The organism is Acinetobacter sp. Ag2, from assembly GCF_001005515.1.
GTDB classification, from domain to species: Bacteria; Pseudomonadota; Gammaproteobacteria; order Pseudomonadales; family Moraxellaceae; genus Acinetobacter; species Acinetobacter bereziniae.
In genome coordinates this window covers 230,685-288,355 of the sequence record NZ_LBNA01000059.1, presented here as the reverse complement: position 1 = coordinate 288,355, position 57,671 = coordinate 230,685, and the positions used below count along the sequence as shown (strand labels likewise).

General features: G+C 37.6%; 63 protein-coding genes (2 of these 63 cut by a window edge). 39 read left to right on the top strand and 24 right to left on the bottom strand.

Annotated features, from left to right (window positions below; genetic code table 11):
* From AAV97_RS20575 to AAV97_RS20565, 3 genes are all read left to right on the top strand, one after another.
* On the top strand, window positions 1-32 hold the end of the coding sequence (locus AAV97_RS20575) for a M28 family peptidase (protein WP_416202238.1). Its footprint begins 883 nt before the window's first position; only the last 32 of its 915 coding nucleotides appear in the window; its start codon lies beyond the left edge, outside the window; the stop codon is at window positions 30-32.
* 80 nt (window positions 33-112) lie between these two features.
* Window positions 113-1,009 carry a tyrosine recombinase XerC gene (locus AAV97_RS20570; protein WP_171249405.1) on the top strand — a complete coding sequence of 299 codons (897 nt, stop codon included), beginning with the start codon at window positions 113-115 and terminating at the stop codon, window positions 1,007-1,009.
* Between the two features lie 736 nt (window positions 1,010-1,745).
* Window positions 1,746-2,117 carry a hypothetical protein gene (locus AAV97_RS20565; protein WP_004829387.1) on the top strand — a complete coding sequence of 124 codons (372 nt, stop codon included), beginning with the start codon at window positions 1,746-1,748 and terminating at the stop codon, window positions 2,115-2,117.
* A 6-nt stretch (window positions 2,118-2,123) separates the two neighbouring features.
* On the opposite strand, the gene AAV97_RS20560 is transcribed toward AAV97_RS20565, so the two are convergent.
* The 3 genes from AAV97_RS20560 to AAV97_RS20550 form a co-directional block, all read right to left on the bottom strand.
* Complete coding sequence (locus tag AAV97_RS20560; RefSeq protein WP_004829386.1) at window positions 2,124-2,669, bottom strand: GNAT family N-acetyltransferase; 546 nt, start codon at window positions 2,667-2,669, stop codon at window positions 2,124-2,126.
* A gap of 63 nt (window positions 2,670-2,732) precedes the next feature.
* Window positions 2,733-3,287: a GNAT family N-acetyltransferase gene (locus AAV97_RS20555; protein WP_046761585.1), complete on the bottom strand. Its 555-nt coding sequence runs from the start codon at window positions 3,285-3,287 to the stop codon at window positions 2,733-2,735.
* Window positions 3,288-3,352: 65 nt separating this feature from the next.
* Window positions 3,353-3,847, bottom strand: coding sequence for an Lrp/AsnC family transcriptional regulator (locus tag AAV97_RS20550; protein ID WP_004829384.1), 495 nt, complete (start codon window positions 3,845-3,847; stop codon window positions 3,353-3,355).
* A gap of 114 nt (window positions 3,848-3,961) precedes the next feature.
* On the opposite strand from AAV97_RS20550, the gene AAV97_RS20545 reads away from it, so the two are divergent.
* From AAV97_RS20545 to AAV97_RS20500, 10 genes are all read left to right on the top strand, one after another.
* Window positions 3,962-4,570: a LysE family translocator gene (locus AAV97_RS20545; protein ID WP_009584221.1), complete on the top strand. Its 609-nt coding sequence runs from the start codon at window positions 3,962-3,964 to the stop codon at window positions 4,568-4,570.
* 480 nt (window positions 4,571-5,050) lie between these two features.
* Window positions 5,051-5,800: an electron transfer flavoprotein subunit beta/FixA family protein gene (locus AAV97_RS20540; RefSeq protein ID WP_004829381.1), complete on the top strand. Its 750-nt coding sequence runs from the start codon at window positions 5,051-5,053 to the stop codon at window positions 5,798-5,800.
* Between the two features lie 17 nt (window positions 5,801-5,817).
* Window positions 5,818-6,750, top strand: coding sequence for an FAD-binding protein (locus tag AAV97_RS20535; RefSeq protein WP_004829379.1), 933 nt, complete (start codon window positions 5,818-5,820; stop codon window positions 6,748-6,750).
* An 818-nt stretch (window positions 6,751-7,568) separates the two neighbouring features.
* Window positions 7,569-8,237 carry a hypothetical protein gene (locus tag AAV97_RS20530; protein WP_227543995.1) on the top strand — a complete coding sequence of 223 codons (669 nt, stop codon included), beginning with the start codon at window positions 7,569-7,571 and terminating at the stop codon, window positions 8,235-8,237.
* Between the two features lie 23 nt (window positions 8,238-8,260).
* Window positions 8,261-9,115, top strand: a complete 855-nt coding sequence (locus tag AAV97_RS20525; RefSeq protein ID WP_046761584.1) for a zinc ribbon domain-containing protein — start codon at window positions 8,261-8,263, stop codon at window positions 9,113-9,115.
* Window positions 9,116-9,124: 9 nt separating this feature from the next.
* On the top strand, window positions 9,125-9,481 hold the full coding sequence (locus AAV97_RS20520) for a hypothetical protein (protein ID WP_004829372.1): 357 nt from the start codon (window positions 9,125-9,127) through the stop codon (window positions 9,479-9,481).
* Between the two features lie 409 nt (window positions 9,482-9,890).
* Window positions 9,891-12,893, top strand: a complete 3,003-nt coding sequence (gene gyrA, locus AAV97_RS20515) for a DNA gyrase subunit A (RefSeq protein ID WP_046761583.1) — start codon at window positions 9,891-9,893, stop codon at window positions 12,891-12,893.
* Window positions 12,894-12,975: 82 nt separating this feature from the next.
* Complete coding sequence (locus tag AAV97_RS20510; RefSeq protein WP_046761582.1) at window positions 12,976-13,482, top strand: hypothetical protein; 507 nt, start codon at window positions 12,976-12,978, stop codon at window positions 13,480-13,482.
* 60 nt (window positions 13,483-13,542) lie between these two features.
* A complete protein-coding gene (locus AAV97_RS20505) occupies window positions 13,543-14,847 on the top strand; it encodes a hypothetical protein (protein ID WP_228136577.1) in 1,305 nt (434 codons plus the stop codon).
* Between the two features lie 51 nt (window positions 14,848-14,898).
* On the top strand, window positions 14,899-15,216 hold the full coding sequence (locus AAV97_RS20500; RefSeq protein ID WP_046761580.1) for an NGG1p interacting factor 3 protein, NIF3: 318 nt from the start codon (window positions 14,899-14,901) through the stop codon (window positions 15,214-15,216).
* Window positions 15,217-15,264: 48 nt separating this feature from the next.
* Here AAV97_RS20500 and AAV97_RS20495 read toward each other — a convergent pair whose 3' ends face one another.
* Window positions 15,265-16,026, bottom strand: a complete 762-nt coding sequence (locus AAV97_RS20495; protein ID WP_046761579.1) for a nitroreductase family protein — start codon at window positions 16,024-16,026, stop codon at window positions 15,265-15,267.
* A 99-nt stretch (window positions 16,027-16,125) separates the two neighbouring features.
* A complete protein-coding gene (locus AAV97_RS20490; protein WP_004829355.1) occupies window positions 16,126-16,926 on the bottom strand; it encodes an enoyl-CoA hydratase in 801 nt (266 codons plus the stop codon).
* A 101-nt stretch (window positions 16,927-17,027) separates the two neighbouring features.
* Between AAV97_RS20490 and AAV97_RS20485 the strand changes: the two genes are divergently transcribed.
* Window positions 17,028-17,594, top strand: a complete 567-nt coding sequence (locus AAV97_RS20485) for a nicotinate-nicotinamide nucleotide adenylyltransferase (protein WP_009584124.1) — start codon at window positions 17,028-17,030, stop codon at window positions 17,592-17,594.
* A gap of 71 nt (window positions 17,595-17,665) precedes the next feature.
* The gene (locus AAV97_RS20480) at window positions 17,666-18,232 is read left to right on the top strand and encodes a YceI family protein (RefSeq protein WP_046761578.1); all 567 of its coding nucleotides are present in this window, start codon (window positions 17,666-17,668) and stop codon (window positions 18,230-18,232) included.
* 50 nt (window positions 18,233-18,282) lie between these two features.
* On the opposite strand, the gene AAV97_RS20475 is transcribed toward AAV97_RS20480, so the two are convergent.
* Window positions 18,283-19,200, bottom strand: coding sequence for a LysR family transcriptional regulator (locus tag AAV97_RS20475; protein ID WP_046761577.1), 918 nt, complete (start codon window positions 19,198-19,200; stop codon window positions 18,283-18,285).
* 97 nt (window positions 19,201-19,297) lie between these two features.
* On the opposite strand from AAV97_RS20475, the gene gstA reads away from it, so the two are divergent.
* Both gstA and AAV97_RS20465 read left to right on the top strand, forming a co-directional pair.
* On the top strand, window positions 19,298-19,903 hold the full coding sequence (gstA, locus tag AAV97_RS20470; protein WP_046761576.1) for a glutathione transferase GstA: 606 nt from the start codon (window positions 19,298-19,300) through the stop codon (window positions 19,901-19,903).
* 387 nt (window positions 19,904-20,290) lie between these two features.
* Window positions 20,291-20,878, top strand: a complete 588-nt coding sequence (locus AAV97_RS20465) for a hypothetical protein (RefSeq protein ID WP_005032830.1) — start codon at window positions 20,291-20,293, stop codon at window positions 20,876-20,878.
* A 303-nt stretch (window positions 20,879-21,181) separates the two neighbouring features.
* On the opposite strand, the gene AAV97_RS20460 is transcribed toward AAV97_RS20465, so the two are convergent.
* Window positions 21,182-22,072 (bottom strand): LysR family transcriptional regulator ArgP, encoded by an 891-nt coding sequence (locus AAV97_RS20460; protein WP_046761575.1) that lies wholly within the window; start codon window positions 22,070-22,072, stop codon window positions 21,182-21,184.
* A 177-nt stretch (window positions 22,073-22,249) separates the two neighbouring features.
* Between AAV97_RS20460 and AAV97_RS20455 the strand changes: the two genes are divergently transcribed.
* Window positions 22,250-22,849: a LysE/ArgO family amino acid transporter gene (locus AAV97_RS20455; RefSeq protein WP_042087705.1), complete on the top strand. Its 600-nt coding sequence runs from the start codon at window positions 22,250-22,252 to the stop codon at window positions 22,847-22,849.
* Between the two features lie 149 nt (window positions 22,850-22,998).
* Here the strand turns inward: AAV97_RS20455 and AAV97_RS20450 are convergent, their stop codons facing one another.
* The 6 genes from AAV97_RS20450 to dapD all read right to left on the bottom strand — a co-directional run bounded on the left by AAV97_RS20450 (window position 22,999) and on the right by dapD (window position 27,024).
* Window positions 22,999-23,460, bottom strand: coding sequence for a peroxiredoxin (locus AAV97_RS20450; RefSeq protein WP_046761574.1), 462 nt, complete (start codon window positions 23,458-23,460; stop codon window positions 22,999-23,001).
* 3 nt (window positions 23,461-23,463) lie between these two features.
* Entirely contained in the window at window positions 23,464-24,165 is a 702-nt protein-coding gene (locus AAV97_RS20445) for a diphthine--ammonia ligase (RefSeq protein ID WP_046761573.1), read from the bottom strand.
* A 63-nt stretch (window positions 24,166-24,228) separates the two neighbouring features.
* On the bottom strand, window positions 24,229-24,639 hold the full coding sequence (locus tag AAV97_RS20440) for a hypothetical protein (RefSeq protein WP_004829333.1): 411 nt from the start codon (window positions 24,637-24,639) through the stop codon (window positions 24,229-24,231).
* A 13-nt stretch (window positions 24,640-24,652) separates the two neighbouring features.
* Window positions 24,653-25,324 carry a 7-cyano-7-deazaguanine synthase QueC gene (queC, locus tag AAV97_RS20435; RefSeq protein WP_005032820.1) on the bottom strand — a complete coding sequence of 224 codons (672 nt, stop codon included), beginning with the start codon at window positions 25,322-25,324 and terminating at the stop codon, window positions 24,653-24,655.
* Between the two features lie 35 nt (window positions 25,325-25,359).
* Window positions 25,360-26,070: a 7-carboxy-7-deazaguanine synthase QueE gene (gene queE / locus AAV97_RS20430; protein WP_009584223.1), complete on the bottom strand. Its 711-nt coding sequence runs from the start codon at window positions 26,068-26,070 to the stop codon at window positions 25,360-25,362.
* Between the two features lie 132 nt (window positions 26,071-26,202).
* On the bottom strand, window positions 26,203-27,024 hold the full coding sequence (gene dapD / locus AAV97_RS20425) for a 2,3,4,5-tetrahydropyridine-2,6-dicarboxylate N-succinyltransferase (protein ID WP_004829328.1): 822 nt from the start codon (window positions 27,022-27,024) through the stop codon (window positions 26,203-26,205).
* A 304-nt stretch (window positions 27,025-27,328) separates the two neighbouring features.
* On the opposite strand from dapD, the gene carO reads away from it, so the two are divergent.
* Entirely contained in the window at window positions 27,329-28,072 is a 744-nt protein-coding gene (gene carO, locus AAV97_RS20420) for an ornithine uptake porin CarO (RefSeq protein ID WP_046761572.1), read from the top strand.
* Window positions 28,073-28,146: 74 nt separating this feature from the next.
* Here the strand turns inward: carO and AAV97_RS20415 are convergent, their stop codons facing one another.
* The 7 genes from AAV97_RS20415 to AAV97_RS20385 form a co-directional block, all read right to left on the bottom strand.
* On the bottom strand, window positions 28,147-29,364 hold the full coding sequence (locus tag AAV97_RS20415; RefSeq protein ID WP_046761571.1) for an outer membrane protein transport protein: 1,218 nt from the start codon (window positions 29,362-29,364) through the stop codon (window positions 28,147-28,149).
* A 210-nt stretch (window positions 29,365-29,574) separates the two neighbouring features.
* Window positions 29,575-30,504 carry a CysB family HTH-type transcriptional regulator gene (locus tag AAV97_RS20410; protein ID WP_004829323.1) on the bottom strand — a complete coding sequence of 310 codons (930 nt, stop codon included), beginning with the start codon at window positions 30,502-30,504 and terminating at the stop codon, window positions 29,575-29,577.
* Window positions 30,505-30,561: 57 nt separating this feature from the next.
* A complete protein-coding gene (locus tag AAV97_RS20405; protein ID WP_004829320.1) occupies window positions 30,562-31,623 on the bottom strand; it encodes a sulfate/molybdate ABC transporter ATP-binding protein in 1,062 nt (353 codons plus the stop codon).
* A gap of 10 nt (window positions 31,624-31,633) precedes the next feature.
* Complete coding sequence (gene cysW / locus AAV97_RS20400) at window positions 31,634-32,530, bottom strand: sulfate ABC transporter permease subunit CysW (RefSeq protein WP_009584164.1); 897 nt, start codon at window positions 32,528-32,530, stop codon at window positions 31,634-31,636.
* Complete coding sequence (gene cysT, locus AAV97_RS20395) at window positions 32,527-33,360, bottom strand: sulfate ABC transporter permease subunit CysT (RefSeq protein WP_035300041.1); 834 nt, start codon at window positions 33,358-33,360, stop codon at window positions 32,527-32,529. Before cysT ends, cysW begins: the two co-directional genes overlap by 4 nt.
* Before the next feature lie 81 nt (window positions 33,361-33,441).
* Window positions 33,442-34,047 (bottom strand): RBBP9/YdeN family alpha/beta hydrolase, encoded by a 606-nt coding sequence (locus AAV97_RS20390; protein WP_005032813.1) that lies wholly within the window; start codon window positions 34,045-34,047, stop codon window positions 33,442-33,444.
* 41 nt (window positions 34,048-34,088) lie between these two features.
* Window positions 34,089-35,099, bottom strand: a complete 1,011-nt coding sequence (locus AAV97_RS20385; protein WP_034708264.1) for a sulfate ABC transporter substrate-binding protein — start codon at window positions 35,097-35,099, stop codon at window positions 34,089-34,091.
* A 162-nt stretch (window positions 35,100-35,261) separates the two neighbouring features.
* On the opposite strand from AAV97_RS20385, the gene pabC reads away from it, so the two are divergent.
* The 8 genes from pabC (at window position 35,262) to AAV97_RS20345 (ending at window position 41,576) form a co-directional block, all read left to right on the top strand.
* On the top strand, window positions 35,262-36,083 hold the full coding sequence (gene pabC, locus AAV97_RS20380) for an aminodeoxychorismate lyase (protein WP_046761570.1): 822 nt from the start codon (window positions 35,262-35,264) through the stop codon (window positions 36,081-36,083).
* Window positions 36,076-37,143 carry an endolytic transglycosylase MltG gene (gene mltG / locus AAV97_RS20375; RefSeq protein WP_046761569.1) on the top strand — a complete coding sequence of 356 codons (1,068 nt, stop codon included), beginning with the start codon at window positions 36,076-36,078 and terminating at the stop codon, window positions 37,141-37,143. The genes pabC and mltG overlap by 8 nt, the downstream gene beginning before the upstream one ends.
* A 2-nt stretch (window positions 37,144-37,145) precedes the next feature.
* The gene (tmk, locus tag AAV97_RS20370; RefSeq protein ID WP_004829305.1) at window positions 37,146-37,745 is read left to right on the top strand and encodes a dTMP kinase; all 600 of its coding nucleotides are present in this window, start codon (window positions 37,146-37,148) and stop codon (window positions 37,743-37,745) included.
* Window positions 37,746-37,828: 83 nt separating this feature from the next.
* Window positions 37,829-38,245, top strand: coding sequence for a PaaI family thioesterase (locus tag AAV97_RS20365; RefSeq protein ID WP_010591279.1), 417 nt, complete (start codon window positions 37,829-37,831; stop codon window positions 38,243-38,245).
* Window positions 38,246-38,420: 175 nt separating this feature from the next.
* Complete coding sequence (locus AAV97_RS20360) at window positions 38,421-39,410, top strand: hypothetical protein (protein WP_042087690.1); 990 nt, start codon at window positions 38,421-38,423, stop codon at window positions 39,408-39,410.
* 4 nt (window positions 39,411-39,414) lie between these two features.
* Window positions 39,415-40,290 (top strand): histone deacetylase, encoded by an 876-nt coding sequence (locus AAV97_RS20355; RefSeq protein WP_046761568.1) that lies wholly within the window; start codon window positions 39,415-39,417, stop codon window positions 40,288-40,290.
* Window positions 40,291-40,404: 114 nt separating this feature from the next.
* Window positions 40,405-40,800 carry a hypothetical protein gene (locus AAV97_RS20350; protein ID WP_009584173.1) on the top strand — a complete coding sequence of 132 codons (396 nt, stop codon included), beginning with the start codon at window positions 40,405-40,407 and terminating at the stop codon, window positions 40,798-40,800.
* A complete protein-coding gene (locus AAV97_RS20345; RefSeq protein WP_046761567.1) occupies window positions 40,800-41,576 on the top strand; it encodes a helix-turn-helix domain-containing protein in 777 nt (258 codons plus the stop codon). Before AAV97_RS20350 ends, AAV97_RS20345 begins: the two co-directional genes overlap by 1 nt.
* Before the next feature lie 82 nt (window positions 41,577-41,658).
* Here the strand turns inward: AAV97_RS20345 and nadB are convergent, their stop codons facing one another.
* Window positions 41,659-43,302: an L-aspartate oxidase gene (nadB, locus tag AAV97_RS20340; protein WP_046761566.1), complete on the bottom strand. Its 1,644-nt coding sequence runs from the start codon at window positions 43,300-43,302 to the stop codon at window positions 41,659-41,661.
* A gap of 225 nt (window positions 43,303-43,527) precedes the next feature.
* Here nadB and AAV97_RS20335 point away from each other — a divergent pair, with 225 nt between their 5' ends.
* Together AAV97_RS20335 and AAV97_RS20330 are read left to right on the top strand one after the other, a co-directional pair.
* Window positions 43,528-44,928 (top strand): Do family serine endopeptidase, encoded by a 1,401-nt coding sequence (locus AAV97_RS20335; protein ID WP_004829291.1) that lies wholly within the window; start codon window positions 43,528-43,530, stop codon window positions 44,926-44,928.
* 97 nt (window positions 44,929-45,025) lie between these two features.
* Window positions 45,026-45,478 carry an acyl-CoA thioesterase gene (locus tag AAV97_RS20330; protein WP_004829286.1) on the top strand — a complete coding sequence of 151 codons (453 nt, stop codon included), beginning with the start codon at window positions 45,026-45,028 and terminating at the stop codon, window positions 45,476-45,478.
* A 138-nt stretch (window positions 45,479-45,616) separates the two neighbouring features.
* On the opposite strand, the gene AAV97_RS20325 is transcribed toward AAV97_RS20330, so the two are convergent.
* The 3 genes from AAV97_RS20325 to AAV97_RS20315 are packed head-to-tail and all read right to left on the bottom strand — an operon-like array spanning window position 45,617 to window position 49,118.
* Window positions 45,617-46,471, bottom strand: a complete 855-nt coding sequence (locus AAV97_RS20325) for a phosphatase PAP2 family protein (protein WP_046761565.1) — start codon at window positions 46,469-46,471, stop codon at window positions 45,617-45,619.
* Window positions 46,468-48,090: an ArnT family glycosyltransferase gene (locus tag AAV97_RS20320; RefSeq protein WP_046761564.1), complete on the bottom strand. Its 1,623-nt coding sequence runs from the start codon at window positions 48,088-48,090 to the stop codon at window positions 46,468-46,470. Before AAV97_RS20320 ends, AAV97_RS20325 begins: the two co-directional genes overlap by 4 nt.
* The gene (locus AAV97_RS20315) at window positions 48,087-49,118 is read right to left on the bottom strand and encodes a glycosyltransferase family 2 protein (protein ID WP_046761563.1); all 1,032 of its coding nucleotides are present in this window, start codon (window positions 49,116-49,118) and stop codon (window positions 48,087-48,089) included. The genes AAV97_RS20320 and AAV97_RS20315 overlap by 4 nt, the downstream gene beginning before the upstream one ends.
* A gap of 107 nt (window positions 49,119-49,225) precedes the next feature.
* Here AAV97_RS20315 and AAV97_RS20310 point away from each other — a divergent pair, with 107 nt between their 5' ends.
* From AAV97_RS20310 to AAV97_RS20265, 10 genes are all read left to right on the top strand, one after another.
* Entirely contained in the window at window positions 49,226-50,239 is a 1,014-nt protein-coding gene (locus AAV97_RS20310) for a lysylphosphatidylglycerol synthase domain-containing protein (RefSeq protein ID WP_228136576.1), read from the top strand.
* Between the two features lie 171 nt (window positions 50,240-50,410).
* Window positions 50,411-52,228: a translation elongation factor 4 gene (gene lepA / locus AAV97_RS20305; RefSeq protein ID WP_004829275.1), complete on the top strand. Its 1,818-nt coding sequence runs from the start codon at window positions 50,411-50,413 to the stop codon at window positions 52,226-52,228.
* Window positions 52,229-52,249: 21 nt separating this feature from the next.
* Entirely contained in the window at window positions 52,250-53,104 is an 855-nt protein-coding gene (lepB, locus tag AAV97_RS20300) for a signal peptidase I (protein WP_009584153.1), read from the top strand.
* A 319-nt stretch (window positions 53,105-53,423) separates the two neighbouring features.
* A complete protein-coding gene (locus AAV97_RS20295) occupies window positions 53,424-53,798 on the top strand; it encodes a DUF4845 domain-containing protein (protein ID WP_004829270.1) in 375 nt (124 codons plus the stop codon).
* Window positions 53,770-54,462 (top strand): ribonuclease III, encoded by a 693-nt coding sequence (gene rnc, locus AAV97_RS20290; protein ID WP_004829269.1) that lies wholly within the window; start codon window positions 53,770-53,772, stop codon window positions 54,460-54,462. Before AAV97_RS20295 ends, rnc begins: the two co-directional genes overlap by 29 nt.
* 5 nt (window positions 54,463-54,467) lie before the next feature.
* A complete protein-coding gene (era, locus tag AAV97_RS20285) occupies window positions 54,468-55,496 on the top strand; it encodes a GTPase Era (protein ID WP_004829267.1) in 1,029 nt (342 codons plus the stop codon).
* Window positions 55,497-55,517: 21 nt separating this feature from the next.
* Window positions 55,518-55,709, top strand: coding sequence for an NF038104 family lipoprotein (locus AAV97_RS20280; protein ID WP_004829266.1), 192 nt, complete (start codon window positions 55,518-55,520; stop codon window positions 55,707-55,709).
* Between the two features lie 11 nt (window positions 55,710-55,720).
* Window positions 55,721-56,440, top strand: a complete 720-nt coding sequence (recO, locus tag AAV97_RS20275) for a DNA repair protein RecO (RefSeq protein WP_004829264.1) — start codon at window positions 55,721-55,723, stop codon at window positions 56,438-56,440.
* Window positions 56,441-56,471: 31 nt separating this feature from the next.
* Window positions 56,472-57,197 (top strand): pyridoxine 5'-phosphate synthase, encoded by a 726-nt coding sequence (pdxJ, locus tag AAV97_RS20270; protein WP_042087669.1) that lies wholly within the window; start codon window positions 56,472-56,474, stop codon window positions 57,195-57,197.
* 34 nt (window positions 57,198-57,231) lie between these two features.
* Window positions 57,232-57,671, top strand: partial view of a tRNA-(ms[2]io[6]A)-hydroxylase gene (locus AAV97_RS20265; protein ID WP_009584207.1) — the 5' portion only. Its footprint extends 217 nt past the window's final position; only the first 440 of its 657 coding nucleotides appear in the window; it begins with the start codon at window positions 57,232-57,234; its stop codon lies beyond the right edge, outside the window.

The window sequence follows — 57,671 nt, the reverse complement described above, 5'->3', positions numbered from 1 at the left end:
ATGGTCTAGTCAATACTTTGTTAAAAGACTAATTCTAGGTATGTTTTTCATCAGTCAAAATTACTTTAAATAAGGAGAGCTTATGCAATACGGTGCAATGCAATTGCTCTCAATGTGGATGAAAGATCGCAAAATTCAAAATCAGTCTGAGCATACATTGGATGCTTACTTTCGAGATGTATCGAATTTTATTGATTTCTGCTATGACAAACAGCTTGAATTAAAACAAGTAGAAGCATCAGACTTACGTGAATATGTGGCTTATCGTGTTGAAAATGATCAGCTTTCCACCAGTAGTCTACAGCGCCATTTGACTTCGATTCGTCAATTCATGAAATGGGCAAAACAAGGCGGTTACTTGGAAATCAATGCTGCTGATGATTTTCAATTGAAACGTCAACCTCGACCATTACCTGGGATGATTGATATAGAAACGATCAATCAAATCATGGAGCAAGCAGAACCCGAAAAACCAGTAGAAAAGCAACTTTGGATGAGAGATAAAGCGATACTTGAGTTGCTCTATTCCAGTGGTTTACGGCTTGCAGAAATTCAGCGTTTAACGATTCGTGATATTGATTTCACTCGACATTTATTACGAATTACAGGGAAAGGCAATAAAACTCGAATTGTTCCTTTTGGCTCTAAGGCGCGTGAGAGTCTAGTCGAATGGTTGAAAGTTTATCGAATTTGGCAAGGCGAATTTAGTCCAGATGCTTTTGTTTTTATTACGCAACGTGGCAATAGTATTACACCTCGACAAATTGAAAATCGTGTGAAGTATCAAGCCTTACGAGCAGGAGTAAATGTTGATTTACACCCTCACTTACTTAGACATTGTTTTGCCAGTCATATGTTGTCTAATAGTGGTGATTTAAGAGCGGTTCAAGAAATGTTAGGGCATAGTAATTTAACCACGACTCAAATTTATACGCATATCGATTTCGATCGTTTGGCACAAGTCTATGATCAAGCACACCCAAGAGCATCAGCTGCAAAAATAAAATAAAAATGAGTAAAATAACGTTGAATAGTTTTTAATTTATGTGAAAGTTGGTTTATTGGTAAGAATAACTAAACATTTTGTAAATATTTAGCTTGATAGAAAATAAGAATGCTGAGTATTTAAGTATATCATTGATGTAAATAATACTCAGAAATTGATTTATAAATAAACCATTTATCAAAAAGGCATTAGGTGGTTAAATGGATGAATATAACTATTGGGTCACCCTTTATTCGATAATTTTTAGTGTACTGATTGCATCCTTAAGCCTTAATTCTATTACTTGGATTAAAGATAAATTCAATAAAATCTTAGCATTTTTTGTTTTTACGGGGCTATATTCTTTAATTTTAAGTTATTTTTTCGAAAGATCATCCATAGGGTATACACAGCAAGAATTTTTACCTACATTTATTTATAAAGGGTATAACTCTCATATTTTTCAAGGGAATATATATCTAATCCTAACTTGTGTATTATTCTTTATTCTAATAAATAGATTGTTGAGGAAAAGAAGAGTAGCTGCATGTTCGTGAGTACATTTGATTGATGACGGAAGTCCATCTAAGTTGTTAAAAACTTCTCATCTTTGAGAACATGCACACAGATTAGACACATTTAGCACAGAAAAAAGTCGAATAGATAATTGTTTTTAAAAATGCTCTCATGTATATCTAAGTTTCGTATTTATCAAATACATTTTTATTGATTCAATTTTGCAAAAAATTTAGGTCTTTCAATGATCCCCGAACTTGAACAAAAATATAAGCAACTGACTGAAGCTCAAAAAGAGATTTTTAAGGGCTATGGCTTACGTCAAATTAAGCATTTTGTAGAATTTAGCTTACCCAAAATTGAGGCGACATTGCCTGAAGCGGGGAAGGTCTTGGGAATTAATGCTGAAGGAAAAGTCCAAGCAATCAATACCCAAACCAATCAAACTTATCTATGGATATCAGATCAGCAATGGCAAGCGGCTCATACTGTTTCAAGCCATATTGATTTAAAAGAAGATTTTATTGAAATTTGGCAGGTGTTGGAGCTTGAAAAGCAAGATTTGATTGATTTAAGTCATATCCATCGTGATTTTTTAGAGAGCATTGCCAAGTAAGATCTCTTAGTCTTGAAAATCCTGTTTTTTAATTCGATATAACTTTTCCTCTCGTAGTGGATGATGATCATCAAAATCAGGATGCAAGAAGTCATGTGAAAAACGCATTCCGATTTTTTCCATGACTTTTTGTGAAGAAAAATTATGTTTTGCAGTAAAAGCAACAATTTCTTCAAAACCCAATTCTTCAAAAGCAAATCGTAAACAGGCATGAGCACCTTCAGTTGCATAACCTTGATTCCAAAATTTAGGATCAAGTCGCCATCCAATTTCGATACACGGTGAAAAATCAAACTTTGAAGGTTGTGGATGTAGCCCGATGCAGCCGATGAATTCTTGAGTTTCTAATAGTTCAACAGCCCAAAGCCCCCAACCTTTGATTTCAATAAGGTATTTGATTTGATTGGCTAATTCATCACTTTGCTGGCGATTTAATATTTTGGGGAAAAACTGCATCACTTCAGGATTGGAGGTTATTTTTGCAAAAGCTTCTAAATCAGAAGGTTGCCATTGTCGAAGCAAGAGTCGATCCGTACATAATTCATAAATCATCGTTGATGGGCATCCTTACTTGTTTATTATTAGCTGATGCTTGAATCTTAGCATGTTTACTTTTTAAAGGTTTGGGGTGGCTATACGATAAAGTACATGTTCTGCTAGCGCATGTTGCGCATCTAAAGCTGGATGTTGAAAAGAGCAAACATACTGCATTCCCAATCGCTGCATCACTTTTTCAGAAGGTCGATTGGATACAGCTGTAAATGCGACGATCTGTTTTAAAGCCAATCGCTCAAATGCAAATGTTAAGCAAGCTTTAGCAGCTTCTGTTGCATAACCTTTATTCCAATAAGGTCGATCAAGACGCCAGCCAATTTCAACACAGGGTGAAAAACTGAACTTTTCTGGTTGGTCAGCTAATCCAACAAAACCAATAAATTGTTGATTTTCTTTTAACTCGACAGCCCACATACCCCAGCCATAACTTGCGATAAGATGTTGAAATCTTTCTGCTAAAAGATCGCTTTGTTGTTTACTCAGTGTAGATGGAAAATACAACATCACTTCTGGATCTGCATTTAAATGTGCAAAAGCATCTAAATCGCTCGCTTGCCATTGTCTTAAAATTAATCTCGGTGTTTCTAACTGTATCGGAGAACTAAATTTTTTCATTGTGTTGCCTTCAATGATTATAATTGCCTAATCGGTGCTTAGATCATTCATACCAACTTTAATGATTACAGGTCTTCTAAGGGAAGCTGAAAACTTTGTTTGATGATCTGACTGGGTACATCCGTTTTGACACTGGTGATACCATTTTTCTTGGTCAAATGGGTCGATTGAAATTTACGGTAACTTTCCAGATCGGGAACGACTACTTTTAACATCGCATCACACTCTCCCAAAATGATATAGCACTCCATGACTTGAGGAAGCTCTTTCATGGCTTCAATGAATGTATCAATGGTTTCAGCATCTTGTCCCAACAGCCAAATTCGTGAAAATAAAATCAATTGAAACCCAATTTTTTGTGGATCTACCACAGTAGTGTAATTCTGAATGACTTTAGCATCTTCCAAGAGACGAACGCGTCTAAGACAAGAGGAAGGTGATAAGCCAATTTCACGGGCTAAATCGTTATTCTGGATTCGACCATTGGCTTGTAAGGTTCGAATGATATTTTTATCAATACGATCTAACTTTATTAGAATAGTCTTAGATGAAATTTTCATAAAATAGAATTTAATTCGAAAAATAATTAGAATTATAGAATATTTGAAATCCTATTTTAAGCGTTTTCAAAGATACTATTTTCTTCTCTCATTCAGACAGAAAGGAAAATTGAGATGTCTGTATTTGTACTTTTTGCCTTAACGGTGCTGCCGTTAATTTTCACACCAGGACCTGATATGTTATTTATCCTGTCACAAGTGATAGGTAAAGATGCGAAATCAGGCATGATGGCGACGCTTGGGGTTTGTTCGGGATACTTGGTTCACTCGATATTGGTTGCACTCGGAATTGCGGCAATCATTGTGTCATTTCCAGTTTTGTTCGAAACCATTCGCTATTTGGGAATTGCTTACTTGTTATATCTAGCTTTTCATCTAATTAAGTCTGTATTTAATACTAAACAAATACAGATTGAGCAAAAAGCGGTATCGAATCCTATTCATAAAGGTTTTTTTACAGCGTTATTGAACCCTAAAGGAATGCTGATATATTTTGCAATTTTACCGCAGTTTATTGATAAGTCAGGAAATACGGTTACTCAAGGTTTTGCATTGTCCTTTATTTTTATTGCTTTGATCTTTGTGGTGTATTGCAGTTTGAGTTTGGTTGTTGCCAAAGTGACGCAAAAACAACAGATCAATGAACGTAATCAAAAATGGATTGATGGCGGTTCTGGAACTTTATTGACCCTTGCGGCAGCTTGGCTAATCGTAAATTCATAAAACCATAAAGATAAGACGGGATTCAAAATCATGCCCGTTTTATCTTTTTTTGTATTTTGTTACAAGTTTAATGCCTAAATAATCACAAATTTAATGAATAAACATAGTGAGAAAAATTGCTGAATCTGTCTGAAATGACAAAGCCTACATTTGTAAATTTTTTTATGTTGGCATCCCGTTGATTGATTGATAATTTATCTTAATCATTTTGATTATTTATACAGAATTTATACAAATAATGTTATTTATCAATATATAAATATTGTCGAAATAGTATTCTTGTACGTCTTAGTTAAACCTTTTAGAAAAAATGTGAACTGTACGTTCAGGCTTTTTTAAGACTTTTTAGCGCTGTTTTGTGAATTGTGACTTGACCGAAATGCCAATCACATTGCAAGATAGGACACCTAAATAATTTTAAATGAAGCGTTATTATAACTCTTCTTAACATTTACTTTTGCTAAAACAGCCGAGGATTACATGAAGGCTCTTGTTGCTGTAAAACGTGTGGTTGATGCCAACGTTAAAGTTCGCGTTAAACCGGACAATAGTGGGGTAGACCTTACTAACGTTAAAATGTCAATTAACCCATTTTGTGAAATCGCAGTGGAAGAAGCGGTTCGCTTAAAAGAAAAAGGAACAGTTTCAGAAATCGTTGTTGTTTCTGTTGGTCCTAAAGAAGCGCAAGAACAAATTCGTTCTGCAATGGCTTTGGGTGCAGACCGCGGTATCTTGGTTGAAACTACAGATGAAATTGGTGCTTTAGAAGTTGCTAAAATTCTTAAAGGTGTAGTTGAACAAGAACAACCACAACTGATCCTTTTAGGTAAACAAGCGATTGATGATGACTCGAATCAAGTAGGTCAAATGCTTGGTGCATTATTAAATGCAGGTCAAGGTACATTTGCTTCTGTTGTAACTGTAAATGGCGACAAAGTTCAAGTTACTCGTGAAGTAGACGGTGGTTTACAAACTGTAGAGCTTAACACGCCTGCGATCATTACTACTGACTTACGTTTGAACGAGCCACGTTATGCGGCACTTCCAAACATCATGAAAGCACGTAAAAAACCGCTTGATACGAAATCTCCTGCAGATTATGGCGTTACGGCAGCTTCTAAACTTAAAACAGTTAAAGTTGAACCGCCTGCAGAGCGTAAAGCTGGTGTGCAAGTGAAGTCTGTAGACGAGCTTGTTGAAAAACTTAAAAATGAAGCGAAAGTGATCTAATACAGAAGGATAAAATCATGAGTATTTTAGTTATCGCTGAGCACGACAATAAGACACTTAACGGTGCAACTTTAAACGTTGTTGCTGCAGCTCAAAAAATCGGTGGTGATGTCACTGTATTGGTTGCAGGTTCTGGTGCTCAAGCAGTTGCAGATGCTGCTGCAAAAGTTGCTGGCGTAAGCAAAGTTTTACTTGCTGATGATGCTGCTTATGCAAATCAGTTGGCTGAGAATGTTGCGAAACTTGTTGCTGAATTAGGTAAAGGCTATACCCATATCCTTGCTGCTTCTACAACGACTGGTAAAAACATTCTTCCACGTGCTGCTGCACTTTTAGACGTAAGCATGATTACTGATATCATTGCTGTTGAAGGTCCAAAAACTTTCAAACGTCCAATCTATGCAGGTAACGCGATTGCAACAGTTCAATCTGATGAAGCAATTGTTGTTGCAACTGTACGTGGTACTGCATTTGACCCAGTTGCTGCTGAAGGCGGTTCTGCTGCGGTTGAATCAGTTGCTTCTACAGGTGATGCTGGTATTTCTAAGTTTATTTCTGAAGAAATCGTGAAATCAGAACGCCCAGAATTAACAGCAGCTCGCATTGTTGTTTCTGGTGGTCGTGGTGTTGGTTCTGGTGAGAACTACCATAAAGTACTTGATCCACTTGCTGACAAGCTTGGTGCTGCTCAAGGTGCTTCACGTGCTGCCGTTGATGCTGGTTTCGTTCCAAACGACATGCAAGTTGGTCAAACAGGTAAGATTGTTGCACCAGACCTTTATGTTGCTGTTGGTATTTCAGGTGCGATTCAGCACTTGGCAGGTATGAAAGATTCTAAAGTGATCGTAGCGATCAACAAAGATGAAGAAGCACCAATCAATGCAGTAGCTGATTACTGGTTAGTGGGTGATTTGAATACTGTCGTTCCAGAGTTAGTTTCTAAACTTTAATTCTAGAATTCAGTGTCAAAAAAGCGCTTAGGATTACCTGAGCGCTTTTTTAGTTTTTGAATGATTGAAGTTAACACAATATAAATCAGATCATTAACATGGGTATTTTAAGCGTTTGTATTGAACGTTTATTTTGAATTTTAGGCTTCAATAGCCTTTTTTATACATATCTTAAAGAACTATAATTTAAGATCAATAGATCATTGCCTTAGTGATCTGTCCACAAAAGGCATTCTCAATTGCTATGCTTAAACCGTCTTATTATTCATATAAGTGATTTAATATTAATTATTTACTTCAAATGAACTGTAGATCTTTTATACGAATTTTTAGAAGCTTTGGATGATTTAATTTGCTTTGCATTTTTGAATTATAAATTGTCTATGAATCGTGATGCGACATAGAAGTTGCCATAGAGAGTGGGCTGATACGATAAAAAAACCAGGCACTGCTTTGTTTGCAGCGCAAAAATACGTTTAAACAAGTAAACTCAAACCTTAACTGGTTTATTGTTTTTTTAATTTAAAACAAGTACGTCATTTGTTTAGTTTTGCTTTATAACTTGATAAAATTAAATAAAATATTGTGATATTATTAGATTTAGTGTTCACTTTTGTGATTTTGTTAACATTTAAAATTAATTAAACTTAATTTTAAAAATAAAACTCTAAAGGTGGAGTCAACATATTATAAATTGAATAGGAAATACTTTGAAAATCTCTAATCAAAAAAACATTACACAAAAAATCACGGCACAAAAAGTCATAGTATTGATCTTGCCTATGATGCTCACAGGTTGCTTTTCAATCACACACCAAATGTTAAAAAAATCTGCTGTAAATACTGAGAATATTGTTGTTTCTCAGTCGGATGATGTATTGGTTGGTTTGGCACAGCGACAACAGCAATACTATTTTATTGGACAGCACTATATTCTTGAAATACCGAAGAAACAATTGAATCTTGAGAGCTTACAATCTGGTTTAAACATACAAAAAATAATCATTAATGAAAATCAGCCTTTGCAAGTGAACGTGAATATTGCAACTCAACAACAGCAAGGGTTAAATATTATATTACGTTATGAAAAAGCTGATCAGACGTTATCTGAAAAAGAACGCCAAACACTACAGCAGAACGGTTTTAGCAAAACTACAATACAGCCTAATTGGAGTAAAACTTTCAAATCTGATTTTAAATTTTATAAAATTGGAGCGCAAACACAGTTAAATTTTCAGCCTTATACTGGGACATTACAGAAAATTCCTGTACAAATTAGCTTCTTTAAGCAAAAGAAATCATTTGATGCTGTACAAGCGCTAGACAATACTTTTAATATGGTATTGGCAGGCGCGTTGGATGTAGTGACTTTACCTTTTCAAATTTTAACAGTATCTGTGATCCGTGAAGGTATTCATCAGACCGCGGAACAACGAAAAAAATCTGAATCTCAACCTGCACAGAAAACTTTACCGCAGACTCAATAATTTAACTTTAAAATAGAAAAAATATGAAGTGTCCTAAATGTAATGCTGAAAATATTAATGAAGCTGTCAAATGCGGCATTTGTGGTGCTCGCCTAAAACATATTAAACAGAATAATATATTTACAGGGAGCAGCAATGTTGAATCGTCCGTACGCCGAGAAAATAAAAAAGCACCAACACCACCAAAACAGGGCACTCCACCTGAGTCAAAATCATTAACAGAAAGCTTAATGGATAAAAATGTTTCAATTGAGGATAAAGCACGGATTTTTTTAGATTCTTGGCAGGATAAAGCCAAAGACACTTGGGGAGATACACAAAATCCGAAGAAAAAGAAAAATTTAAAAATTGTATGGATACTTTTAGCGGTTTTTATGTTTGGTCCAGCCGTGTTGGGCATCGTTGCGAGTGTCGTTATTCCAGCTGTAATGTCAGTGATTGGTATTACAAATGTCGATCATTCTGCTACAGATGAAGATGCTGAGGCGACAGATGTTGCAACAGCCGCCGCTGAAGATATAAATGCGGATGATGAAATAGATAGTATTAAAAATCAGTTATTTTCTCGCTATAGCGCAGTAGAAGAATTTCAGAAAGATATCGAAAAGTATTATCAGAAAACAGGGAAACTACCTACGCAGTTGAAGCAATTAGAACCCTATACTGAAACTGGTTTTAGTGATTATACTTATCAATATTTTGCGGTGGGTCAAAATGGCTCAATCGTTGGGTTATTTCGACTGGAACCAGAAAAAAAGATCTATGCTGTACCTGAAATTCGACATAAAAAAATTGTAGGGTGGATGTGTTATAGTATTGGTATAGAAGATGATTTGCTCAAAGACTGCCAATACTTAGACCATGATCCTTTTAAGTAATCGTTTAATATGAGTTCAATCAAAAATACTGAACATCCAATGTTTGGTAGAATTTACATTTTCATCGTCTGCCTTTTTGCTTTAGTAATCGGTCTGCCGCTATTTTTTAAGATGCAACATTCGATGTGGATGCAAGGTTTACTGGCATATGGGTTTCTGTTGATCTTAATTGGATTTGTTCTCTATCATTTAGCATTTATTTATCGTGCCGATGATGCTGATGTGCAAATGTGGATGGATCAATATGTTTTAAATGAGCCGACTTATTTACATCATGTGATTTTTCATTTTGTATTTTTTATGAGTTTATTGGTCATTACACATTTTGTTTTTGTATTTTATAAATTATTTAGAACTACAGATTAACAAAAAAATGTTATAAATCAGGTCAAATTTTACCTCAATTTATTTGAAAATGCTTTGAAATAGACATGCATACTCGATGATTTTCGCTGTTATTGATTTGATCTTAATACAGCAAATCTAAGTTGGATAAGTGATTTAAATATCGACGTGTTGATCAGTTTGAGTTTTGTTGTTCTACTGCTAATTTTACAGGCATTTTTAATCTCAAAAAAATCTTAAATTTGCTTAAAAATACTACAAAAAATCATGATTATAGTGGGGATGGATTGGCACAAAAGCAATAGAATTTATGCTATACTGTATGACTGAATTTTACATTTTGGCTCAACTTTTTTTGAGCTAAATTTTGACTAGCTAGATGATATAAATGAACAGCCGCAACGAGTGCTGTTTGTAATAAGGAGTATGCATGAGCGTATCGGAAACTAGACCGATTGCCATTGAGGATGAACTAAAAAGCTCATATCTCGATTATGCCATGAGTGTTATTGTATCTCGTGCATTACCAGACGTGAGAGATGGCTTAAAGCCCGTTCATCGTCGTGTGCTATTCGCTATGCACGAGTTAGGCAATGATTATAACAAAGCTTATAAAAAATCGGCACGTGTTGTTGGTGACGTAATCGGTAAATATCACCCACATGGTGACTCAGCTGTTTATGAAACCATTGTTCGTATGGCGCAAGACTTTAGCTTACGTTATCAATTGGTTGATGGTCAGGGAAACTTTGGTTCTGTCGATGGTGACAGTGCCGCAGCGATGCGTTATACCGAAGTTCGTATGCGCAAATTGACCCACGAAATACTGGCTGACCTAGAGAAAGATACAGTCGAATGGGAAGATAACTATGATGGATCTGAGCGTATCCCTCAAGTTATGCCAACACGTATTCCCAACTTATTGATCAATGGTGTAACGGGTATTGCTGTGGGTATGGCGACCAATATGGCGCCGCATAACCTGACAGAAGTGATCAATGCTTGTTTAGCGTATGCAAATAATCCGAATATCTCTGTTGAAGGATTGATGGAACATGTGACTGGTCCAGACTTCCCTACAGGTGGTATTATTTATGGTAAATCAGGAATTGTAGATGCTTACCGTACAGGTAAAGGTCGTTTGCACATTCGTGGTAAATATCATTTTGAAGAAGACCAGAAAACAGGTCGCACGACAATCGTATTTACAGAAATTCCATATCAAGTCAATAAAGCAAAAACCATTGAGCGAATTGCTGAATTGGTTAAAGAAAAGAAACTTGAAGGTATTTCAGAGCTACGTGATGAATCTGATAAAGATGGGATGCGCATTGCGATTGACTTAAAGCGTGGAGAAAATGCTGAAGTTATCGTCAATAATTTATTCCTCAATACCCAATTAGAAAACTCTTTCAGCATTAATATGGTCTGTCTTGATAATGGTCAGCCTAAATTAATGAATTTAAAAGATATTGTTGCGGCATTTATTCGTCATCGTCAAGAAGTTGTGACTCGCCGCACCATGTTCGAATTACGTAAAGCGCGTGAACGTGGACATATCTTGGAAGGTTTGACTGTTGCTTTAGCCAATATTGATGAAATTATTGAGACCATCAAAACCTCAGCAAATCCAACAGAAGCGCGTGAACGTCTACTTGCGGGTGAATGGGCAGGTGGCAATGTTGTTGCATTGCTCGAAAAAGCAGGTGCAATTTCAGTTCGCCCAGATGAGATCGAAGGTGAAGATCCAAATCGTCCATTTGGTTTAGATGGTTTGGTTTACCGTTTGTCTCCAGCGCAAGTCGGCGCAATTTTAGAATTACGTTTGCATCGTTTAACAGGTCTTGAACAAGACAAGTTACAAGCAGAATATTCTGAAATTTTGGCTCAAATTGCTGAACTCACTGCAATTTTAAATGACTTTAATTTGTTGATGGGCGTGATCAAAGAAGAGTTAGCGTTGATTCTTCAGCAATATGGTGATGGTCGTCGTACCGAGATTGTTGAATCTCGTATTGACTTCTCACGTGAAGATTTAATCCCTGAAGAGCAAGTGGTATTGACCGTTTCTAAGTCAGGTTATGCCAAAACTCAGCCATTGTCAGACTACGCTGCTCAACGCCGTGGTGGACGTGGTAAGTCGGCTACGACGATGAAAGAAGACGATTATATTCAGCACTTAATTGTGACTTCAAACCATGCAACAGTGTTGTGCTTTACCAATGTGGGTAAAGTATATCGCTTAAAAGTATTTGAAGTACCACAAGCATCTCGTGGTGCAAAAGGACGCCCAATGGTGAACTTGTTGCCATTAGATGCGGATGAAACAATTACAGCGATTCTTCCTGTGATTGATGCACCGAAGAAATTCACAGAACGTTTAACTGAGTTTAGAAGTTTTGTGCGTACAAATGTCGCAAAACTTCGTGAAAATGCCATTATCGATTCGCACTATGAAGCATTAAAAGCTGCATTTGCTGAATTAGGCGAAAACCCAGATGATTTATCAGATGCTTTACGTAAGCAGTTGAAAGAAATTGGATTGGAATTATCTGCTTCAGATCTTGATGATGAATTGATTGCAGAATTTGCAGAACGTGTAGAAAGTGTTCGCAAAAACTTCTATGTATTTATGGCAACAGCATCAGGTACTGTTAAACGTGTTGAATTAGAACAATTCAGTAATGTACGTTCAAATGGTTTACGTGCGATTGAGCTAAAAGAAGAAGATACGCTGATTGGTGTGGCAATTACCGATGGTGAACAGCAAATCATGTTGTTCTCAAATGAAGGTAAGGCAATTCGCTTCTCTGAAACAGATGCACGTGTGATGGGGCGTACTGCGAAAGGTGTTCGTGGTATGCGTGTTAGCTTGGCTGCTGCTCAAGCTGAAGAAGACTCAGAAACCGATGTAGATTCAGATGATGAAGATTCTTCAGATTTGAATATCGTGAGTCGTATTGTCTCATTGGTTGTTGTGCCTGAAACTGGAGAGGTGCTTTGTGCATCTGCAAATGGTTATGGTAAACGTACACCTGTAGATGATTTCCCAACCAAGAAACGTGGCGGTAAGGGTGTGATTGCAATCAAAACATCTGAACGTAATGGTGAATTGGTCGGCGCGGTTGCAATTGATGCGTCCAAAGAGTTAATGCTGATTTCTGACGGTGGTACTTTAGTTCGTACCCGAGCTTCGGAAGTTGCAAGAACGGGTCGTAATGCTCAAGGTGTTCGTTTGATTCGCTTAGGTAATGAAGAAGTCTTGGTCGGTGTGGTTGCGGTTGAAGCAGTTGAAGAAGAATTAGCTGCACTTGTTGATGAAGATCATGCTGATAGTTCAGAGCAGTTGATTGATGCTGAAAAATTAGTAGATGAGGAAACTACCATGGACGAGGGTGAAACTGAGTCTGATGAAGGTGCCTCAGAAGAATAATTCTATTCGGCATAGAAGGACGCTTAGGCGTCCTTTTTATCATTTAAAAATCAATAAAAAAGATCGTTGAGTCAATTAAACAATGAAAAAATTATATAAACTTTCTTTGATAAGTAGTGCTTTTATATTGGGTGCTTGTGATCAGGTGAAAAATTTTAGTGATCAAAAAAAGCAAGAACTCGTCGCAAAGCTTGAGCAGAAAATGAATGAAAAAATGCGAGAATTGACTGAGCAAGAGGAGCAAAATGCAGAGGCACTCTATATTGCGATTCGAGACAAAGATGTGGCAACCATAGAAAAATTACTCGAACCTAAAGCTTATCAAGAGATGCAGGATGATGAAACAGCGCTTTTAGAGTTATCCAGTTATATTCCTTACTATGATCCTTTATTGAAAAAAGAGAGAATTTCATTTGGCAATCAGTATTATGTCGGAGAAGGGCATTTTGTTATAGCCACTTATCTTTATGATTATGGTAAATCACAAAATCGCTATACGGTTACATTTCGAGCAGATCAGACTCAAAAAAATATTGCAGGTATCAATATACATAGGACTTTTTACTCATCGCAAATGAAATTCAACTGACTATTTTGAATTATATTTTTTTATCAAACTTCTAGAAATTTAACAATAAAGGTAACACGTTTGGAAAACTTAACGATGCGATGTGTCGAAGGTACGATAGCATCAACGTCATATGATAAAAATACTGAACAATTTCGCTTAGTGATTGATCAAATTAATTATACATTCCCATTAAAAAGTGATTTCTATTTTAAGGTGGGTGATCGCGTCAAAATTATTTTCCATGGAAAACATGATGAAATAGACGCGGTGTTTAAACTAGATGATGGATTGCTATATTTGAATGATGCAATCTATCAGGTGAACGCTAAAAAACTATCTAATCAATTATATAAAACATGGTTTTCTACATTTTGGATCATTTTAATTTTAGTTTTAGAATTGGTGATTTATCAATTGGTCATGGACAGCACGGTTTATTATTTTGATATTGTCCAATACGTTTTCGGTATTTTATGTTTATCTGTACTATTGACTTGCTTTTTTTTAGTTCATCGTCTGATCAACCCTCAATATCAATATGCAGATCAAGTATTTAAATTACTGCAACTACCTAATTTAGAACAACAGCAACTCCAATATTTCAGGATGACAAACTCGTATTTTGAAGTCATTCCAGATCTTTATTTTATGGAGCATGTACTGAATATTTCTAAAAAGCATAATTTGATTCAATCTCAAGCATTGGTTGAAAGAATGTGCAATCAGCGGAATAGAGAAAATTTAACTGAGTTTCAAGAGCTTAAATTTAAGCTGCAAGCACAAAAAGGCGAAATTAACAATATTCGATCGCAAAAGATTCCCTTGTCAGCAAAAGACACAGACCCATTTTTTGAGGTTACAGCAACATTAAATGGCTTACCGATTTATGGTTATTTTGATGAGTTTTATGTCAAGAATGGACGAAATGTTGATGTTGTTTTAACAGAATTTCCAGATGAGAAGGGCTACTATATTTGGTATTTATACGACCGAGAGCGGTATTTATACTTAGATGAAGATCAACCCACCACCCTGAGTCAACATCATGGATGGGCTGAATGTGTAATCATGATCATTGTGATGGCTGCAATCTTATTTTTTATTTGGTTGTTTTTTGCTTTGGTTGCTGACTTTGTATTTTTCACCTATCTATATTTTGCAATCATGTTATTGGTCATCTTGTATCAAGTGGCTTTAGTTTTTTATAAACGCAAATTTGATACTGAAGCTAAAATGGGGTTTTATATTTATAATCAGATCACAGCACTGATCAAACTTCCAAGAAGTATTTATTTATCAGACTTACTTTTATATAAGATCGATCGAGATGAGGCATTTGAAACCAAGAGTAGAACTGGATATGACCTTAAACTTAAACCGTAGTCTCATGGTCGTTTAAAGATAAGCGAATTGGTTTTGATCTGGAGTGTGTCTATGCTTAAACTTATTTATTATGTTCCTGAATCCCATTTGGAAATCACCAAGCAAGCCATTTTTGATGCGGGTGCAGGAGGAATTGGGGACTACGAGCATTGTGCATGGCAAGTATTAGGTATGGGACAATTTAAACCAATAAAGGGAGCGAAGCCTTTTATTGGGGAGTTAGGTCATTTAGAACAACTGCCTGAATGGCGTGTAGAAACCATTGTTCCAGAGCATACAGCTAAAGCTGTTGCAATAGCTTTAAAAGCAAGTCATCCCTATGAGGAACCTGCTTTTGAATTTATTCAAATGATTGATATCAATATATAGCTGAAATATACCCGCTCTTTAGAGAGCGGGTTAGTTTGTGCTTTAAAATTAAACTTTTTGAATGAATAATTTACGATCAAAGCGATATTGTGGGAAAAACACACCGTCCTCAGCACGCTCACCAGCACTGATGACCATGATTGGAAATTCTTTATGACCTAAGTTGAGAATTTTACGGACTAAAGGCTCATCAAAACCTTCCATCATGCAGCTATCAAAACCATAAGCACGTAAAGCAAGGACCAGATTTTCACAAGCCAAAGCTGTGGTTTTACTTGCCCAAAGTTGAGCATCCGCAGGATTAAATGCAGTAACAGGAAGCTGTTTATCTAAAGTTCGCGCAACTTTAAAAGCCACTTTTTTAAAGTTACCGAGAGCATTGAGATAACCTGTTTTATAGTTATAGGCGATAAACTTATAATATTGCTTGACCGCTCTTGGTGCTTCTGGAAATGGAAAATCGCTTAAGTTCATTTTTGCCATTTCATCAATACGGTCAATTCGAGCCACACAGACGATTAATTCTGCCGCAGTTTTGGCTGATAATTGACTGAGACACGCTTTAATCAATTGTTTCTTTTTTGATTCTGATTGAACCACATAAAAAGTCCATGGTTGTAGATTAGACGAGTTAGGCGCAAGCAATGCCAAGTCTAAACATGCATCTAATACTTCCGCAGGAATTTGTTTCTCAGTGAATTTACGAACCGAACGACGGCTTTCGATGACTTTTCGAAAATTTTCAATATCGATATCTTGCGGAGCAGGTTCGTAATAACGTTTTTTGGTGGTCGATGAATCTTGAGACATAATATTTTTACTTGATGTTGACTTGTTCAATTTTAGAGAATCAGAAATAAAAAAAACCACTGAATATTTGTAATACAGTGGTTTTTGGGATGTAATGAATTAATTAAACTGTGAAAAGTTTGGCTTGCGCTTTTGCATAAATGCAGCAACGGCTTCAGCCATTTCTGGTGATTTTACCCGTTGCATAAAGATGACTGCTTCATCGTCTACACATTGAATAATTTCTTCAAGATTGTGCTTCATTAATGCTTTGGTTTGTTTGATTGATGCCAATGGAAGTGCGGCAAGTGTTTGAGCTTGATGAAGTGCATGACCATAAACGTCGTCTTCAATACTATTGATCAACCCAGCATTTAACGCTTTTTCACTATTAAATTTTTGTGCTGTTAACAACAGTTCAGCTGCTTTGTGATAGCCTGCCTGTTGAATTAGAAGTTTGCTTGAAGCGCCTTCAGGTGATAATCCTAAGCTTACAAATGGAATTTGGAATAGCGCAGTATTGTCTGCGTAAACCAAATCCGCATGTAAAAGAATCGTTACACCGATCCCGATTGCAACACCACGTACTGCACAAATTAAAGGTTTAGATAAACGTGCAGCTGCTTTAAGTAAGACAAAAGGAGGGCCGTCTCCTTCCTTGCCTTCAAGTGGTTGCTGAATGAAAGCCATAAAGTCTTTCATATCGTTACCTGCGCTAAAATCTGCTTCTGCACCACGTAAAATGACCACACGTACATCATTGTCTTGATCCGCTTCGTCTAACGCTTTTGCAATCCAAAGATAGAGTTCTCCGTACAGTGCATTTTTAGCTTCTGGTCGATTAATTGCTAAAGTCAGTACACCATTTTCTAAATTTGCGTTTAAATGTTGATGAGGTTGTTGAATACAACTGAGTGTCATCGTACTATCCTTGCTTTAAAATTTAATTGGATTTTATGCCCTCATTATGTCGCATATTTGAATTTATGTTGCAACTGATGAGTTCATAAAAAATTTGCTTTATGACTTATAAATTTGACTATCTGGTTTATATTGGACGTTTCCAGCCTTTTCATTTAGCGCACATGCAAACCATCAAAATTGCATTACAACAGAGTCACTTCGTGATTTTGGCGTTAGGGTCGGCACAGAATGAGCGGAATACCAAAAATCCTTTTCTGGCTTCAGAAAGGGAACAGATGATTTTATCAAATTTCTCAGCAGCAGATCAAAAGCGAATTAAATTTGTTCATGTGATTGATGTTTATAATGATGCCAAATGGGTTGAATTGGTTAAATCATTGGTCAATGGAGTTGTATTAGACCATGATAAAATTGGTTTAATTGGACATTTTAAAGATGATTCTTCTTATTATTTAAAGCTTTTTCCAGAATGGGAAATGGTTGAGCTGGACAGCTTGGTAGGTTCTATTTCTGCTACGCCGTTACGTGAGGCGTATTATCGTGGTGAAATTTATCAAGCTGAATTTCCACTAGGCACAGCAGAGTTTTTAGCGAAATTTCAAAAAACTGAAATTTACCAACAATTAAAATACAAATACCAAACTGAAGACAAATCAAATCTTTAATCTATTTTGATGCTGATGCAATACACTGTAGAGCAGGACAAAAAATAGCAAAACAAGATTTGGAGCGGTCTATGAATTTTAAATCAGTTGCAACAAAGAGTATTGCTCTATGTAGTTGTTCGATTTTCGCACTTTCCACTTATGCAGCAACTTGGTCTTTGACAGCAAATAGTCAGGTAGGTTTTCACATTGACTCATTGGGAGTCAATATTGCTAAAGGGCAGTTTCAAAAGGTTCAGTCGCAACTAGATTTTGATATAAACACTCCTCAATCTGCATCGACTCAATTTGTGATGGATGTAAATAGCCTAAGTATCAGTAAATCATCATTAAAAAATATGATTATGGGGCAAGATTTGTTCTATGCAGAAAAATATCCAACTGCAAGTTTTAAAAGCACTTCTTTTAAACCATTAGCCAATCATCAATATTTAATTTTAGGTCAGTTAACGTTACGAAATGTAACTAAACCGGTAACATTTAAGGCGACGATTAAACCTCATTCCAATGATCCAAAATTATTGGATTTTACCTCGTCAACAACCATTAAACGTAGTGATTTTGGCATGAAAAAGGCAATAGGTGGCGTCGGGGAGAAAGTCAATATTCAGGTTTCTGGGCAATGGAAAGCAAAATAAAAATGCCAAGTTGGGCACTAATGTAATTGAGTATCCGTATTCGATTTAATCTAGACTGAAGTGCTTAAATGTTCGATCAGAAAATCAATAAACAAACGGATATGTCGTTGTTCATATTTAATTTTAGGATATAACAGCGAAAAAGGTCGTTGCGCCCCAGCATATTGTTGTAATACTTCAATCAGCCGTCCCTGCTTTAAATCATCTTCAATCGCAAATCGGCATGTTTGCAATAGACCAGCCCCATAGCGAGCAAGCGTAATGGTCGCTAAAATATCCTCATTACAACTTAAATACCCTTGTGTTTGAATATCCATGATTTCTTGATTGAGTAAAATAGACCAAGGCAGTGCTTTTCCCGTACTCGGTAATAAGTATTGAATACATTGATGATGCTGTAAGTCAGTAATATTCGAGGGAATGCCATTTTTCTTTAAGTATTCTGGTGATGCGACTATAAGTAGATCAGCATTTTCTAAACGACGGGCAATGAGATTTGAGTCAGGAATATTTCGACCGCGAATGGCAAGATCAAATCCTTCTGTAATAAAGTCAACATTTTTATTGGTGAGTTGTATTTCAAATTTAATTTCAGGATAAAGCCTTTGGAATTTAGGTAAAAGTGGAAGTACTCTAAAATGCCCAAACGGTGTAGGTAAACTTATCCGAATAATTCCTGATAGTTGTGCTGAATCATTCTTTAATCGCTGTTCGACTGCAATAATCTGTTTCAGTACCTGTTTACATTCAAAAAAATATTCTTCACCTGCTTGAGTTAAGCGCACTTTACGAGTGGTTCTGCTAAATAGTTGCAGACCTAGCCGTTGTTCAAGCCGAGCAATGGATCTACTTACGGCTGCTGGTGTCAAACCTGCTTGATGAGCAGCATTGGAAAAACTTTGTTTTTCAGCAACTAAACAGAATATCTCAATATTGCTGAACATAGTTCGATTTAATGCTATATCCATTATATACACCATGTAATAAGTGAATTGATATTATGCGTATTTATTGTTCATGATGTTAAGGATAGCATGAGCTTAAATCAATTCAGGGAATTAATCGATGAGACTTTTTTATACCGCAGGTGCATGTTCACTGGCTCCGCATATTGTGCTACAAGAAATTGGACATGATTTTAAGTTAGTCAATGTTTCATTTAAAAACCATCAAACGGAAGATGGACAAGATTTTTTGAAAATCAATCCGAAAGGACAGGTCCCATTTCTGATCACAGATGAGGGATTGCATCTCAGTGAGGGGACAATTATCAGTCAGTATTTGGCTGAAATAATGCAAAATACTGATTTATTACCAGCATTTGGCGATTTAAAGCGCTACAAGGTATTAGAATGGATGAATTATATAAGTTCAGAATTGCATAAATCCTATGCACCTTTTTTCCAAAAAGGTTTTGATGAGGCGAGTAAAGATATTTTCAGAGAAAAATTATTAAAGCAATATGCATGGGTAGATCAGCAATTTGCTGATTCAGAAAATGTATTGGGGCAGGGTTTTACAATTGCAGATATTTATCTATTTGTGGTCACTCGTTGGGCATCGTTTATTAATTTGGATCTGAGTCATCTCAAGGCATTACAAAGATTTATGCATCGTATGGAACAACATCCCTCGGTACAAAAAGCAATGAAGAACGAAGGAATTATTTAACTCAAATAATCTTCAAAAGCTATACTTTTAATGATTTGTACAGCTTTATAAATTGTGTAAATCTTAAAGCTCTCAATGTCATGCTTTAATTCTAAAGTTGCCATAGATTTGCTTAGGCGATGCTTTACTTAGCAAGAATTATCATATCTGCTCATAAAAAAAGCCGACTTGTTTCTAAATCGGCTTTTGAGGGTTTTAGGGTGGTGATGAGATATTAAGATATTGATTTAAAATGTTTTCTAAAATATTATTTTGGGTAACAGTGATTATGTTAAATAGGGAAATCTATGTAATCAAAAATTAATTTATTTTTAGTTATAAATATCAATTTTCCAAATAGAGTTTTAATCATATAATTTAAAAAAATTAGTATCTTAGGGGGAGAATATGTCAAAGGCAATGGAATGGATTGGAAAAAATCTAAGCCTCGGTGGTCTTGTACGTCATGCTGGTAATGGACTTGGTACTGTGACGAATATTACTGCACAAAGTGTAGGAGTGGTGGCTAGTTTATGTACAGATGACCCGAAAACTAAAAAGAATATAAAAGATACTTGCTCAAATATAGGAAAAACACTTGATTCTGGTATTACAAAAGGTACTGCTGTAGCTGGTCAAGGGATCGATTATGGAGTCCAGAAGGTTAGTGTTGGAATAGGCTATGCAAGTGGTAGTGCTGCAAAGTTAATGGGAGCATCTGAAGAAAATGTAATACTGGCAAAAAAAGTAGGAACAGTCGTAGGAGCTGTTGGTATCGGTGTTGTAGCTGGTGGCGGAGTAGCCGATGCGGCAATTGCTATTGGCGCTGCTTCAGGTACTGCTGGAGCAGCAGCAACAACTAGTGGATTAGCCACGCTTGGTGGCGGGTCAATAGCTGCTGGTGGTGGTGGAATGGCTGCAGGACAGGCAGTAGTAAATGCCATTGTTGCCACAGGTGGTGTATCTGGTGCAGCAACAATAAAAGAAAATAGCTGATTTTAGAAATAGATATAGCCTGATGTTATGTAAGTTTTTCCTAAAATTAACATAATACACCTTATTTGAAATAATTTTCTATCTGATATAAATCATAGCCTTATTGTTCTATGAAAAGCCCAATACATAGTATCTGGGCTTTTTTAATGAGTTGTCACTTTTAATCTCTGAAAAGTAAGGCATCGCTAAAGCAAATTATTCAAAACTTTTCTCAAAATATGAGGTTGTGAAAATGCCTTATCTATACGATATAAGTTCGCAATAATGATATTGATTAGTTTAACTGATTTGTGGCTTTTGATATTAGATTAAAATCGCTTGCGTATGTGAAATCAAAGTGGAAGTTAATTGATCCAATTGCTTAGACTGCTGTTTCCAATGATGCCAATAAAGATGCAAATCCGTTCTGGCTTTAGGTAAAATTTCTACCAATTGTCCTGTAGATAATTCTTTTTTAATTTGCATTTCAGGCACCATGCCATAGCCGAGATCAAGCAAAATAGCATCGACAAATGAATTGGTGGAGGGAATAAAGTGGCAAGGATAGCTGTTTGGCATTAAGCCAAAAAGCTGTTGTAAAACCTCGCCATGAACATGATCTTTGTCATTAAAAATCACAGCTGGCGTATGTCTAAGCACTTCCCGATGTAGACCTTGAGCTAAATACTTTTGCACAAATGATGGGGTTGCCACCATTTGATAATTCATTTTGCCTAAATGAATGGCTTCACAACCTTTCATCGCTTGCGCCTCGGTAGATATACAGGCATTTACCAGTCCCGCCTCAAGCAAATGATGGGTTTGGGTTTGATCATCAATCTTAAAATCAATCACAATTTTTTCTTTGATTAAGGTTTGTTGAAAAAGGGGAAGCAGCCAAGTGGTAAGTGAGTCGGCATTTGAGGCAATATTTAATTTAAAAAATTGGGATTGTGCAGATTGTCCTTGTAGACTCTGAATTAAATTTTGCTCCATTAAGCGATGATGCTGTAGAAAAAGTAAAACGTCTTGTCCTGCTTGTGTAACTTTGCAAGGTCTTTCTCGAATAATCAGCACTTGTCCAAGTTGCTTCTCTAAAGTTTGTACTCGAAGTGTGACAGCTGAAGCAGTGATATTTAGTCGTATTGCAGCTTGTTCAAAACTTCCAGTCTCCGCAACAGCCAGAAAAGCTTCACTGTGTTTGCTTTGTAGCATGATTATCCTATTAATTCGTAGCTGTTATTTTGCAGTGTTATATCGTCGTTCAATTATAACGATAAACATAAAATAAGAAAAATTTAGTTAAGTTGAAATTTATTTAGAAATACTCATTTTATCAACTAAATTTGGATAATAGCACCATTTATTAATATGTTAAAAGTGTAGTTTGAGATGTTGCAAAGCTATATGCAGGGTTTGGCAGTTGGATTTAGTTTGATTATTGCAATTGGCGCACAAAATGCATTTGTACTTAAACAAGGTTTAAAAAAACAAAATGTATTTTGGATTTGCGTGGTTTGCGCTGCATCAGATTCGATTTTGATTTTATTGGGCGTGTTAGGCTTTGCAAAAATTATCCAAACTCATCCTGAATTTGTCGATTGGGCAAAATATTTTGGTGCGATTTTTTTATTGGTCTATGGGGCACAACATTTTATTCAAGCTTTTAGAGCGTCCAGCGGTCTTACTCCAAGTGAAAACAATGAGTCTCAGCTGTTTAAAATGATCATGATTTGTCTTGCTTTAACTTGGCTAAATCCACATGTATATCTGGATACTGTGGTATTGATTGGCTCTATATCGACCAAGTTTGAATCTACTGCTGTGTATTTTGCAATGGGTGCGGTGACTGCATCGTGGTTATTCTTTTTTAGCTTGGGTTTTGGCGCACGTTTTTTATTGCCAATTTTTCAAAATCAACGATCATGGCAAATTTTAGATTTCATTATTGGGTTAGTGATGTGGGCAATTGCTTTATCTTTGGTACTTTGATCCATATGTGCTAACAGATTAAGAATGAATTTGGATTGAAAATCGTTATGATTCTAGGGATTTTAAATATCCATGTTTGAGAATATTTTAAATCCCCCTGCAAGCCTAAAAATATTTCAACTTTAGCGCGAGTAGGGGGATAACCATCATTAAGCTTTTTGCAAGGTTTTTAAATCTTCTAAAACTTGTTCAGCGTGTCCCGCAGCTTTTACTTTGCGATATTCTTTGACCAACTTGCCTTGATGATAAATAAATGTTGAGCGTTCTATTCCCATCACTATTTTACCATACATATTTTTTTCTTTGATCACGTCAAAGTGTTTGCATAACGTTTCATCTTTGTCGCTGATGAGATTAATGGTCAATGATTGCTTCTCAGTGAAGTTCTGATGTACTTTGACTGAATCACGAGAAACACCAATAATCGTTGTGTTCAATGCGTCAAATTGATCTTTGATGCATGAAAAACCTACCGCTTGAGTTGTACAACCCGGTGTGGAGTCCTTCGGATAAAAATATAGAACCAACCAATCTGTACTGAGTTCAGAAAGGTTAATTTCATCAGTTGTTGTTGGAAACTTTTGATTTGGAAGTTGGATTTGTTCAGTCATAGGTTATCCTTCAAGATGATTTTGTTTAAGTTGTAGTGTTAAAAAGGCATAATTTTCATGATAGAGAATATCACCTTTATCAAGCAAAAGTGGTGCTTTAAAAATAGGACCATCAATAAGGGTCGTATGAAATTCACCCGCCTCACCACAAGGATCAATTCCACGCTCAATCAATTCTTTTACAAACTCAACGGTTAGTGTTTGACCAAGATCTTCAACTCGCATACCTAGATTTAAGTTGATCGTGACAATTATGCTGACAAAACCTAATTCAATAAATTCGCTAACAATGTCAAGCCGCGGTTTCTGCCATAAAGGCATGACCAAATTTAATTGGCTTTGATCACACATGGATTGATTCCATTGTGCATGTTGAATCAGATCAATATCTCCAGTTACAAGCGTTTCAGCACCTAATCGTTTGGCTTGCTTTAGCAGGCTTAAAAACTGTTGTTCGTAGTCATTCCAAGTTGCTGATGCTTTTAATATCGGTAAACCAATCAACTCAGCTTGCGTATCTATAATATCAAGTGGCATTGCGTGAGAACGAGATTTAAGTCCTTGTTCTTCAAGCATGACAATCAGAACAATAGCTTCTCCCGTTTGCAATGCGTGATATAAGGCGAGACTACTATCTTTACCACCACTATAGGATGCAACAAACTTTTGCTGTTGTATTACAGTTCTGTTCCATGAAGTATGCATCGTATTTATACCATTTACATATAAAAAGAGCCTGCATAGGCAGGCTCTTGAACACAACAAGAATTATTTCTTCGCTTGTGCAGCTTTCATTGCTTCTTCAGTTAAGGTTTTTAATTTACCTGTTAACTGAGGACCAAAACATGTTTGAAGGTCTTGGTTATTTTTTTGAACGAAAGCTAAAGTTGCTGGGCTTTTCTTTTGGTTAATGGCACTTTGAATTTGCCATTTTTGATCATTGGTCAATTTACCGTCAGATTCAACAGCACATGTACAGTATTTGCTAACTTCAGCGGCAGTGAGTTTTCCACCTTTCGCAGTTTCTGTTTTACAAACACCAATCAGTGCAGATTTAACATTGGCACTTTTATAGGCTTGTTGAATTGCATTTGACTCAGCAGCGAAAGCCGTAGATCCCATTAAAGCCGAAGCTGAAAATAAAGCAGAAAGAATAAGACTTGATTTTAAATTTTTCATAAACAGTACCTTGTTATTGCGGTATATAACGTGTTGGGTCTGCAATACCTGCATCTTTAAAGCCTTCTTTACGAAGTCGGCAGCTATCACATTTGCCACAAGCACGTCCTTGGTCATCTGCTTGGTAGCATGAAACCGTTTGACTATAGTCTACGCCATGTTCGATCCCTAAGCGTATTATATTCGCTTTGGATAAATGTAACAGAGGTGTTTCAAATTTAAGAGGTTTTCCTTCTACTCCAACTTTAGTGGCAAGTCGAGCCATATTGGCGAAAGCTTCGATAAATTCAGGACGACAGTCAGGATATCCTGAATAATCAACAGCATTGATGCCGATGACAATGGCTTGGGCATCAAAAACTTCCGCTGCTGCGAGTGCATAAGACAAGAAAATAGTGTTACGTGCTGGAACATAAGTTACAGGAATACCATCAGTTTCATGATCAGGCACATCAATGTTATGGTCTGTAAGTGCAGAACCACCTAAATTACCCAAATCAATATTGATGACACGATGTTCTACACCAGCATTTTTGGTTAAAGCACGTGCCGCATCAAGTTCTGTGGTTGAGCGTTGACCATACATAAAACTTAATGCGATACAGTCATAATTGGCTTGAGCCCATGCTAAGCAAGTTGTTGAGTCTAAGCCACCAGATAGCAAAACTATGGCACGAGGGCGCATATCCAATTCTCCAAATATTAATAAATAACGGTAGATTAACGACCAGTTTCATCATTCCAAAGCAATTTATGTAACTGCAATTGGAAACGAACAGGGAGATGGTCTTCTAAAATCCATTGGGCTAAATCACGTGCCAGTTGTGGTAAACGTGTTGCACCTTTTTCAACAGCAAAAGCAGGTGAGAACCATACAGTGCTGACTTTTTGATTTAAAGCATAGTGTTCTACTTGCTGTTTTGACCATTCATAGTCTTCACGATTACAAATCACAAATTTGATTTGGTCGTGTGGGGTCAAATGTTCAAAGTTAGTGATTAAATTTCGAGTTACTTCACCTGAAGTAGGTGTTTTTAAATCTAAAACTTTGGAAACACGAGAGTCAACTTTGGAAACATCCAGTGCACCACTGGTTTCTAAAGAAACCTCACAGCCCAAATCAGCAAGACGTTGCATTAATGGCAGTGCATTGGGTTGAGCAAGTGGCTCTCCACCTGTAACACAAATATAGGGAGTTTTATAATCTAAAGCAGTTTGAATAATTTGATCAAGTGATTGACGTTCGCCACCTTCAAAAGAATAAGTGGTATCACAATAGGTGCAACGTAGTGGGCAACCTGTTAATCGAATAAAAACAGTAGGTAAACCTAAAGTATTGGCTTCACCTTGTAATGAATAGAAAATCTCCGTGATACGCAACCCCGCAGATGGATCAGAAACAGGAATAGTTGAAGAACGAAGAGAACTCATGAGATTTACCACAGATTACAAAATGAAAAATCTCTACGATCATTGTTGACCGTAGAGATGGGAGTATTGATGACTCCGCTTGGTGCTTTAGATCGATAATAAATCTAAAATGCAACCAAGAATGAATAAAGCTTAGTCTTCGCGAAGTAATTCGTTCAAGCTAGTCTTTGCACGAGTTTTCGCATCTACTTTCTTGACAATGATTGCTGCATATAAGCTATATGTACCACATTTAGATGGTAGGCTGCCTGAAACAACAACGGAACCTGCTGGTACACGTCCATAATGGATTTCACCAGTTTCACGATCATAAATCTTGGTTGATTGACCGATGAAAACGCCCATTGAAATCACAGAACCTTCTTCAACAATCACACCTTCAACGATTTCAGAACGTGCACCGATAAAGCAATTGTCTTCAATGATTGTTGGGTTCGCTTGAAGTGGCTCAAGTACACCACCAATACCTACACCACCTGAAAGGTGAACATTTTTACCAATTTGAGCACATGAACCTACAGTCGCCCAAGTGTCAACCATCGTACCTTCATCTACATAAGCACCAATGTTGACATATGATGGCATCAATACAACATTTTTAGCTTGGAATGAACCTTTACGCGCTACAGCAGGAGGTACAACACGTACACCAGAAGCTTTAAATTGCTCTTCTGTCCAACCTTTAAACTTAGTATCTACTTTGTCATAGAAACGAAGGTCACAAGATTCGATTGGTTTGTTATCATTTAATTTAAAAGATAATAAAACAGCTTTTTTCAACCATTGGTGAACCACCCATTCACCGTCAATTTTTTCAGCTACGCGAAGTGTGCCGTTATCTAAACCAGCAATAGCTTCTTCAACAGCTTGACGTACTTCAGCAGGGCAATCTACTGCTGTAAAGTTGGCACGGTTTTCAAACGCTTGTTCAATGATCGTTGAAAGCTGAGACATAATCATCCTTCCCAAAAAAATTTTAAAGATTCTACACCAAATTGGACTCAAATTAGAGATAAAATCTAGTTTCAATCGAAAAAACTCATCCCATAATTTAAAATAAAACAATCAAATAAGTGAATTATTAAGTTTTAATTTAATTTATTTCTTTTAAAAACAACAATTAATATCTAATTGTATCAAAAAATAACAAAAAGTAATCAATTTCTCTATTAATTGTGTAGATCGAATCACATATTATCATTTCGAACCAAACACATTAATGATTAAAGAACAAACTCTATTTTTTGAGGAGACATAAATGAAAGTGTTAAAACTATTAGCGGTAACAGCTGCATTATCTGCTTCTGGTCTAGCAATGGCTGATGGGTCTGTTGTTGATCAAGGTTATGCTTTTGAAGCTAATCAATTAATCCCGACAGGTGCTCGTCTTGAAGTAGGTACAACTGGTTACGGCGGTGCTTTACTTTGGACTGCTAACCCTTATGTTGGTTTAGCATTGGGTTATAATGGTGGTGATATTTCTTGGTCTGATGATTTAAAAATCAATGGTTCTAAGTATGACTTAGACATGGACAACAAATTAGCATATTTAAATGCTGAAATTCGTCCATGGGGTGCAAGCCAAAATGTATGGGCTCAAGGTCTTTATGTTGCTGCTGGTGTAGGCTATGTAGATAATGAATATGGTCTCAAACGTAATGTGAGCGCAGGTCGTAACTTCACAGTAAATAATACTGATTTCCAAGCTGGAGCAAATGGCGTTAGTATCGAAGGTCAAATGAATTATGACAACCAATTTGCACCCTATGTAGGTTTTGGTTTTGCTCCAAAAATCAACAAAAACTTCGGTGTATTTGGTGAAGTAGGTGCATACTATACTGGTAATCCTAGTGCAAACCTACAACGTGTTTCAGGATCTGCAACATCAAATATTAATAAAGATCTTGACCAAGAGCTTGCAAACGAAACTAATAAACTTGTCAATGATGACAAATACAAGTGGATGCCTGTTGGTAAAGTAGGTGTAAGCTACCACTGGTAATTCATTCCGAATTTGTATAGAAAAAACGAGCTTCGGCTCGTTTTTTTATGTACAGAATAAATGATCAAACTAAGCTAAAAACGGTACCCAATACGAATTCCATGTGCAAATGCAGTATTTCGACCTACTTCGGATAATGTTGAATTTTGAGTGATTGGGCTATTGGCATCTAAATCTGCAATTTTTGCTTTATTAAATCGAAAATATTTGATGCCATAGGAAATAAAACTGTTTTTATTGATGTTATATAAGCTGCCTAAGCCTAATGCATAAAAGCCGTCAGAAGGATTGAGCGTTCCAGCAGGATTATCATTGCCCGAATCCCATGATATATCAGCTGTGGTAAGCCATTGATCTGAAAGCATATGGGCAATACCGAGTTTTGCAGACCATTGATTGTTTTTATAGTCAATCAGATTGAATGGTTTGATTAATTCAGGATATTGTTGGGCAGCATAATCAACCACAGCACCAAATTGTCTAGGCTGAATTTCAAAGTCTTTCCAATTGATCCAACGAAGCTGACTATAAACAATATTGTTTGCTGTTAAACCAGACTGAATTTCTAAATTGACAGATTGTGGTGTAGAAATTCGCGTTTTTTCAAACGGAATTACTGTTAAATTTTGCCCAGAAATATACTCTGTCACTGCTGATTGATGATTGATTTTAGATCGATAAGTCAGTGAGCTTTTTAAGGCATATTCTGGAATTTGATAACTTAAACCTGCTAACCATCCATGACCAGCACTTTGCTTAAATTTTGCCTGATAACCACTCATTGCTGAATAGTTTGCACCAAAAATATTTAATTCGCCTTCAAATTGTTGATAGACCGCCCCAGTGTAGATATTCCAACGAGTAGTAGGTTGATAACCCACCAACATGGTGAGATTTTGACTATCAAAATTAAATTGACCAGACTCTAAAAGTTGTTTTCCATGATTAGTCTGAGGGCGGTATTGATAAGCAATGTCAACACCATAAGGTTGGTCGTAGATTAAACCAAATGACCACTGTGGTGCGATTTGTAATTTTGCTGCTGCATTGACGAAATGATAAGTATTGACCAAGTTGCCTGTAGAAAAATCATCAATACCTTGTTGTTTTAATTGTTCGTGTTGAGGTAATTGCCCAGATACATCTGCATAAAGCTCAGCATAAGATAGTTCTAGGTAATGATTCGGTTCAAGAAATGTACGGACGGATTGATCAGATTTTTCCATACCTGCGGCATGACTAAATAGAGGAATAACGCCCCCGATGGCTAAACCCCAGATCTGATAATTCATCCTTGTCCCCAAAATGACAATATTAAAATATGATTCAGGCTAAATTTTATACTAAAAAGATTATCTTTTGATAAATAATAAATAAAATCAATAGTTTTAGTTTTTCTTAAGAATATGCGTTGTGCTTTTGGATATTTTTATTTAATGAAGAGAGAGCGCAAAAATGCGCTCTTTCTTATCTGTTTGGCTGATTAAGTTTCTTGTATAAACTTAATCTTCAGGGTAGGCGATTTTCTTTAAGGCTTTAATATCAGCCTCTGGTGAGCAGAGTGATATAAACTCATAACCATAACCACGCAGTAAATGACCTTTACGTACTGCAATCCAAGTGGTATTTAAACCAAAAATATCAGTATCAATTTGTTTTAAACGATGATCACGTTCTGTATCGTAAGCCACATCATTGACAATACCAACACCCATGCCAAGCTCAACATAGGTTTTTATCACATCGGCATCCAGTGCAGACATCACGATATCAACATCAAGATTGGCATCTTCAAAGGCTTTATCAATTTTTGAACGACCTGTGAAACCACCGTGATAAGTAATGATTGGATATTCAGCCAATTTTTCTAAAGTAATGTCTTTAGGATTAAGTTTAGTCAGTGGATGGTCTTGAGGGGTAATAATGCTGTGTTTCCAATTATAGAATGACACGCTTCCCAAGTTTTCTTCGGTTGTCAGTGATTCAGTCGCAATACCAATATCTGCCAAACCTAAAAGTAACATTTCTGAAATTTCAACAGGACTGGCTTGTTGTAAAATCAAATGCACTTTCGGAAATGCTTTTTTAAATAAATTCACGATTGGGGGTAACACATAACGTGCTTGGGTATGTGTGGTTGCAATCGTTAATGTCCCTTCATCGACTTTATTAAAGTCATCTGCAAGACGTTTAATGTTGTCAGCATCAATCAACATACGTTCAACAATACTGAGCAAGGCTTGACCAGGTTCTGTTAAGCCTAATAGGCGTTTGCCTTTACGAACAAACAATTGCACACCTAATTCATCTTCTAAATCTTTGATGTGTTTACTGACACCTGATTGAGATGTGTAAAGTGCAGCTGAAGCTTCAGTTAAATTGTAGTTTTGACGAACCGTTTCTCGGATAATTCGTAATTGTTGAAAGTTCATGATGTTCCATACCTCAAATGTGGATGAGTAGGTGGGGAGTACTCATCCTGTCGACGATTACGCGACTTGATTTTCAAATAGGTGAAGTGTAGATGCACTTACCCAAACTGTTTGATTTGGTCTGTATTGATGTAATTTTGCTTCTTCTGGATTTAAAGCAATTTCAATCAGTTGTCCTTGGCGATCTTGTAACTCCGCCATGACTTTACCGGCAATCCATAATTCACGTAAGAAGGTTGCTTGAATTGCATTTTCAGTCGGTTGTGCGTGAATTCTCAATTCATTTGGTCGAGCAAAAGCAATCACTTTACCATCAGCCGTATTTTGCGTTGAAGGCAGTTGGATTCGATCATCACCAATTTGAATAATACCTTGATGGTTCTCACCTTCAAATCGATTCGCTTGACCTAAAAAGTCAAAGACAAATGGTGTTGCTGGTTTCTCATAAACTTCTCGTGGCGAGCCAATCTGTTCGATATCACCTTTATTCATCACCACGATTTGATCGGCGACTTCCAATGCTTCTTCTTGGTCATGGGTCACAAAAATAGAGGTGATATGCAACTCATCATGCAGGGTTCTGAGCCAACGACGCAATTCTTTACGGACTTTGGCATCAAGTGCACCAAATGGTTCATCCAGTAACAACACACGTGGTTCAACAGCTAAGGCACGTGCCAAAGCAATACGTTGACGTTGACCACCAGACAGTTGGGCAGGATAGCGATCTGCCAAGAAACCCAATTGAACCAGATCCAGCAAACGTGTAACACGTTTTTTAATTTCAGTTTCATTCGGGCGTGTTGATTTAGGACGAACACGTAAACCAAATGCGATATTGTCATATACAGTCATATGGCGAAATAAAGCATAGTGCTGAAATACAAAGCCCACCTGACGTTCACGTACGTGAATATTGGTTGCGTCTGTACCCTCAAGAATCACTTGACCTCGATCTGCTGATTCTAGACCGGCGATAATACGAAGTAGTGTGGTTTTACCACAACCTGAAGGTCCAAGTAAGGCAACCAATTGACCTTCTGGAAAATCCAGAGAGATGTTTTTAAGTGCATGGAATGCACCAAAGTTTTTTTCAATATTTTTAACTTGAATACTCATGTGCAATTCCTTAAGAAACAGTAGATTCTTTACTTTCACGGTCTTGTTTTTCTTGGCGATATTCAACCCATGTTTTTAAAATAAGGGTAATAATTGCCAAAAATGCTAACAAGGTCGAAACCGCAAAAGCAGCACTAATCGAATTTGGTTCGTTATATAAAATTTCAATATGTAAGGGTAAAGTATTGGTTTCACCACGGATATGCCCAGATACGACCGACACTGCACCAAACTCACCCATTGCACGGGCATTACACAAAATTACGCCGTAGATCAGACCCCATTTAATGTTGGGAATGGTGATTTTCCAAAAGGTTTGCCAACCTGATGCGCCGAGTACAATAGCCGCTTCTTCTTCCTCTGTACCTTGAGCTTCCATGAGTGGAATTAATTCACGGGCAACAAATGGAACGGTAATAAATACGGTGGCAATGATGATTGCAGGTGTGGCATATAGAATTTTAATGTCATGTTCAATTAACCATGACCCAATCCAACCTTGCGAACCAAAGATCAATACCAGCATCATACCCGCAATCACTGGTGATACAGAAAATGGAGCATCAATAATCGTGGTGAGGATAGACTTGCCACGGAAATTAAATTTAGCGACACACCATGCGGCAGTAACACCAAAAATGACATTCAGTGGAACGGCAATTGCTGCGGTGAGTAAGGTGAGTTTCACGGCAGATAAAGTGTATGGATCGATCAATGATGCGAAATAAACCTGAACTCCTTGTTTCAATGCCTCAACAAAAATCAGCACTAAAGGAAGAACTAAGCAACTCAGGAAGAAGATTAACCCAATAATAAGTAGGGTATAACGCACCCATATTGGTTCACGGGTTGCATCACGAGATTGTAGCTTTTCAGCCAAGGCATTGCTGTTGGTATTTAAGCTCATCGTGCAGTTCTCCCTGTACGGCGACTTGCCCAAGCCTGAATCAAGTTAATCAGTAGTAAAATAAAGAAAGAAATAATAAGCATTACCACAGCAATGGTGGTTGCTCCAGCATAATCATATTCTTCTAAACGGGTAATAATCATCAATGGTGCAATTTCAGTTTCGTAAGGAATATTCCCTGCGATGAAAATAACTGAACCATATTCACCCACGCCCCGTGCAAATGCTAAGGCAAAACCGGTTAACAATGCTGGGAAGAGAATAGGTAAAATGATTTTAGTCACGATTTGAAAACGATTAGCACCGAGTGCAGAAGCGGCTTCTTCCAGTTCTGTTTCAAGGTCGCTCAATACAGGTTGCACTGTGCGTACAACGAAAGGGATTCCGATAAAAATCAGGGCTAAGGTAATACCCAGAGATGTATAGGCGATTTTAATCCCTAATGGTTCAAGCAATTGTCCAATCCAGCCGGTTGAGGCATATAAAGAGGTCAGAGCAATACCTGCAACCGCGGTAGGTAAAGCAAAAGGTAAGTCGACAAGTGCATCGACTATACGTTTGCCTGGAAATGAATAACGGACTAAGCACCACGCCAATAAAAAACCAAAAATCACATTGATCAAGGCTGCAATGAGAGCGGTGGTAAAACTGAGCTGTAATGATTTTAAAATACGTTCAGAGCTCAAGATTTCCCATAAACCATCCCAACCTACGCCTAATGATTTTATGAATACGGCAGAAAGTGGTATCAGTACGATTAAAGATAGATACGCTAGGGTGAAGCCTAGTGAAAGACCAAAACCTGGCAGCACTCGGGATCGCTGCGACATGATGACTCCTCAAAAGAGAGAAAGCTTATTGAAATCAATAAGCAAATTTAAAACGATTTTTGCAAGCTTAAAAGGCAATGGTTAAATTGCAAATTTAAAAAACAACTTGGTATCATCAGTATTACTCATAAAGATTTTTTGTTGCTCTATGATTAAGTGATCATATATTTCTGGAAAATGTCCAAAACCTGAAGCAACATTGATATGACCGACTTGACCTAAATTTCTTGGCTTGATTTTCCAAGCACGCGCCAATTTTTGAGCATCTTCAAAGTCTAACCAAGGGTCATTTTCAGAAATAATCATTTCAGCTGGAACAGCAATATTTAAGGTTTGAAAATAATTTTCATAATTGCCAATACTGTTTCGAGCAAAACCAGCTTCACCAAAACGTGCAGGATTAGCTGGTGCAACTAAAATAACTTTTCTCACTTTAGTGGTAATTTCAGGATGTTGTGCCAAAGCTGCAACAGTCGTCAAGCAACCAAAACTATGTGCAACAATTTGAACAGGCTGAGGCGCATTCAATACAGTTCTGACAAATTCAGCAACCCAGTCTTTTAATATAGGTAAGTTCCAATCCTGTTGCTTTACACGAGAGCATGACATGAGTTCACGTTGTAATTTAGACTGCCAGTGATCGTAATCGCTTCCACCAACGCCCGGAACAATAATGGTATGAATCATGTCGGTGCTCCTGTTTTTTAGTTTAAGTTGATTGAGATCAGTTATTTACTGCTTGCATTGGCTTTAACAATTTGATCAAATACACCATTGTTGTCAAAGTGTTGTTTTTGAACTTTTGTCCAGCCACCAAACTCTTTATCAATTGTCACCAATTTCAATGGCTTGAATGTGGTTGCATATTTTTGCAATGTCGCAGCATTACGAGGACGATAGAAGTTTTTAGCTGCAATTTCCTGACCCGCAGGTGAATACAAATAGTTCAAATAAGCTTTCGCTAGATTTAAATTACCATCTTTTTCAGCATTCTTTTCTACGATCGCCACTGGTGGTTCTGCCAAGATCGATAATGATGGGGTGATGATCTCAAACTTACCTGGCTGCTCACGGGTAGACAGATAAGCTTCGTTTTCCCAAGCCAATAACACATCACCGATGCCACGTTCGGCAAATGTGGTTGTTGCACCGCGCGCACCTGAGTCAAGCACTTTGGTTTGTTTATAAATTTGACGAACAAAATCTTGCGCTTTTGCATCTGAACCATATTTATGCTTTGCCCAAGCCCAAGCTGCTAAATAGTTCCAACGTGCACCACCCGATGTTTTCGGGTTTGGCGTAACGATTTCTACGCCCGGCTTAACCAAATCACCCCAGTCTTTGATTCCTTTTGGATTACCTTTACGAACCAAGAATACGATAGTAGATGTATATGGTGTTGAGTTCTGAGGAAATTTCTTTTGCCAGTCTTTTGGCAATAAATTGGTACTTTGTGCAATCGCATCAATATCTGCTGCTAAAGCAAGGGTAACCACATCAGCCTGTAAACCATCAATCACTGCTCGTGCTTGTTTGCCTGAACCACCATGAGATTGTTTAAACTGAATGTCTTGCCCTGTTTTAGACTTCCAGAATGTCGCGAATTGTTTGTTGAAGTTATCGTACAATTCTCGTGTTGGATCATAAGATACGTTTAAAAAATCTTTTGCTGCCACGCTGAAAGATGTGGTTGAAATCAGTGCTGCTGCTACAGCAAATTTAAGTTTAGAGAACTGCATTTTTTGCCCCATTTATTTCTGAAGTTCGGTAAGATGGTGTAAGCATAATGCGAGTCTTTATTCATAAAAAATAATAAAAAACGAATTTTATATGAATAAAAGAGAAATAGATGTTATGTATGTTTCAGAATGTAATTGGGTAAAGCCACAGGAAATTGTGTAATGATCTGTTTTAAAAATGCTCAACAAATTGATTCTATTCCACTTTTGGATCGAGCATTTCATTATGGTGATGGTTGCTTTACCACAGCCAGATTTCATCAAGGAAATTTTGAACTGGAGTCTTTGCATCGTGCACGAATAAAATTGGCGGCAGAACGACTTTATCTAAATTTTGATTTTGAGCTTTTGGATCAAAGCTTGGCGTTACTCAAGCAACAATTTAGTATTTTAAACGGGACGCTCAAACTTGTTTTGAGTCGAGGTGAGGGGGATCGTGGTTATGCGATGCCTGATCATGATGCTGATTTTTATTTGATGTTTTACCCAAAAGTGACCAGTCATTTTCAACCTGAATTTATTCAAAGTGGTGTTTTAAATCAGGCGATTGGTTTATTAATGCCCAATTTAGTGGGTTTGAAAACATTGAATCGTTTAGAACAGGTCATGCTAAAAAAAGAAGCACAACAAAATGGCTGGATAGAAGCGCTGGTGACCGATGTGCAAGGTTCAATTGTCGAAGGGATCAGCAGTAATTGCTTTTTTCAAATAAACAATACATGGATTACCCCTGAACTTCGCTATAATGGTGTGCATGGGGTGATGCGTGCTGAAATATTGTCACGAATGCAACATGATGGTGTTTCCTGTGAACAACGTTTTATTGATATGGATGAAATTAAGTATATTCAGAGTTTATTTTTCTGTAATGCATTAAGTCCAATGAAAGCGGTGACAACATTGAATCATCTGAATTTAGACACTCAACCTTGTGTTGAGTTATTTAACACTTTAAATTTAAGTCAGTTTAATTCTCATGCCTAAAGCGAAATCTAAGCCCAAATCTAAAAAGAATACTCAAGCCAAAGCAGGCACGAACATCTATAAAGGCATTGCAATTTTTGTGGTGGTTCTTTTAGTCATCATTGGCATTATTTTAAAAATGAGTCTTTTTAAAAGCTACCCAGTTTCTGGAGCGAAACAAAAGCTTTCCATTACAAATGGAGAAACCTATACAGGTTTTATTGATGATTTAGCCAAAGAAGATAAAGTCAATTTTCCAATTATTTTAAAGTTGTATCGTAAGATTTTCATTCACGATACCATGAAAGCTGGAGTCTATGAAGTCAGCAAAGGCATGAGTGTACGCCAAGTTTTAGAAATGGTGTCAAATATTGAAAATGCTCAAATGAGTCGACTTTTGGTCATTGAAGGCACAACGGTAAAGCAACTGATTCAATCTTTAAATAAAGATCCATTGATTGAAAAATCAGTCATTCAGCTTCCTCGTGGCGAGATGCTAAAAGTATTGGGTATTCCTTATGAGCATCCAGAAGGATTGTTTGCACCAGACACGTATTTTTTTGATAAAGGGGCTACCGATAAGCAGATTTTGACAGATTTGTATCAGCGTCAAATGAAAATCTTAGATGATGCTTGGGAAAAACGCGCACCAAACTTACCTTATAAAACAAAATATGAAGCCTTGATTATGGCGTCGATCATAGAGAAAGAAACCAGTGTTGACAGTGAGCTTAGGCAAGTTTCTGGTGTATTTTGTCGCCGTTTGAAATTGGGAATGCGTTTACAAACGGATCCAACCGTAATTTATGGTATGGGGGATAAATATACAGGTAAGATTTCAAAACAAGATTTGCGTACGCCAACCGCCTATAATACCTACACGATAAATGGTTTACCGCCTACGCCGATTGCGCTACCAAGTAAAAAAGCGATTGAAGCGACAATGCATCCAGATGATTCTGAAAATATTTATTTTGTTGCAACTGGAAATGGTGGTCATAAATTTAGCTCAAATTTAAATGACCATAATCGTGCGGTACAACAATATATTGAAGTTATGCGATCTAAAGTTAAGGAATGAGTATGTTTATAAGTTTTGAAGGAACTGAAGGGGTAGGAAAAACCACACTCATCCAAAAATTGTATGAACATTTTCAACAGCAAGGTAAACAAGTTGTTTTAACGCGTGAACCTGGTGGCACACCTTTAGCTGAGCAAATCCGTTCATTGTTGCTGTCTGTAAATCATGAAGAGCAAATGAGCCATGATACTGAGTTATTGTTGATGTATGCAGCACGCGCGCAACATTTGGCAGCTGTGATATTACCTGCATTGGCACAAGGCAAAATTGTATTATGCGACCGTTTTGTCGATTCAAGTTTTGCCTATCAATGCGCTGGTCGTGGTTTAAGTCGGGAAAAGTTACAACTGTTAAATCAAAATTTTGTTTCTAAAATGCCAGATATTACTTTTTGGTTGGATGCGCCGATTGAACTTGGGATGAATCGTGCACGAGCTCGAGGCGCTTTAGATCGTTTTGAACAAGAAAAAGTGGTGTTCTTTGAGTCTGTACGTAGTGGCTTTTCTGAAATTCATTTACGTGATGCGCAAAGAATGAAACGTTTAGATGCTACTCAAACACCAGAGCAAGTCTTTGCAGAAGCTTTGCGCTACCTAAAATAACTGTAATTGATTCATTTATTCTGATGTTTTCAATCTCAAAAGTCTTTATATTGTTTTAGGTCAAGGATATAAAGACGTGAATGATGAAAAGTACAAAAACTGAAATCGTTGAATTTTTACAGCAATTTTTTTCACCAAGCTTAGCGCGTTGTGAAATCGAAGAAGTGACTGAAAAAGGTGCTTCTTTGGTTTGGCATGTCAGTGATCAAGACATTCGCCCAGGTGGAACAGTATCAGGTCCAACCATGATGGCATTGGCTGATTTTGCCTTATATGTGGCGATTTTAGGAGAAATCGGATTAATTGGCTTGGCTGTAACGACCAATATGAATATCAATTTTCTACGTAAGCCTACTGGCGGTGTAGATATTCGTGGTGTTTGTAAATTAATGAAGGTCGGTAAAGCTCTAGTTGTCGGTGAGGTATGGATTTACTCTTTAGATTCAGATGATCCTGTTGCTCATGTCACTGGAACATATTCAATTCCTCCACAAAAATAAGCAACGTGTATAAAAAGCACAAATACTTCATTTATTAGGTGAAATATATCATTTAATCTAGCTGGAATTCGCTTTGAGATGCTATATTGAGTTATCTCGGGGATAATGCTAATTTATTCATAATAAATAGTTTATTTTTAAAAATTAAATCATTTTATAAAACGGAATAGAGAATATGTCATCAGATCATGAAGTCGTTCGTTTGTTTAAGGAAAATGTTTTTCCCTTATCAAATAAATTGACAGAGATGTTAAATGAACACTATTCGCATCAGACGGAACGCCGAGGTTGTGGATACACACAAGCAACTCGAGTCTTGGCTGAGTATATTAATTTTCCTCGTGACAACGTTGAAGCGACGGATTTAAAAATATTTCAAGACTATGACTTTAAAAGATTAAAGAAAATTATTGATCAAAAAAATATCTATGGTTTTGATATTGAGGATTGGCATAATCTAGATCAAAACCGCTCAATTGAAAACTTTCTCGCTGACCCGCAGCAACAAAAAAATGATGATTTTAGAGTCCTTGTTGAGCAAGAGGTTACAACCCAAGCAAGTTTAAGAAAATTATCTCAGCAGGCTGAACTTGAAGAAAGCCAAATCATTTGTTGTATGCTGGAAGATGTGATTTTACCGAAAACAGCCGAGAAAACAGGTTATGTTGAAATCCAAACATTAGCGGGAAAACCTAAAGTAGGTTCTTGTCCAATGGCTGAAAATTTTTTCCTGAAAATCGCGCACCGTTCAATGCTGAGACAAGGTTCAATCAATATTTTTATCGATGAACAAAACCGCCCATTATTGATTGAAAAAATGAATATGGGGGATGATCATTCCTGTATCAACTTACAACCTTTAATCATGAATGGTATTCGCATTCCAGTTGGTTCTTTATTTTCGGTAGAATATGATATTGAACAAATTGACAATAAAGTGCCTAATCAAGAATTCAAAGGTTATATCATTCCATATAAAGAAATTCAGGGTTTTTGGTTTTTACGATTGACCACTTTAGCGATCTCACCTGAGAATCGAAAAAGAGCGTTCACTACCCATTTTGAACAACAAGTGAATAATGGATTATTTAGTCCTGATACAACCTTAATTAAACAGCTGAATGACGTTGCATTATCACAATTGAGAGTCGCTAGTCTCGGATAACTTTATGTTAAATGTTTGTTTTTCATCGCGCTATTTTGCTCAAACACATACCAATAGCATGGAAAAACTTGTTGCAGTTGCCGAGCAATTACAACAATTCAATCATTATAAATTTCACGAACCCCAACCTGTAGATCCAGAAATTTTAAAAGCCTTGCATTCTCCAAGATATGTGGAGGCATTTTTAACAGGACAACCGACTAAACTTGCAACTTTTGCTGGTTTTAAACCATGGAATGAACAATTACGTGATGCAGTTTTGTCCATCAATGGTGGGCAAATACTGGCGACGGAGCTGGCTTTTCAACATGGTATTGCAGCCAATATTGCACAAGGTTTTCATCACGCCAATTATGACTATGGCGGTTCATATTGTACCTTCAATGGCTTGGCACTGATTGCGCAGCATTTTGCGAATAAACGAATCTTTATTTTGGATTGTGATCAGCATGGTGGTGATGGAACTGCTGAATTTACCCGAAGATTAGAGAATTTATATAATTTTAGCATTTATGGTTTGGCATTTGGCTATCCAACGTATGAACGTGCCGAAAGTCGCCATGTACATACGAAGCATGGGAGTTTTGCGCAGTATACCATGGCGATACATGAGGCTTTTCAACGAGCCAATGAGTGGAAGGCTGATATAATTATTTACCAAGCAGGCATGGATTGCCATCAAGCAGATCCTTACGGTTCAGCGTGGTTGAGTACAGAGTTAATTCAAAAACGCGATGAAATGGTATTTAATCTTGCGAAGCGGGAAGGAATTCCACTGATGTTTGTGCTGGCAGGTGGATATCAGAAGCTTGAGGATTTGGTCAATTTACATGCTCAAACTTTTCATACAGCACATCAGATTTATTATAAAAAACCATAAAGATAAAATTCATAAAAATTTGGCTGGATTACCCTATTTTTTGGCTCAATTGGGTAATGTGTATTCATGTGAGCACAATAAAATGATAATTATTCTTATTTGAGGAGCCATGCCATGTTTATCCAAAATTTAGAAAATTTTCCAATCATCCCTGTGAGCTTCCGACCCGATGATGCCGTTTCAGTCAGTGAAACCATTGCCATATATGAATCATTACTTAGCCGAAAAGAAACATTTGTCTTTCTCAGTGAAGGCGCATTTCCTGCACAAAAGGCGGATCACGAGGCACGTAAACAGGTTGCTGCTTGGGTAAAGTCAAAACGTGAGATTTTGGCACAATACGTTAAAGCATTTATCCATATTGAGCCAGATGCAGATATTCGCTTGGAAACTCAAAAGTTTGCCAATAATTTTATTAAGTTCTCAGGTTATCCGATGTTTATTGTCGATAATCATCAACAAGCGAATAAAATAATTGATGCTGTGCTCAGGAGAAAAATGGGCGAATAATGATGCAAAATGAAACCTTCCATTCACGATTGGATCAGCATAATTTGCCTTTATTTGTATTAAAAATCGATCGGCAAGTTCCAGACTGGGAACTTGCTTCTCACCAACATGAGCAAAGTCAGTTATTGGCAACTACAAGCGGATTGATTACGGTTGAAACACCATCAGGAATTTGGGTAGTTCCAGCGCAGCATGCCTTATGGATTCCATCAAATACCTTACATAAAGTCAGTAGTTACGGTATTTCAACAGGTTATGTAGCATTTGTTAATACTGTGTTGCAGCATTTTTCAGCACACACATGTACCATGTTACAAATGACCCATTTAATGAATGCAATGTTAGAACGGATTGAAACATTTTCTGAAACATCATTTGTAGAAAACAATCGACGTTTAATGGACTGTTTGCTAGATGAAATACAGTCTACTGCTCACCCAATATTTTATTTACCGATGCCAAAAGATTCGCGTATGTTACAGATCGCGCATGATTTATTAAAACAACCAGATCAAAATCTAAATTTGGCTGAATGGGCGAGTCGTTGCTGTATGAGCGAACGCAGTTTGACACGGATTTTTCATCACAATACTGGAATGAGTATTAATCAATGGCGGCGAAAATTACATGTGGTCTTGGCACTGCAATGGTTGACTGATGGGGATTCAGTCCATCAAGTTGCAATGAAATTGGGCTATGATAGTGATAGTTCTTTTATCGTCATGTTTAAGAAAATTATGCATCTATCGCCAAAAAGCTATATGCGACAATCATGAGAAATAATCAATAAAACCCAAGTGCGTTATTATGCAAAAAATGAATAATAGCCAGAATTATCTGGCTATTTAATTGTCCTCTTTAAACTTCAGCATTCACTAAAGGGGTTTCGACCGTAAAGTTAGGAGGGGTCAAAACGGTTTTTCTTAACTCGTTAGAAAGCTCGGGATAGTCTAGTGTGTAATGTAGACCCCGTGACTCTTTACGTTGCATTGCACAGCGCACGATCATTTCTGAAACCATGACCAGATTCCGTAATTCAATCAAGTTCTTACTGACATGGTAGTCTTGATAATACTCAGTAATCTCTTTTTTAAGCATTTCAATACGGTGTAAGGCACGTTGCAAACGTTTCGTGGTACGGACAATACCAACATAGTTCCACATGGTTTGGCGCAGCTCATCCCAGTTTTGTAAGATGACCACATCCTCATCTGGATTTGTCGATTGTGATGCATCCCATTCAGGAACATTCGGGCTTTTAAATTGGTGGTCAAATTTGGCTTCAATATCTTTTGCCGCACTCATGCCATATACGAAACACTCCAGCAGAGAATTACTTGCCATACGGTTTGCACCATGTAAACCTGTATAGGATGTCTCGCCAATCGCATATAAACCTGCAATGTCTGTTTGGCTGTTTTCATCCACAACGACACCACCACAGGTATAGTGTGCAGCTGGTACGACTGGAATCATATCCTGAGTAATATCAATTCCCAACTCCAAGAGACGAGCATACAGGGTAGGGAAGTGCTCTTTGACAAATTCTTTAGGTTTATGACTAATATCCAACCAGACATGCCGAATACCTAGACGTTTGATTTCATAGTCAATTGCACGGGCGACAATATCTCGTGGAGCAAGTTCAGCACGTTCGTCGAAGCGTAACATGAAACGTTCGCCATCAGGGAGACGTAAATACGCACCTTCGCCTCGCATCGCTTCAGTGATTAAGAAAGAGCGTGCTTGAGGGTGATATAAACAGGTTGGGTGAAATTGATTAAATTCCATATTTGCAACACGACAACCTGCTCGATATGCCATGGCAATTCCATCCCCAGTCGCAATATCAGGATTCGAGGTGTACAAATAAGCTTTCATGGCGCCCCCACAAGCAAGTGCGGTAAATGGGGCTAAAAACGTATGTACTTTTTCATTGCTTTCATCTAAGGCATAAAGACCCACTGCTCGGTTCTGTTGTTGTTTGTGCCCCAGCTTATGTGTAGTGATTAAATCAATCGCAATGTAGTTTTCAAAAATTTCGATATTTTTCTTTTCACGGGCTCTTTCAACTAAGGTGGTTGAAATCGCTTTTCCAGTGGCATCAGCTGAATGGATGATACGCCTTTGAGAATGTCCACCTTCACGGGTCAAGTGTAGTTGCTCATCTTCATCTAAGGTAAACTGAACACCGTGGTTTAACAGGAAATCGACTGAAGGTCGTCCACCTTCAACAGTATGCTTCACTGCATCAAGCTCACATAAATGCGCGCCTGCAATCATAGTGTCATCAATATGCTGTTGAATAGAATCGGTTTCATCAAGCACAGCAGCAACACCACCTTGAGCATAATAAGTGCTTGCATCTGTCAATGTAGATTTTGCTAAAACAGCAATATTGAAATGTTCAGGTAAGGATAAGGCTAAACTTAAGCCTGCACCGCCACTACCCACAATAATCACATCGAATTGATGAGTTGTGTTTAAATTAGGCATGTCCATCAGCTAATTTGAAAAATGTTTGCTAATAACACTCTTTTTTTTAACAAATTACAATAGTTAGATGCGTCAGATTTTAGTATAAATAGGCTATTCTCAGTCTCTTAATATGATTTTAAGTAAAGTATTGTTTTATAAAAAAATGTAAACATATTATTACGCAAAGACATCAAATAATATGTTACAAATATTTTTTAAGCACAATCATCAGATGTAGGTTCGTGATAAATGAGTAATGGTCTAATGCAAAAAGGAATGTATGCAGCAGTATTCACTGTCGCTGCGGCTACATCACAAGTACAAGCTTCAACACCTGTCGATTTTTCAAATTTGGTTGAACAGGTGAGTCCGGCAGTTGTCAGTGTAAACGTTGTGAAAAAACTGTCTCAGGAAGAATTGCTACAGCAGCAAGTGCCTGAAATTCTGAAACGTTTCTTTGGTAATCAGATCATTATTCCGCAACAGCGAGCGCCACAAGAAAAAACAGCTTATGGCAGTGCGTTCTTTATCAGTAAAGATGGTTATCTACTCACCAACCATCACGTGGTTGAAGATGCTTCTAAAGTGACCATCATGCTCAATGACCGTCGCGAAATTGATGCTAAAGTGGTGGGGAGTGATGAACGTACAGATGTGGCTTTGCTTAAAGTTGAAGGAAATAATTTCCCATCATTGTCGGTAGGCAATGTCGATCAACTTAAAGTGGGGCAGCCTGTACTTGCGATTGGTTCACCATTTGGTTTTGACTATTCTGCATCAGCAGGTATTGTCAGTGCGAAATCGCGAAATATGATGGGCGAAACTTCTGTTCCATTTATTCAAACTGATGTTGCCTTAAACCCTGGTAACTCAGGTGGTCCATTGTTTAACCAACAAGGTCAAGTGGTTGGAGTAAATTCACGTATCTTTAGTGGTACAGGTGGATATATGGGCTTGTCATTCTCTATTCCGATAGATGTCGCGATGGATGTCGTGGACCAACTGAAGAAGAATGGTAAGGTGACACGCTCATATCTTGGTGTAATGTTACAAGATATCGATCGAAATCTTGCGGAAGCGTATAAGTTGGATAAACCCGAAGGTTCATTGATTACTCAAGTGGCACCAAATTCGCCAGCAGAAAAAGCGGGCTTTAAATCAGGCGATGTGATCCTAAAATATAATGGTTCACCAATTTCACGTACTTCAGAATTATTGAATTATTTGAATCGTACTCAACCAAATCAATCTGTGAAACTTGAAGTATTGCGTGATGATAAGCCGAGAGTGATTACAGCAACATTAACTGTTGCTCCTGATGATACTCCTGCAAAAGTTGATAATACGACAACGTCAGCTAAGCCTCACAAAGGTCCTGTGATTGGTGTTGCGATTCGTGCTTTGACTGAGCAAGAAAAGAATCGTTTAAATGTGAAAGGTGGTGTGTTAATTCAAGATGTAACACGAGGCGGTTTGGCTGCTCAATCTCGAATCTTGCCAGGTGATGTGATTACGCAAGTGAACAATAAGAAAATCAACACACCGAATGATTTCGTGGATGCTGTAGCAGAGTTGCAGAAAAATACCGTTGCACGTGTGGCAATTGTGCGTGAAGGGCAACATGCGATGATTGGATTACGTATTCAATAAATCGAATTGATGTGAATCAGCCACTCTAAGAGTGGCTTTTTTATGTCAAAATGCAGCAGATTTTTTAAATAGTGATCAAGAGAGAAGGAACGTTTACATGAGCTCAGTATTTGATTTGGTTCTTCAAGTTAAACCAGAACATATCGATGTTTTAGGTCATGTGAATAATGTTGTCTATGTGCAATGGATGCAGGATGTGGCTTCAGCACATATTGAAACCTTAGGTGTGGGCTTAGATCAATATTTAGAAATGAAGCATGCTATGGTAGCCGTGGAGCATCATGTGCAGTACCGTAAAGCAGCGATGTTAGATGATAAGATCATTTTACGGACATGGCTCTATGATATTAACGCCTTGTATTCTTTCCGTCAGTATGCGTTTTTTAATGCCAAAGATCAGACTTTACTATTTACAGGCAATACCAAATGGGCGTGCATTGAAATTGCCACAGGTCGCCCAAAGCGCATGTCACCAACCTTTATACAGGCTTATCAACCGATAAATACAGACATAGATCCTTATGATTTAAACTCAATCGTAACAGTTTGAATCAAGACTCATGATTTGTTTTGAGTTTGATCATTAAAATAGTTTGGATTAATTCATCCAATAAAATATTACAGGTTGAATATTGCTTTATAAGTTAAAGAAAAAGGTAAAACTCAAGTGCGAGTGAAAACTTTAAATTTAAGATTTATTTTTCTCAAAAGCAACAGTCTGTAGTTGAATTGACGTTGAACGTAATCGTGGGCGGTAGCTGTGATCAAAGACCAATTTAACCCGAAAATTTAGCTCGATTAGAATAAGGGTAATGTAGGTCAAAGCACAGACAGATAATAATTTTGCCAAACCTAAAGCAAGTGGATAACCACCATCAAAACGCCATAGAAAACCTGCACTGATTGCGGCTAAAGCATATAAAATATTGGCACTAAAACGAGTTCGACCAATTTGTTTGTTTTTTGAGGACAGTTTTAGGATGATTGTTGCGCTATACCATCCCCACAGCGCACCAATCACAATATCTAATGGCCAGTGAACACCAACCACCACACGGCTTAATGCGATCAACGTTGCCAATGAAATTACACAGAAAGTAAATGCTCTGTGATATCTAAAACTATTGAGCTTAATATATTTACTCAATACACCCGCCAGTACAAATGCTGTTGCGGCATGACCGGAAGGGAAGCTATGATATTTTAGTGTCTTTCCGATGATCTCAACATTGTCTATGCCTAGATAAGTAATCGGACGAACAATTTCAAGGAATTGTTTAACGACATGTACACCTAAGCCAGTAATGAGTACGGCAAGAAGACCTAACCAAAGTAGATGAGCGTTGTGACGACAGAAAAATATCAACAGGACATAAGCCGTTAAACCATCTCCCATAAAGGTTATATTTTGCCAAAACCAATCTGAGTGTGGTGGCATTCCATTGATCATTAAGAAAAGCGGCGTATTGATTGCATAATAGTGATGAATAAGTTCCCAAGCTAAAACGCAAAATATTGGAACAATAAAGAATAGAATCATCATGAACTTCCTTTCATTTTTGGAAGTTTGACTAAAACAACACCTCCTTTGTTGAATAGAACTTCTGCATTAGGAAAGGCTTGAAGATTTTCTAAACCTGTAAAAACCACCTCGCCAGGTCTAGGTTCTCGTATAGGAACAACTTTTTGTAAGTAGATACTGAAACTGGGCATGTCATGACGCCACATCACAATGGGTTGCGTAATCTTCTGCGCAAATATTCCAGCTTGTTTGACAGGCTGCTGCTGGATAGATGCATAGGCAGGTATCACTACATGAATGATGGTTAAACTGAAAATGATGCTGGCTAAAACCTGACGTAGCCAAAGCACGTATTGACTACGGAATAAAATGATGAGTATGAGGAGGAGTGCGAAAAAAATAGAAAGCCGATATTGCAAATCCAAAAATGGTAATCCATCCCGGACCATTGCCACCACTTCAATTTTCTTTTCATGTGCAATAACGTACTGTCCAATTTCTGGAAGAAAAATCAGCAGCAGCATCAATAAAATGATGGGTAATGCGACTAAGTAGCGTGATCGCAGTTGATCGCGATATTTTGCCATCAGGATAAAAATTGGTGTTACACCATATAAAAGATAATGTGGAAGCTGGGTTTTAGAAAAGCTGAAGAATATCAGCACAAATAAAAACCAGCTCCAGCAAAAAATATCGAGCGAATCAAGACGCTTTAAAGCAGAAGAAGAAAGAAACAGCCGCAGATGACTTAATAACTGAAGAAAGAAACCTGTGACAGGCATAAAAACCAATAAACTTACAGGCAGGTAGTAAAGTAAATTCCCACCATGATTTTCCATCGTATTGGAAAATCGAGAAAGATTGTGCTTTAAGAAAAAGCCGTCAATAAATGCTTGCCCTTGTGCGAGATATTCAGCAATGTACCAAGGTAAGAAAACTGTAAGGCAGATTAACCATCCAAGTGGATTGATTAGTAAACGTTGCCAAGCTTTAATTTTTTTACTTAATAAGGCGTAAATTGTGATGCTGGCAATGGGGATTAAAATAGCAATCGGACCTTTGGTTAGCACACCTAAACCGACCCATAAATAAGCGCGTAAGGCATATTTTGCCGAGCTTTGTTGAGTGTCTTGCTGATTAAAATGACGATAAGCATCAAATAACGCAAGACAGATCCATAAATTAAGCAAAGCATCAGCTGTGGCTGCGCGTGCGATAATTGAAATGATCAAGGAGCTGGCGAGTAAAATACATGCTGTAGTCGCTTTCGATGTGTTTAAAAAATGCCTGCAAAACTCATAAACAGCCCAACACCAAAGCGTCGCACAGATTGCAGAAGGAAGGCGTAATGAGAATTCATTTAATCCAAATAGAAAGACAGAAATGGCTTGCAACCAGTAGATCAAAATGGGCTTGTCAAAGCGCAATTCACCGCCCATATAGGTGGTGATATAATCGCCTCGAATTAACATTTCCATGGTCGCAGAACTAAAAGCACCTTCATCAAGATCAAATAAGGGTGAGCTTCCCAAACCTATTAAAAAATTCAAAGCGAGCAATAAAATTAACCAACGCGATTGAAAAAGTTTTTGGGTTGATTGAAAAAGCGGGGAGATTAATATTGATGTCTGACCTGTCATTGCCCCCTCCGATGCTGGTAAACACGACGGATCAGATAGCTTTTATGATTTTTACTGTCTAGATAAGTTCGAGTAATCAGTTCAGCGATAATACCAGTCATCAAAAATTGTAGTGACATCAACACGCACATCACGCCAATGAGCAGCATGGGACGTGTACCGATGGAGTGACCCAGAATATATTTATCAATTGCCAGATAGGTCAGCATCACACTACCGATACAGCCCAAGAGCAGTCCGATTGAACCAAATAAATGACCGGGACGCATGAGATAACGTTGAAAGAACATCACTGACATTAAATCTAATATCACGCGAATCGTTCGAGAAATACCATATTTGGATTGCCCGAATTGTCTGGCATGGTGACGTACTGGTACCTCTCCAATACGTGAAACGGGAACGACACTGGCAACCCACAAAGGAATAAAACGATGCATTTCGCCGACTAAACGGATTTGTTTGATAATTTCGGCACGGTATATTTTTAGGCTGCATCCATAATCATGTAAGCGTAGACCTGATATTCGACCAATCAATCGATTGGCGAGTAAGGATGGAATTTTTCTTAACAATAAGGCGTCTTGTCGGTTTTTACGCCACCCCACCAAGAGATCAAGATCCTGATCGATCAGTTGTTGCAACATGGCTGGAATATCATGTGGATCGTTCTGTAAGTCACCATCCATTGTCACAATATACTGCCCTTGAGACTCGTCAATTCCAGCCTGCATGGCTGCTGTTTGCCCATAGTTGCGGCTTAATTGAATCAGTCGTGCATTCAAAGGGCTTTGAAGTAATTTTTGTTGAATAGTGTTTACAGTAGCATCACAACTACCATCATCAACCACGATTAATTCCCAAGGTTGCTGTTGAGTGCCTAAAGCCCGTTGTATGGTGTCGATTAAAGCGACAACGGTTTCCTCTTCATTGTAAAGAGGAATAATCAGTGAGAAAAAAATAGATGAGTAAGAGGGCTTAAGTAGATAAAGCTCTTCTTCAGGTTGTAATAAAAATGCGTTATGCATAGCAGATGTAATTGTTATTGGTTCGTGTTTGAATTATATATTGTTAAATTTAACTGAAAGATTACGATTCCATTATTTTTTAATGACAATAACAAAAGGTAGCGCCTGTGTCTGAACAGAGAGATCTAAATATAAATAATCAAGTTGGCAGGCGACCCAAATATTTGCCACAACTGTTACTGATGATTGCCATCGTTTTGTATGGTGCGGTGATTGAATGGTGGTTTGGTTGGTTACAAGTCATTCAGGCTTGGACACATGTACCTATCCAATATTTGATTATGGCTTTGATCCTGATGCAGATGACTTATCTGATACGAGGTTGGCGAATTTATGATTTCTTTTTACCCATCACTCGTGGGCAGGGGATGACATGTTGCCGAATCATGCTGATTCATAATCTACTCAATAACTTATTGCCTTTTCGTTCTGGAGAAATTAGTTTTCCTATACTGATGCGACGTTATTTTACTGTAAGCCTTAGCTATGCGACCGCGGGATTATTACTGCTTAGAATACTTGATTTACAAGTGCTGCTTGGATTGGGTTTCCTCACCCTTTTATTGTTAAAACACTCCAATAATGTATGGTTGTGGGGGGGGATGGTTTTATGGTTCACGTCTCCATTAATAATATTATTTTTTACGCCGAGGCTAAAACGTTATTCAGAAAAGCTTAATACTCAGGGGCGATTGAAAAATTTACTTGAACAAGTTTTATTGGCAATGCCATTACATTTGAACAGTTTGTTGCGGAGTTGGTTATTCACACTCATCTGCTGGGGAAGCAAGATTATGGTTTTTGCAGCTGTTTTAGGCTGGTTCATTCCATTGCAATGGTGGGAAGCAGTGGGTGTGAGTATTGGAGGTGAGTTGAGTTCCGTATTGCCTATTCATGCGCCAGCAGGACTTGGGACCTATGAAGCCGCAATATTGGCAACTGGAAAACTGTTTAATCTCTCAGAAGCTAAAGCATTATTATTTGCCGCTGTACAATTGCATTTGCTGATCATCATCAGCACACTATTCGGTGGTTTAATCGCGTTATTTATCCCTGCTCATGTTCAGTTTCCAACTAAAACTAAGGCAAATAAAAAGCAGGAAAAAGATGAAATAGATTGAAAGGGAAACTTACATACAGCCTATCGTAGAGATAGTTTTTCTCAAAGCCTTACTATATTTTTAACATTGATCTGCTTATACTGTGCAGCAATTGGGAAATTTCATTTTTTGCACGCCATAGGTACTTTTGATATTGAGTACATGATGGTGTACATATTTTTAGAGTAGTTTATGGCAGTAGCTAAGAAGTCTGTTAATATCAATAACATACGCAATTTTTCTATTATCGCTCACATCGACCACGGAAAGTCGACTCTTGCTGACCGATTTATCCAAATGTGTGGTGGATTACAAGATCGTGAAATGCAGGCTCAGGTTTTAGACTCTATGGAGCTTGAGCGTGAGCGTGGAATTACCATTAAAGCGGCTTCGGTAACATTGTATTACACGCACCCAAATGGTCAAGAATACCAGTTAAACTTTATTGATACTCCGGGACACGTTGACTTCTCTTATGAAGTTTCTCGCTCATTGGCTGCCTGTGAGGGTGCTTTATTGGTGGTCGATGCTGCACAAGGTGTAGAAGCGCAATCAGTTGCCAACTGTTATACCGCCATTGAACAAGGTTTAGAAGTACTGCCAATTTTGAATAAAATTGACTTGCCTCAAGCTGAACCTGAACGTGTAATCCATGAAATTGAAGAAATTATTGGAATTGAAGCAACACATGCACCGACTTGTTCAGCAAAAACAGGTTTAGGTGTTGAGTCAGTTTTAGAAACTTTGGTTGATATTATTCCTGCACCTCAAGGTGATCGTGATGCACCGCTCCAAGCACTGATTATTGACTCATGGTTTGATAACTATTTGGGCGTGGTTTCTTTGGTTCGGATCAAACAAGGTCGTGTGCGTAAAGGCGATAAGATGTTGATGAAATCAACAGGTCAGTCGCATATCATTACCTCAGTGGGTATTTTCAATCCAAAACATACAGAAACAGGCATTTTAGAGGCTGGTGAAGTTGGTTTTGTGATTGCGGGGATCAAAGATATTTTTGGTGCGCCAGTGGGTGATACGATTACACTAGCAACAACACCAGAAGTTGAAACTTTACCCGGCTTTAAAAAGGTCAAACCACAGGTCTATGCGGGCTTGTTCCCAATTGATGCCAGCGATTTTGAACCATTCCGTGAAGCCTTACACAAACTGCAAATCAATGACTCTGCATTATTCTTTGAACCTGAAAGTTCAGATGCGCTTGGTTTTGGTTTCCGCTGTGGCTTCTTAGGCATGTTGCACATGGAAATCGTACAGGAACGTTTAGAACGTGAGTATGATTTAGATCTGATCAGTTCTGCACCAACAGTGATCTATGAAGCATTGATGAAAAATGGTCAAACGATTTATATCGACAGTCCATCTAAAATGCCAGACGGTTCAACTGTAGAAGATTTACGTGAACCCATTGCAGAATGTCATATCCTTGTTCCTCAAGAATATTTGGGCAATGTGATGACGCTGTGTATTGAGCGTCGTGGTGTACAAAAAGATATGAAGTTCTTGGGTAATCAAGTGTCGATTAGCTTTGAAATTCCGATGGCTGAAGTGGTCATGGATTTCTTTGATAAATTGAAGTCATGCTCACGTGGTTTTGCCTCTTTAGATTATAACTTTGTCCGTTTTGAAAGTTCATCTCTGGTTAAGGTTGATGTATTAATTAATGGTGATAAGGTTGATGCTTTAGCAATGATTTGTCATCGTAATGATGCACGTCACCGCGGTATTGCTTTAGTTGAAAAAATGAAGGATTTGATTCCACGTCAAATGTTTGATGTTGCGATTCAAGCCGCAATTGGTGCGCAAATCATTGCGCGTTCAACGGTAAAAGCGATGCGTAAAAACGTATTGGCTAAATGTTATGGTGGTGACGTTTCTCGTAAGAAGAAATTGTTATCTAAACAAAAAGAAGGTAAGAAACGTATGAAGCAGGTGGGTAGTGTTGAAATCCCACAAGAAGCGTTCCTTGCTGTGTTAAAAGTAGAAAGATAAAAACTAGAGGTCTGATTGGTCATGGATTTTGATTTTAATTTAATTCTCGTTCCTGTAACGCTGGTATTTTTTGCGCTGTGGTTACTTGATAAGTTTGTACTGAAACAACGTGCAACAAAAGGAAAGGGGAATGAAAATGTCGTTATTTCATGGGCATATGATTTCTGGCCTGTTCTAGCGGTTGTTCTTGTTTTACGCTCTTTCTTCTTTGAGCCATTCAATATTCCTTCTGACTCTATGGTTCCGACCCTAGAGACAGGAGATTATATTTTGGTCAATAAGTTTCAGTATGGCGTACGTTTACCAATTACCAATACCAAGATTCTGGATATTGGTGAACCACAACGTGGTGATGTTGCTGTATTCCGTTATCCTGAAAATCCAAAAATTAGCTATATCAAGCGTATTATTGGATTACCGGGTGACCATATTGAATTTAATCAAGGTCAGTTGACGATTAATGGCAAAAATGTAGAGCAAGTTCCAGCTGAATTTAGTCGTGAAAAAGATATTTTAGATACACCAAAATCGATTTACTACTATGAAACAATGGGTACCCATAAGCATTTAGTTCGTTTATTGGAAGGTCAAAATCCGCTTGTTGCTGCATTCAATTATGCACAGAACAAACAAGACTTACCTTATGTAGCGACTGCAAATGATCGCTTTGTGAAGTCAAATGGTCAAAGTTGGGAAGTGACTGTGCCTAAAGGTCAATATTTTGCGATGGGTGATAACCGTGACCAAAGTGCCGACAGTCGTTTTTGGGGATTTGTACCTGAAGAGAATTTAACAGGGCATGCAATTTATGTTTGGATGCATAAAGAGCCAGGTCTAAAAATTCCATCATTTAGCCGTAATGGAGCAATTCAATAAAACCGAGTTGCAGCAAGCGTTAGAAATAAAGAAAGGTCAATGTTTATTGACCTTTCTTTTTTATCTGTTAAAACTATGAAGTTATATTGATTTATAAGAAAAATAAAACAGAACAAATGATTTGAACTAGCAACTTGACGTCGTTTAAAGGATAATAGTGGCGATAAATTTTTTATCACAGTATTGTTTTCCAGTGTATAAGAAGTTTATAGCCAATTGAAAATGATGAATCTGCCTAAATCAAATGGTTTGATCTTGGCGGTTGCTGATTTTTTAATTGTCATTAGGGATTATTTATTCTTACCTGTTGGATAAAAAAATGCGTAAAAATCAACAAGGCGCTTCATATATTGGAATTTTATTGGGGATAATTGCTTTAGCTTTTATGTTGAAAATCATAGTAGCTGTATGGCCATTATACTGGGATGATCGTGTGATTAACGGTCAAATTGTAGAGCAAATCAAAAATAGCTCTGCTGAAATCACACCATTGAAATTTGCAACAGAAGTTGACAAAAGGTTAGAAATGAACAATATCCGAGACACTAAATTCGAAGATATTGCGACTGTTTCAACTAAAGATGGTTTACAAGTGACTAAAAAATATGAAGTACGGAAAAATTTCATGCTGAATATTGATTTAGTCCTCACTTTCGAGAAGAGTTTTGATCAAAGGTCAGTTGAAAGTAAGTGATCTTCGCTTACAAAGTAGAATCGGTTACCAGTTTAAACAACCCGAGTTATTACAACTCGCGCTGACTCATCGTTCGGTGAGTCACAAACACAACTATGAGCGTCTAGAGTTTCTGGGTGACTCATTGTTGGGGATGATCATCGCAAATTACTTATATAATGCCTATCCGCATGAAAATGAAGGGCGTTTAACCCGTATGCGTGCAACTTTAGTGCGTCAAGAAGCGTTGGGTAAGATTGCCAATGACTTAAAATTAAGTCAAAGTTTAATTTTAAGTACAGGTGAATTGAAATCTGGCGGTCATCATCGTGAGTCAATATTGGCAGATACTGTTGAAGCGATCATTGGGGCGATTTATACAGAAAGTCAAGATTTACCTTTGTTGGAATCCATTGTTCTGAAATGGTATGAACCTTATTTGGATCATATCGAACCTACAGATCAGTTAAAAGACCCGAAATCACGCTTACAAGAGTATCTACAAGCCCGTAAAAAACATCTCCCTGTTTATGAGGTGGTGGATATTCAAGGTGATGCACCCAATCAACATTTTAAAGTAGAATGTACTATAGATGGCTTACCTAAAATGATGGGTGAGGGATCGAGTCGCCGTTTTGCAGAACAGGCAGTCGCGGCGGATTTTTTAAAGCTATTGGAGCAGTAAACTGCATGAATACACATTCCGATCACAATGATGCTGATCACGAGTCGTCTGAAAACGGCAATGATTTAATTAATCAATTTTTTAGTTCACAAGGCACTGAAATTCCTTCGGATTATCGCAGTGGTTTTGTCGCAATCGTGGGACGTCCAAATGTGGGTAAATCCACTTTGATGAACCATTTATTGGGTCAAAAGTTATCGATTACTTCACGTAAACCGCAAACTACTCGCCATAAAATCATTGGTATTGATAGCCGTGAAAAGTCGCAGGCAGTTTTTGTGGATACTCCGGGTATGCATAAAAAAGAAGTGCGTGCCATCAATAAAATGATGAACAAAGCTGCACACTCTGCTTTACGTGATGTCAATCTGGTTTTATTTGTGCTTGATGCCCAAAAATGGACCCAAAACGATGAGTTGGTTTTAGAGAAACTTAAAAATGCAGAAATGCCAGTGGTTCTCATCATCAACAAGATTGATACCTTAGAAAATAAGCGCATGGTGTTGCCGTTGATTCAAGAACGTGCAAAGTTAATGAATTTTGCTGAAATTGTTCCAGTGTCTGCATTGCGCGGTGCAAACTTGGATCATTTGCGTGATGCGATTGAAAAATATCTACCTTTCCAACCGCCATTGTACTCATTGGATCAGTTGACTGACCGTTCTGAACGCTTTCTTGCGAGCGAAATTATTCGTGAGAAAATTATGCGTCAGTTAGGTGAAGAACTTCCTTATGATTTAACAGTTCAAATTGAATCCTTTAAAACAGAAGAAGCAACGATCAATGAAAAGACTGGTCGTCCTAAAGCTGCATGTACATACATTGATGCTACAATTTTTGTTGATCGCCCAGGCCAGAAAGCCATCGTGATTGGTGAAAAAGGTGCTAAGCTGAAAAAAATTGGTATGGATGCTCGTATCGACATGGAAAAAATGTTTGAGCAAAAAATCATGTTAACGCTTTGGGTCAAAGTTAAAGGTGGTTGGTCTGATGACGAACGTGCTTTAAAAAGCCTAGGCTATAGCGATATTTAAGTCATTTTGTTGGGAACTGTCATGATCCGAGTTATTTCCATTCTTGCATGCGTCATAATGCTACAAGGCTGTATTACTAAAATTGTGACGGTTCCAGTCAAAGTTGCTTATAAAACTACAAAAGGCGTAGTCAAAGGGACTGCGGCTGTTGTGGGAGCTGTTATTCCTGATGGGGATGACGATGAAGACAAGAAAAAAGAAAAGGATGATTAAGATAAAGCAAGATGCGCAATGAAATCTTGCATGGTTATTTAATCCATCATCGAAAATACCGCGAACGCAGTCATATTGTACACTTGTTTACGCAAGAGCATGGTCGCGTCGATGGTATTCTTCGACAAACTCCACCTCCTCAATATCAACCGATTACCTTGCAAGCTTCAGGAAAATCTGAGCTTAAAAACTTTTCTAAACTGGAAATTTTAAATCAGCCGATTTTCTTTTATGGAGATGCCTTTTTTTCAGGTTTCTACCTCAATGAGATCATTCTTAGGCTTTGTCCACTTGAAGAAATGATGCCTGAAACTTTTCAGCAATATCATATGACATTGCAACATTTGCAGAAATTAGCTGAACATACACAGGCAGATTTATTTCTTCGACAAATTTTACGTCTGTTTGAACATGCGCTTCTGGAAGAGTTAGGCTTTCCATTGGATTATGAACATGATTCAAATCAACAGATGATTATACCCGCACAACGTTATCAGTTCCAATTATCAGAAGGCTTTACTCCTGTATCACATACTTCTTCAGCCACTTTGCTCGGACAACAAATTTTGAGTATGGCAAGCTATGAAAAAGGTAGGGATTTTAGTCCAGAACAGTTACAATTATTGTCCAAGCTCTACCGACAAATGATTACATCGCTTTTGGGTGATCGACCATTAAAAAGTCGTCAGCTTTGGGTTCAAAACGCTCAATCTAAATCTTTGAGCCGTTAATTTCACTTTATTGGTTAATTAGGAAAATGTTATGGCTGCATTGCTAGGTGTAAACATTGATCATGTTGCAACACTAAGACAAGCACGTGGAACAACTTATCCTGATCCTGTGAAAGCAGCATTGATCTGTGAACAAGCAGGGGCGGAAGGCATTACTTTACACTTGCGTGAAGATCGTCGTCATATTCAAGATGATGATGTACGCCGTATGCGACCAGTATTGAAAACCAGAATGAATTTAGAGATTGCTGTAACTGATGAAATGGTTGCATTTGCAACAGAGATCAAACCGCATCATGTTTGTTTTGTGCCTGAAAAGCGCCAAGAAGTGACCACTGAAGGTGGTTTGGATGTTGTTGGGCATTTTGCAGATGTAAAAGCGGCAACACAAACACTCACCGCAATTGGCTGTGATGTTTCATTATTTATTGATCCTGACTTTGCGCAAATTGATGCAGCCATTGCCTGTGGTGCGCCAACGATTGAGTTGCACACAGGTGCATATGCAGATGCTGAATCTGGTGCAGAACAACAAGCGGAGCTTGAGCGTATTGTGAAAGGTGCGGAATACGCAGCAGCTCAAGGTTTGGTGGTGAATGCGGGTCATGGTTTGAATTTGGACAATGTTGCTGCAATTGCTGCTATTCCACAGATTCATGAATTGAATATTGGGCATTCTATTATTGCCGAAAGTGTATTTGTCGGTTTGGCGCAAGCTGTAAAAGACATGAAAGCCGCTATTCAAGCTGCAGCTTAAGTTACCTTTTGATTTACCTTATTGAATTTTGATCATGTCGAATATGAATTATGATGAACTCATGCAACCTGTGATTGCTTTTTTGGGCTGTGAAACGCCAAAAGCTTGGTTGGATGAAGCATTAAACAATCTCCCATTGCTGATGCAAGATCATGCGAATTGTGAAAAGAAAGCAGCAGGAACAGCAATGAACTTGATGTTTCGCTACAGTTTTTTTACCGATTTACAAGTGAAACTGGCACAGCTTGTTCGTGAAGAAATGTTGCACTATGAGCAAGTCTTAGAATTTATGCAAAAACGTGGTCAAGCGTGGCAGGGATTAAGTGCAGGGCGTTATGCAGGTGGTTTACGTAAGGAAATCCGAACTTACGAGCCTGAAGCTTTAATTGATATTTTAGTCATCGGTGCTTTTGTTGAAGCTCGGTCGTGTGAGCGTTTTTACGCATTGGCACCGTTGGTGGATGATGAGCTTGG

Coding starts and splice junctions, on each gene's coding strand:
- AAV97_RS20570 (WP_171249405.1), top strand. CDS start 113: ATGTGGATGAAAGATCGCAAAATTCAAAATCAGTCTGAGCATACATTG.
- AAV97_RS20565 (WP_004829387.1), top strand. CDS start 1,746: ATGATCCCCGAACTTGAACAAAAATATAAGCAACTGACTGAAGCTCAA.
- AAV97_RS20560 (WP_004829386.1), bottom strand. CDS start 2,669: ATGATTTATGAATTATGTACGGATCGACTCTTGCTTCGACAATGGCAA.
- AAV97_RS20555 (WP_046761585.1), bottom strand. CDS start 3,287: ATGAAAAAATTTAGTTCTCCGATACAGTTAGAAACACCGAGATTAATT.
- AAV97_RS20550 (WP_004829384.1), bottom strand. CDS start 3,847: ATGAAAATTTCATCTAAGACTATTCTAATAAAGTTAGATCGTATTGAT.
- AAV97_RS20545 (WP_009584221.1), top strand. CDS start 3,962: ATGTCTGTATTTGTACTTTTTGCCTTAACGGTGCTGCCGTTAATTTTC.
- AAV97_RS20540 (WP_004829381.1), top strand. CDS start 5,051: ATGAAGGCTCTTGTTGCTGTAAAACGTGTGGTTGATGCCAACGTTAAA.
- AAV97_RS20535 (WP_004829379.1), top strand. CDS start 5,818: ATGAGTATTTTAGTTATCGCTGAGCACGACAATAAGACACTTAACGGT.
- AAV97_RS20530 (WP_227543995.1), top strand. CDS start 7,569: ATGTTAAAAAAATCTGCTGTAAATACTGAGAATATTGTTGTTTCTCAG.
- AAV97_RS20525 (WP_046761584.1), top strand. CDS start 8,261: ATGAAGTGTCCTAAATGTAATGCTGAAAATATTAATGAAGCTGTCAAA.
- AAV97_RS20520 (WP_004829372.1), top strand. CDS start 9,125: ATGAGTTCAATCAAAAATACTGAACATCCAATGTTTGGTAGAATTTAC.
- gyrA (WP_046761583.1), top strand. CDS start 9,891: ATGAGCGTATCGGAAACTAGACCGATTGCCATTGAGGATGAACTAAAA.
- AAV97_RS20510 (WP_046761582.1), top strand. CDS start 12,976: ATGAAAAAATTATATAAACTTTCTTTGATAAGTAGTGCTTTTATATTG.
- AAV97_RS20500 (WP_046761580.1), top strand. CDS start 14,899: ATGCTTAAACTTATTTATTATGTTCCTGAATCCCATTTGGAAATCACC.
- AAV97_RS20495 (WP_046761579.1), bottom strand. CDS start 16,026: ATGTCTCAAGATTCATCGACCACCAAAAAACGTTATTACGAACCTGCT.
- AAV97_RS20490 (WP_004829355.1), bottom strand. CDS start 16,926: ATGACACTCAGTTGTATTCAACAACCTCATCAACATTTAAACGCAAAT.
- AAV97_RS20485 (WP_009584124.1), top strand. CDS start 17,028: ATGACTTATAAATTTGACTATCTGGTTTATATTGGACGTTTCCAGCCT.
- AAV97_RS20480 (WP_046761578.1), top strand. CDS start 17,666: ATGAATTTTAAATCAGTTGCAACAAAGAGTATTGCTCTATGTAGTTGT.
- AAV97_RS20475 (WP_046761577.1), bottom strand. CDS start 19,200: ATGGATATAGCATTAAATCGAACTATGTTCAGCAATATTGAGATATTC.
- gstA (WP_046761576.1), top strand. CDS start 19,298: ATGAGACTTTTTTATACCGCAGGTGCATGTTCACTGGCTCCGCATATT.
- AAV97_RS20465 (WP_005032830.1), top strand. CDS start 20,291: ATGTCAAAGGCAATGGAATGGATTGGAAAAAATCTAAGCCTCGGTGGT.
- AAV97_RS20460 (WP_046761575.1), bottom strand. CDS start 22,072: ATGCTACAAAGCAAACACAGTGAAGCTTTTCTGGCTGTTGCGGAGACT.
- AAV97_RS20455 (WP_042087705.1), top strand. CDS start 22,250: ATGTTGCAAAGCTATATGCAGGGTTTGGCAGTTGGATTTAGTTTGATT.
- AAV97_RS20450 (WP_046761574.1), bottom strand. CDS start 23,460: ATGACTGAACAAATCCAACTTCCAAATCAAAAGTTTCCAACAACAACT.
- AAV97_RS20445 (WP_046761573.1), bottom strand. CDS start 24,165: ATGCATACTTCATGGAACAGAACTGTAATACAACAGCAAAAGTTTGTT.
- AAV97_RS20440 (WP_004829333.1), bottom strand. CDS start 24,639: ATGAAAAATTTAAAATCAAGTCTTATTCTTTCTGCTTTATTTTCAGCT.
- queC (WP_005032820.1), bottom strand. CDS start 25,324: ATGCGCCCTCGTGCCATAGTTTTGCTATCTGGTGGCTTAGACTCAACA.
- queE (WP_009584223.1), bottom strand. CDS start 26,070: ATGAGTTCTCTTCGTTCTTCAACTATTCCTGTTTCTGATCCATCTGCG.
- dapD (WP_004829328.1), bottom strand. CDS start 27,024: ATGTCTCAGCTTTCAACGATCATTGAACAAGCGTTTGAAAACCGTGCC.
- carO (WP_046761572.1), top strand. CDS start 27,329: ATGAAAGTGTTAAAACTATTAGCGGTAACAGCTGCATTATCTGCTTCT.
- AAV97_RS20415 (WP_046761571.1), bottom strand. CDS start 29,364: ATGAATTATCAGATCTGGGGTTTAGCCATCGGGGGCGTTATTCCTCTA.
- AAV97_RS20410 (WP_004829323.1), bottom strand. CDS start 30,504: ATGAACTTTCAACAATTACGAATTATCCGAGAAACGGTTCGTCAAAAC.
- AAV97_RS20405 (WP_004829320.1), bottom strand. CDS start 31,623: ATGAGTATTCAAGTTAAAAATATTGAAAAAAACTTTGGTGCATTCCAT.
- cysW (WP_009584164.1), bottom strand. CDS start 32,530: ATGAGCTTAAATACCAACAGCAATGCCTTGGCTGAAAAGCTACAATCT.
- cysT (WP_035300041.1), bottom strand. CDS start 33,360: ATGTCGCAGCGATCCCGAGTGCTGCCAGGTTTTGGTCTTTCACTAGGC.
- AAV97_RS20390 (WP_005032813.1), bottom strand. CDS start 34,047: ATGATTCATACCATTATTGTTCCGGGCGTTGGTGGAAGCGATTACGAT.
- AAV97_RS20385 (WP_034708264.1), bottom strand. CDS start 35,099: ATGCAGTTCTCTAAACTTAAATTTGCTGTAGCAGCAGCACTGATTTCA.
- pabC (WP_046761570.1), top strand. CDS start 35,262: ATGATCTGTTTTAAAAATGCTCAACAAATTGATTCTATTCCACTTTTG.
- mltG (WP_046761569.1), top strand. CDS start 36,076: ATGCCTAAAGCGAAATCTAAGCCCAAATCTAAAAAGAATACTCAAGCC.
- tmk (WP_004829305.1), top strand. CDS start 37,146: ATGTTTATAAGTTTTGAAGGAACTGAAGGGGTAGGAAAAACCACACTC.
- AAV97_RS20365 (WP_010591279.1), top strand. CDS start 37,829: ATGAAAAGTACAAAAACTGAAATCGTTGAATTTTTACAGCAATTTTTT.
- AAV97_RS20360 (WP_042087690.1), top strand. CDS start 38,421: ATGTCATCAGATCATGAAGTCGTTCGTTTGTTTAAGGAAAATGTTTTT.
- AAV97_RS20355 (WP_046761568.1), top strand. CDS start 39,415: ATGTTAAATGTTTGTTTTTCATCGCGCTATTTTGCTCAAACACATACC.
- AAV97_RS20350 (WP_009584173.1), top strand. CDS start 40,405: ATGTTTATCCAAAATTTAGAAAATTTTCCAATCATCCCTGTGAGCTTC.
- AAV97_RS20345 (WP_046761567.1), top strand. CDS start 40,800: ATGATGCAAAATGAAACCTTCCATTCACGATTGGATCAGCATAATTTG.
- nadB (WP_046761566.1), bottom strand. CDS start 43,302: ATGGACATGCCTAATTTAAACACAACTCATCAATTCGATGTGATTATT.
- AAV97_RS20335 (WP_004829291.1), top strand. CDS start 43,528: ATGAGTAATGGTCTAATGCAAAAAGGAATGTATGCAGCAGTATTCACT.
- AAV97_RS20330 (WP_004829286.1), top strand. CDS start 45,026: ATGAGCTCAGTATTTGATTTGGTTCTTCAAGTTAAACCAGAACATATC.
- AAV97_RS20325 (WP_046761565.1), bottom strand. CDS start 46,471: ATGATGATTCTATTCTTTATTGTTCCAATATTTTGCGTTTTAGCTTGG.
- AAV97_RS20320 (WP_046761564.1), bottom strand. CDS start 48,090: ATGACAGGTCAGACATCAATATTAATCTCCCCGCTTTTTCAATCAACC.
- AAV97_RS20315 (WP_046761563.1), bottom strand. CDS start 49,118: ATGCATAACGCATTTTTATTACAACCTGAAGAAGAGCTTTATCTACTT.
- lepA (WP_004829275.1), top strand. CDS start 50,411: ATGGCAGTAGCTAAGAAGTCTGTTAATATCAATAACATACGCAATTTT.
- lepB (WP_009584153.1), top strand. CDS start 52,250: ATGGATTTTGATTTTAATTTAATTCTCGTTCCTGTAACGCTGGTATTT.
- AAV97_RS20295 (WP_004829270.1), top strand. CDS start 53,424: ATGCGTAAAAATCAACAAGGCGCTTCATATATTGGAATTTTATTGGGG.
- era (WP_004829267.1), top strand. CDS start 54,468: ATGAATACACATTCCGATCACAATGATGCTGATCACGAGTCGTCTGAA.
- AAV97_RS20280 (WP_004829266.1), top strand. CDS start 55,518: ATGATCCGAGTTATTTCCATTCTTGCATGCGTCATAATGCTACAAGGC.
- recO (WP_004829264.1), top strand. CDS start 55,721: ATGCGCAATGAAATCTTGCATGGTTATTTAATCCATCATCGAAAATAC.
- pdxJ (WP_042087669.1), top strand. CDS start 56,472: ATGGCTGCATTGCTAGGTGTAAACATTGATCATGTTGCAACACTAAGA.